At 43.2% G+C, this 57,671-nt stretch carries 53 protein-coding genes (2 of these 53 cut by a window edge); 48 read left to right on the top strand and 5 right to left on the bottom strand.

The window, feature by feature from the left end:
• From G5B06_RS03840 to G5B06_RS03780, 14 genes are all read left to right on the top strand, one after another.
• Nucleotides 1-64, top strand: the 3' end of a protein-coding gene (locus G5B06_RS03840) for a hypothetical protein (protein ID WP_055039880.1). The gene continues 1,220 nt to the left of window position 1, outside the view; 64 of the gene's 1,284 nt are visible here — the last part of the coding sequence; the start codon falls outside the window, past its left edge; the stop codon is at nt 62-64.
• Nucleotides 64-666 (top strand): response regulator, encoded by a 603-nt coding sequence (locus tag G5B06_RS19340; protein WP_055039879.1) that lies wholly within the window; start codon nt 64-66, stop codon nt 664-666. Before G5B06_RS03840 ends, G5B06_RS19340 begins: the two co-directional genes overlap by 1 nt.
• Before the next feature lie 268 nt (nt 667-934).
• Nucleotides 935-1,630 carry a transposase gene (locus G5B06_RS03830; protein ID WP_015529886.1) on the top strand — a complete coding sequence of 232 codons (696 nt, stop codon included), beginning with the start codon at nt 935-937 and terminating at the stop codon, nt 1,628-1,630.
• A gap of 96 nt (nt 1,631-1,726) precedes the next feature.
• Entirely contained in the window at nt 1,727-1,894 is a 168-nt protein-coding gene (locus G5B06_RS18920) for a hypothetical protein (protein WP_015529887.1), read from the top strand.
• Nucleotides 1,895-2,438: 544 nt separating this feature from the next.
• Nucleotides 2,439-2,591, top strand: coding sequence for a hypothetical protein (locus G5B06_RS03825; RefSeq protein ID WP_015529888.1), 153 nt, complete (start codon nt 2,439-2,441; stop codon nt 2,589-2,591).
• A 325-nt stretch (nt 2,592-2,916) separates the two neighbouring features.
• Nucleotides 2,917-3,390 (top strand): sigma factor-like helix-turn-helix DNA-binding protein, encoded by a 474-nt coding sequence (locus G5B06_RS03820; protein ID WP_172677211.1) that lies wholly within the window; start codon nt 2,917-2,919, stop codon nt 3,388-3,390.
• Nucleotides 3,391-3,964: 574 nt separating this feature from the next.
• Complete coding sequence (locus tag G5B06_RS03815; RefSeq protein WP_012744261.1) at nt 3,965-4,345, top strand: type II toxin-antitoxin system PemK/MazF family toxin; 381 nt, start codon at nt 3,965-3,967, stop codon at nt 4,343-4,345.
• Nucleotides 4,326-4,574 carry a DUF6870 family protein gene (locus G5B06_RS03810; RefSeq protein WP_055152282.1) on the top strand — a complete coding sequence of 83 codons (249 nt, stop codon included), beginning with the start codon at nt 4,326-4,328 and terminating at the stop codon, nt 4,572-4,574. The genes G5B06_RS03815 and G5B06_RS03810 overlap by 20 nt, the downstream gene beginning before the upstream one ends.
• 132 nt (nt 4,575-4,706) lie before the next feature.
• Entirely contained in the window at nt 4,707-6,398 is a 1,692-nt protein-coding gene (locus G5B06_RS03805) for a recombinase family protein (RefSeq protein WP_173771419.1), read from the top strand.
• 1 nt (nt 6,399) lies between these two features.
• A complete protein-coding gene (locus G5B06_RS03800) occupies nt 6,400-8,091 on the top strand; it encodes a recombinase family protein (RefSeq protein ID WP_173771417.1) in 1,692 nt (563 codons plus the stop codon).
• Nucleotides 8,088-9,665, top strand: a complete 1,578-nt coding sequence (locus tag G5B06_RS03795) for a recombinase family protein (RefSeq protein ID WP_173771415.1) — start codon at nt 8,088-8,090, stop codon at nt 9,663-9,665. Before G5B06_RS03800 ends, G5B06_RS03795 begins: the two co-directional genes overlap by 4 nt.
• A gap of 112 nt (nt 9,666-9,777) precedes the next feature.
• Complete coding sequence (locus G5B06_RS03790) at nt 9,778-9,960, top strand: tyrosine-type recombinase/integrase (protein WP_226845253.1); 183 nt, start codon at nt 9,778-9,780, stop codon at nt 9,958-9,960.
• Between the two features lie 215 nt (nt 9,961-10,175).
• Nucleotides 10,176-10,646, top strand: a complete 471-nt coding sequence (locus tag G5B06_RS03785) for a low molecular weight protein-tyrosine-phosphatase (RefSeq protein WP_173762326.1) — start codon at nt 10,176-10,178, stop codon at nt 10,644-10,646.
• Between the two features lie 245 nt (nt 10,647-10,891).
• Nucleotides 10,892-11,824 (top strand): DUF5688 family protein, encoded by a 933-nt coding sequence (locus G5B06_RS03780; protein ID WP_148446531.1) that lies wholly within the window; start codon nt 10,892-10,894, stop codon nt 11,822-11,824.
• 64 nt (nt 11,825-11,888) lie between these two features.
• Here G5B06_RS03780 and G5B06_RS03775 read toward each other — a convergent pair whose 3' ends face one another.
• The 3 genes from G5B06_RS03775 to G5B06_RS03765 form a co-directional block, all read right to left on the bottom strand.
• Nucleotides 11,889-12,683: an ABC transporter ATP-binding protein gene (locus G5B06_RS03775; RefSeq protein ID WP_021977269.1), complete on the bottom strand. Its 795-nt coding sequence runs from the start codon at nt 12,681-12,683 to the stop codon at nt 11,889-11,891.
• Between the two features lie 2 nt (nt 12,684-12,685).
• Nucleotides 12,686-13,600 (bottom strand): ABC transporter permease, encoded by a 915-nt coding sequence (locus G5B06_RS03770; RefSeq protein WP_173762325.1) that lies wholly within the window; start codon nt 13,598-13,600, stop codon nt 12,686-12,688.
• An 88-nt stretch (nt 13,601-13,688) separates the two neighbouring features.
• Nucleotides 13,689-14,666, bottom strand: a complete 978-nt coding sequence (locus G5B06_RS03765; RefSeq protein ID WP_148446525.1) for an ABC transporter substrate-binding protein — start codon at nt 14,664-14,666, stop codon at nt 13,689-13,691.
• A gap of 200 nt (nt 14,667-14,866) precedes the next feature.
• On the opposite strand from G5B06_RS03765, the gene G5B06_RS03760 reads away from it, so the two are divergent.
• The 16 genes from G5B06_RS03760 to G5B06_RS03685 all read left to right on the top strand — a co-directional run bounded on the left by G5B06_RS03760 (nt 14,867) and on the right by G5B06_RS03685 (nt 34,429).
• Nucleotides 14,867-15,631 carry an N-acetylmuramoyl-L-alanine amidase gene (locus G5B06_RS03760; protein ID WP_148446523.1) on the top strand — a complete coding sequence of 255 codons (765 nt, stop codon included), beginning with the start codon at nt 14,867-14,869 and terminating at the stop codon, nt 15,629-15,631.
• 161 nt (nt 15,632-15,792) lie between these two features.
• Nucleotides 15,793-16,386, top strand: a complete 594-nt coding sequence (locus tag G5B06_RS03755; protein ID WP_173771412.1) for a YdcF family protein — start codon at nt 15,793-15,795, stop codon at nt 16,384-16,386.
• Nucleotides 16,387-16,594: 208 nt separating this feature from the next.
• Nucleotides 16,595-18,241, top strand: a complete 1,647-nt coding sequence (locus G5B06_RS03750; RefSeq protein WP_173762324.1) for a hypothetical protein — start codon at nt 16,595-16,597, stop codon at nt 18,239-18,241.
• 55 nt (nt 18,242-18,296) lie between these two features.
• Nucleotides 18,297-18,647 carry a TIGR04086 family membrane protein gene (locus G5B06_RS03745; RefSeq protein ID WP_148446517.1) on the top strand — a complete coding sequence of 117 codons (351 nt, stop codon included), beginning with the start codon at nt 18,297-18,299 and terminating at the stop codon, nt 18,645-18,647.
• Between the two features lie 82 nt (nt 18,648-18,729).
• The gene (gene scfA, locus G5B06_RS03740; protein ID WP_015524633.1) at nt 18,730-18,870 is read left to right on the top strand and encodes a six-cysteine ranthipeptide SCIFF; all 141 of its coding nucleotides are present in this window, start codon (nt 18,730-18,732) and stop codon (nt 18,868-18,870) included.
• Nucleotides 18,871-19,013: 143 nt separating this feature from the next.
• Entirely contained in the window at nt 19,014-20,378 is a 1,365-nt protein-coding gene (gene scfB, locus G5B06_RS03735; RefSeq protein ID WP_173762323.1) for a thioether cross-link-forming SCIFF peptide maturase, read from the top strand.
• A gap of 15 nt (nt 20,379-20,393) precedes the next feature.
• Nucleotides 20,394-22,817 (top strand): protein translocase subunit SecD, encoded by a 2,424-nt coding sequence (secD, locus tag G5B06_RS03730; RefSeq protein WP_173762322.1) that lies wholly within the window; start codon nt 20,394-20,396, stop codon nt 22,815-22,817.
• A 178-nt stretch (nt 22,818-22,995) separates the two neighbouring features.
• Entirely contained in the window at nt 22,996-24,714 is a 1,719-nt protein-coding gene (recJ, locus tag G5B06_RS03725; protein WP_173771410.1) for a single-stranded-DNA-specific exonuclease RecJ, read from the top strand.
• 204 nt (nt 24,715-24,918) lie between these two features.
• Nucleotides 24,919-25,443 carry an adenine phosphoribosyltransferase gene (locus G5B06_RS03720; protein ID WP_021977278.1) on the top strand — a complete coding sequence of 175 codons (525 nt, stop codon included), beginning with the start codon at nt 24,919-24,921 and terminating at the stop codon, nt 25,441-25,443.
• A 78-nt stretch (nt 25,444-25,521) separates the two neighbouring features.
• Nucleotides 25,522-27,852 (top strand): RelA/SpoT family protein, encoded by a 2,331-nt coding sequence (locus G5B06_RS03715; RefSeq protein ID WP_021977279.1) that lies wholly within the window; start codon nt 25,522-25,524, stop codon nt 27,850-27,852.
• Between the two features lie 22 nt (nt 27,853-27,874).
• Nucleotides 27,875-28,504: an MBL fold metallo-hydrolase gene (locus tag G5B06_RS03710; RefSeq protein WP_173771407.1), complete on the top strand. Its 630-nt coding sequence runs from the start codon at nt 27,875-27,877 to the stop codon at nt 28,502-28,504.
• Nucleotides 28,452-30,005, top strand: a complete 1,554-nt coding sequence (gene hemZ / locus G5B06_RS03705; protein ID WP_173771405.1) for a coproporphyrinogen dehydrogenase HemZ — start codon at nt 28,452-28,454, stop codon at nt 30,003-30,005. The genes G5B06_RS03710 and hemZ overlap by 53 nt, the downstream gene beginning before the upstream one ends.
• A gap of 21 nt (nt 30,006-30,026) precedes the next feature.
• Nucleotides 30,027-30,662 (top strand): HD-GYP domain-containing protein, encoded by a 636-nt coding sequence (locus G5B06_RS03700; RefSeq protein ID WP_274603292.1) that lies wholly within the window; start codon nt 30,027-30,029, stop codon nt 30,660-30,662.
• Nucleotides 30,595-31,848 carry a histidine--tRNA ligase gene (gene hisS, locus G5B06_RS03695; protein ID WP_173771403.1) on the top strand — a complete coding sequence of 418 codons (1,254 nt, stop codon included), beginning with the start codon at nt 30,595-30,597 and terminating at the stop codon, nt 31,846-31,848. Before G5B06_RS03700 ends, hisS begins: the two co-directional genes overlap by 68 nt.
• A gap of 19 nt (nt 31,849-31,867) precedes the next feature.
• The gene (gene aspS, locus G5B06_RS03690) at nt 31,868-33,667 is read left to right on the top strand and encodes an aspartate--tRNA ligase (RefSeq protein WP_173771401.1); all 1,800 of its coding nucleotides are present in this window, start codon (nt 31,868-31,870) and stop codon (nt 33,665-33,667) included.
• A 6-nt stretch (nt 33,668-33,673) separates the two neighbouring features.
• Entirely contained in the window at nt 33,674-34,429 is a 756-nt protein-coding gene (locus tag G5B06_RS03685; RefSeq protein ID WP_173771399.1) for a TSUP family transporter, read from the top strand.
• Between the two features lie 78 nt (nt 34,430-34,507).
• Here the strand turns inward: G5B06_RS03685 and G5B06_RS03680 are convergent, their stop codons facing one another.
• Complete coding sequence (locus tag G5B06_RS03680; protein WP_173771397.1) at nt 34,508-35,668, bottom strand: hypothetical protein; 1,161 nt, start codon at nt 35,666-35,668, stop codon at nt 34,508-34,510.
• Between the two features lie 218 nt (nt 35,669-35,886).
• On the opposite strand from G5B06_RS03680, the gene G5B06_RS03675 reads away from it, so the two are divergent.
• Genes G5B06_RS03675 through G5B06_RS03660 form a run of 4 tightly spaced genes read left to right on the top strand, consistent with a single transcriptional unit; the run spans nt 35,887 to nt 41,363 of the window.
• Nucleotides 35,887-37,329 carry an efflux RND transporter periplasmic adaptor subunit gene (locus G5B06_RS03675; protein WP_173771395.1) on the top strand — a complete coding sequence of 481 codons (1,443 nt, stop codon included), beginning with the start codon at nt 35,887-35,889 and terminating at the stop codon, nt 37,327-37,329.
• Complete coding sequence (locus G5B06_RS03670) at nt 37,326-37,997, top strand: ABC transporter ATP-binding protein (protein WP_173771393.1); 672 nt, start codon at nt 37,326-37,328, stop codon at nt 37,995-37,997. Before G5B06_RS03675 ends, G5B06_RS03670 begins: the two co-directional genes overlap by 4 nt.
• Before the next feature lie 4 nt (nt 37,998-38,001).
• On the top strand, nt 38,002-40,083 hold the full coding sequence (locus tag G5B06_RS03665) for a hypothetical protein (RefSeq protein WP_173771391.1): 2,082 nt from the start codon (nt 38,002-38,004) through the stop codon (nt 40,081-40,083).
• A 17-nt stretch (nt 40,084-40,100) separates the two neighbouring features.
• The gene (locus G5B06_RS03660) at nt 40,101-41,363 is read left to right on the top strand and encodes an ABC transporter permease (protein ID WP_173771389.1); all 1,263 of its coding nucleotides are present in this window, start codon (nt 40,101-40,103) and stop codon (nt 41,361-41,363) included.
• Nucleotides 41,364-41,427: 64 nt separating this feature from the next.
• Here G5B06_RS03660 and G5B06_RS03655 read toward each other — a convergent pair whose 3' ends face one another.
• Complete coding sequence (locus G5B06_RS03655) at nt 41,428-41,700, bottom strand: sensor histidine kinase (protein ID WP_148446495.1); 273 nt, start codon at nt 41,698-41,700, stop codon at nt 41,428-41,430.
• A 474-nt stretch (nt 41,701-42,174) separates the two neighbouring features.
• Between G5B06_RS03655 and ptsP the strand changes: the two genes are divergently transcribed.
• From ptsP to G5B06_RS03585, 14 genes are all read left to right on the top strand, one after another.
• The gene (gene ptsP, locus G5B06_RS03650; protein WP_148446493.1) at nt 42,175-43,791 is read left to right on the top strand and encodes a phosphoenolpyruvate--protein phosphotransferase; all 1,617 of its coding nucleotides are present in this window, start codon (nt 42,175-42,177) and stop codon (nt 43,789-43,791) included.
• Nucleotides 43,792-44,047: 256 nt separating this feature from the next.
• Complete coding sequence (locus G5B06_RS03645) at nt 44,048-44,917, top strand: DegV family protein (RefSeq protein WP_173762317.1); 870 nt, start codon at nt 44,048-44,050, stop codon at nt 44,915-44,917.
• Nucleotides 44,918-44,956: 39 nt separating this feature from the next.
• Nucleotides 44,957-46,723 (top strand): arginine--tRNA ligase, encoded by a 1,767-nt coding sequence (gene argS, locus G5B06_RS03640; protein WP_148446489.1) that lies wholly within the window; start codon nt 44,957-44,959, stop codon nt 46,721-46,723.
• 312 nt (nt 46,724-47,035) lie between these two features.
• On the top strand, nt 47,036-48,277 hold the full coding sequence (locus G5B06_RS03635; RefSeq protein WP_173762316.1) for a protein kinase domain-containing protein: 1,242 nt from the start codon (nt 47,036-47,038) through the stop codon (nt 48,275-48,277).
• Nucleotides 48,255-49,226 (top strand): hypothetical protein, encoded by a 972-nt coding sequence (locus G5B06_RS03630; RefSeq protein ID WP_173771387.1) that lies wholly within the window; start codon nt 48,255-48,257, stop codon nt 49,224-49,226. The genes G5B06_RS03635 and G5B06_RS03630 overlap by 23 nt, the downstream gene beginning before the upstream one ends.
• Before the next feature lie 45 nt (nt 49,227-49,271).
• Complete coding sequence (locus tag G5B06_RS03625; RefSeq protein ID WP_173771385.1) at nt 49,272-49,919, top strand: HAD family hydrolase; 648 nt, start codon at nt 49,272-49,274, stop codon at nt 49,917-49,919.
• A gap of 29 nt (nt 49,920-49,948) precedes the next feature.
• Nucleotides 49,949-50,746, top strand: coding sequence for a CPBP family intramembrane glutamic endopeptidase (locus G5B06_RS03620; protein ID WP_243278898.1), 798 nt, complete (start codon nt 49,949-49,951; stop codon nt 50,744-50,746).
• Between the two features lie 309 nt (nt 50,747-51,055).
• A complete protein-coding gene (locus tag G5B06_RS03615; protein ID WP_173762315.1) occupies nt 51,056-51,430 on the top strand; it encodes a GntR family transcriptional regulator in 375 nt (124 codons plus the stop codon).
• Nucleotides 51,423-52,325: an ABC transporter ATP-binding protein gene (locus G5B06_RS03610; protein ID WP_173762314.1), complete on the top strand. Its 903-nt coding sequence runs from the start codon at nt 51,423-51,425 to the stop codon at nt 52,323-52,325. Before G5B06_RS03615 ends, G5B06_RS03610 begins: the two co-directional genes overlap by 8 nt.
• Nucleotides 52,300-54,483 carry a DUF6449 domain-containing protein gene (locus tag G5B06_RS03605; protein ID WP_173771383.1) on the top strand — a complete coding sequence of 728 codons (2,184 nt, stop codon included), beginning with the start codon at nt 52,300-52,302 and terminating at the stop codon, nt 54,481-54,483. The genes G5B06_RS03610 and G5B06_RS03605 overlap by 26 nt, the downstream gene beginning before the upstream one ends.
• Nucleotides 54,483-55,250, top strand: coding sequence for a pseudouridine synthase (locus tag G5B06_RS03600; protein WP_173771381.1), 768 nt, complete (start codon nt 54,483-54,485; stop codon nt 55,248-55,250). Before G5B06_RS03605 ends, G5B06_RS03600 begins: the two co-directional genes overlap by 1 nt.
• Before the next feature lie 179 nt (nt 55,251-55,429).
• The gene (gene rpsB, locus G5B06_RS03595) at nt 55,430-56,173 is read left to right on the top strand and encodes a 30S ribosomal protein S2 (RefSeq protein ID WP_021977311.1); all 744 of its coding nucleotides are present in this window, start codon (nt 55,430-55,432) and stop codon (nt 56,171-56,173) included.
• A 36-nt stretch (nt 56,174-56,209) separates the two neighbouring features.
• Nucleotides 56,210-57,148 carry a translation elongation factor Ts gene (gene tsf, locus G5B06_RS03590; protein WP_021977312.1) on the top strand — a complete coding sequence of 313 codons (939 nt, stop codon included), beginning with the start codon at nt 56,210-56,212 and terminating at the stop codon, nt 57,146-57,148.
• A 183-nt stretch (nt 57,149-57,331) separates the two neighbouring features.
• Nucleotides 57,332-57,671, top strand: the beginning of a protein-coding gene (locus G5B06_RS03585) for a zinc ribbon domain-containing protein (protein ID WP_114002614.1). 428 nt of this gene lie beyond the right edge of the window; only the first 340 of its 768 coding nucleotides appear in the window; the start codon lies at nt 57,332-57,334; its stop codon lies beyond the right edge, outside the window.

The following is a 57,671-nucleotide window of genomic DNA, read 5'->3' as shown; positions in this document are numbered from 1 at the left end:
GAAATTGACATATAATTATTCAAATGGCATTTTATGGTCTAGTGTCGAGCTGGAGGTAGATTAGTGAAAATTTTACTATTTGATGATCATAGATTATTTGGAGAGAGTTTAAAGAAATTACTGATAGAGAGTCAATTTGTATCACTTTGCTACTATGTTGAAAGGGAGAATGATTTTTTCCGTACGTTTCGAGAAAAAGAATTTGATATTATTCTATTGGACATAAATTTAAAGAATAGTTCTGAAAAGAATGGATTTGAAATATTGGCAGATATATTATCAATTAATCCAGATTCAAAAGTAGTTATACTTTCTTCGTATGATATGCCTATATACAAAAAGATGGCATTTGACAAAGGAGCTGCGGATTTTATAAATAAGTCTGTTTCTATGGAGGAATTAGTAGAAAGATTAAAGAGAGTTCTTTGTAATAAAACATATTATAATAAAATTCCAGATATTGAGGTATTAACAGAGAGGGAAATTGAAATATTACGAGCAATTTGTAAGGGGGATATAAAGAAGAAAATAGCAAAGAATCTTTTTATAAGTGAACGTACATTATATAACCATATTCAAAATATTTATGATAAACTTGAAGTATCTAATACAGTTGAAGCTTATAACAAAGCAATAAAGCTAGGATATATTGAGCCATTAATGTAATCTGTTCCGAATTTAAGTATTTTTTACTTTTTTTGATAGAATTGTAGGCAGATAATTAACTATAAATGAGCAAGTTCGTGATTTTGCATAAAAGAGAGACACCTTGATTCCGTGTGTTGTATAATGAAAGTACCTAAACAAACATTTGCAACATTTACGAAAGAAGGTGTCTCTCGCAAATACTATACATCATTCTACATTCATATACAACCAGCTTAAGAAATTAAACTTATACAAATTTTATTCCAATCGAGTGATAAATCATCTTATGAGCATTCTGATCAGCATATTTCTTTTAGGATACCATGGGAAAACCACGGACTTTGCTAAAAACAGTTCCTGTCACAGGACTACGATCGCACATTTCCTTAATTCAGGAAAATGGGATGATTCCTCACTTTCAGATACGTTAAAACGTTCTGTTATAGAGATTATTTATTCAGAAGCAGCTCGCACCGGAAAGCCTTTTTTCTGTATTGTAGATGATACGACAGCTTCAAAAACAAAGCCTTCGTCACAGGCTCTGCATCCAATTGAAGACGCGTACTTTCACCAATCCCATTTAAAGGGGAAACAGGATTACGGACACCAGGCAGTTGCTGTTATGCTTTCCTGCTGGTATACTTCTGAAAAAATAATCAACACTTTCGCAGCCGGAGGATTTCATACCATAGGTGCACTGAAAACAAACCGGATGCTTTATCCATTTGGATTCAAAAAGAAACTTAATGAGTTTGCTGCTTTTTTAACGTCCACACGTTCCAATTTTCGCCTTGTGACAGTGAAAAAACAAAAATATTACGTGTATCGTTATGAGGGAAAACTCAACGGTATTGAAAATGCCGTAGTTCTTTTAAGTTATCCGGAAAAAGCATTTGGAAATCCAAAAGCACTGCGTGCTTTTCTCAGTACAGACGTTTCATTATCATTGGACGAAACACTGTCTTATTATGTCTGCCGGTGACCGATAGAGGTATTTTTTCGCCAGTGTAAGAATAAACTGGCACTGGACAGCTATCAGATACGTTCTGCACAGGGAGTCCGAAGATACTGGCTTCTTATGTCAATGGCACATTTTATGTGTGTGACAGGGACTGGTGAATTCTGTTCTTTTGAAAAAGGCTACCACCGGATTGGAAGCATTATTCAGACAGAAAAGTATCAGTATCTCTTCCAACTTGCAAAAGGAAGTAATGATTTTAAGGCATTTATGAAGTTAGCAGGATAATTTTGTGCAATTTTTCAAATTTGCTCATTTATAGTATATTTCTTAACTTCCTGTAAAATTAACTCTCGTTCCAAATAAATGGCTTATTTATGCGGTTTGTGCGTGTTATATCGTTAACGACACGAGAATTAATTAACTCTCGAGAGTTAACTTATAAAACAGTCACAAATCCATTATTATAAGGTTCTCGTACAGTCGAGAGTTAATTCATCAGGAAGTTAACAATATTATACACAGGATCTGTTAATGTACATATCAGGATAACTGCTTCTGGATTTAAGCTCGAGATGTTCATGGAAAGTTTGTATTAAGAGGGCCTCTGAAAATGAGGTCCTCGATATTTTTATCAGAGTATTATAATTGAAAAATAGTAACGAATTTATGAAGTATCTCTGATTGTGCAGATTATGTACCAGAAGTTTGGGCTGGGATTACTGCTTGCAAGAAAGGGAAAAGACTGGTATCGGATAGGATTAGTATTAAAGAAAAGTTCTTTTATTCGATAAAGTTTTCTACGGACAGAGGATATGCGACGAGCCTTGGTATGAATATATATCTATGGAAAGAGGATATTGAAGACGGAGCGTCGGTGATGACAGTCGAATACAGACCTGTAGAATATGGAAAGGATTATGATGTTGTCAATAATCCTGATATATTTGAACTCTATATAGATGGAAAAGAAGTAAAAGAATAGCAGGGTGAACTTTTAACACCGAAATATGTACGATTTCTGTTATGACATGAACTTATGGGAACGTATTGCGGATACTTTGTGAACTTTATCTTGATACAATGATTATGCTGATGAAAGAGGGCATAGATAACTGAATACAAGAAAGAGACAGAAGCCTCAGTAGTTAAGAAAAACTACTGGGGCTTTTTTTCGTGCCTGAATTTATCAGCCAATAACTGCGGATGTGTCCCGGCAGGATGAAGGCGGAGCAGGCATGATCCTAAACAAAGGTCCTCCTTCCGAATTTGAAACGAGCAACAAGATTTCAAATTCAGGAGGAACGGATATGTATATTGAACACCCATATTTTTACGAAGGAAAGTATTACGCAAATATTGATGGAGAAATGATCGAGATTACAAAAGAAGTTGCGTATGCGATGAATAATTTTTACAGAAGCAGCAAGGCAAAAAAAGTTGAGATTAAGAATGAACTGGGTGAGGTTGTGGATAAGATGCTGAGAGAAGTACCTTACAGCGGTCAGTCCATTGATGGAGAAGGCTTCATGATTGAGGATTTTCCAGATCTGAACTGTGATGTGGAGCACTGTGTACTGACAAAAATGGAACAGCAGGATATTCACACAGTGATCAATCAACTGAACTCAGAGGAACGCATGATTATTTATGGTATTTTCTTTGAAAACAAGACACAGACACAGATGGCGGAGATTATGGGGATTTCCAGACAGATGCTGTCATACAAGTTGAAATCCACTCTTAATAAGATGCGTGAAATGTATATGAATAAATTTTTTTAAAAAATTTTTCAAAATCTTTTGCATCTGCCAAAGTCATTTGACTTTAGTAATTAGAGGAAGTTAAAGGACTTCCTAAAATGAACCATGATAACTGAATATCCAATAATAACTGACGTGACATTTCATACAGTGAGCACGAGGAAGATGCCGCTATAGGATTAAAAGACGTAAAAACATTTTTAGAGCTAATAATGCTGCGAAAAAGCACTGACCAAAGCCAGTCGGCAGGCTGGTGATGCGATGACATGTGTGAGATGCGATACACTTGCAGACCCTGAGAAGTCTGTAACTGGTAAACCTATGAACTGCCAGAGCCTGGAAACGAGAGTTTTTGGGTTGTGGTCCGGAGTATAGCATTCGGACAGGTTATTATTCCCTTCCTGCAGATGCAGGAGTAACGATTCGGGATATCGAGGATAAATAGAATCGAGCGAGCACTGTTTAATAATCAAATTGGCTATAGAGGTTATGCGGCAGAGCTTTCTATCTTGGAAAGGAACTCTGCCGTATTCCTGTGGAGCCAATATAGCGCTATGAATGCTTTACAAATAAAAAAAGATTGGAGAGATGACAAGTGACGATTCGAAGAGGAGATATTTTATGGGCGGATCTCGGTATGTTTCCGACAACCTCGGTTCAGGGTGGAGTACGACCGGTGATCGTGGTAAGTAACAACAAAGCTAATACATACAGTTCAGTCATTACAGTAGTTCCGCTGACGTCAAGAATATATAAGAAGCGGTATTTACCAACACATGTATTTATCAGTAAGTACGATATGACAGGGATCCGAAAAGGAAGCCTGGCATTGGCTGAACAGGTTATGAGCATTTCTACAAAATGTATTATTGAGAAATGCGGAAGAGTAAATAAGTGGAGCCTGGATCGGGTACTGAAAGCAGTACGGATTCAGATGGGAATGGAAGGAGAAGGGCATGACAGCAGAGGAATATAGAAATTATCTGGATCAGGATTTCAGTGATGTGGATATCAATGAAATGACTGATCTACGGATGATAAAAGCAGACAGAAATAAGCCGCTTCAGGAACGGAGAGATATTTTTCTGAATAAAGTAGGAAATCCTTATCTGGTCCGGATCGGTAATATGAAAGTAAAAGTCAGATTTGCAAATAACGGTATATCTATGGAGCAGGCATTTGAGAATATGCTTCTGAGTGTCTGAAAAAGTATGCTTCTGAGTGTCTGAAAAAGTACTGGTAAAATTGAGGGGACTGTGTTAGAATGTCGGTAAGGACAAATTATGCAGCCCCCTTTTATTACATGGATTTTCTGACGTAATAAAAGGAGGTAAGATATGTATCAGAATATCAACAAAATCTATCATGCCGCCATCTATGTCAGATTATCTAAAGAAGATGGCGATATTTCCAGTTCAGCAAAACTGGAAAGTAACAGCATTTCTAACCAGAAAGCTTTGATTCTGGATTTCCTGAAAGACAAAAAAGATATTGAAGTTGTTTCAGTCCGAGTTGATGATGGCTACTCAGGCTCTAATTTTGAGCGCCCTGCATTCCAGGCAATGCTGGAAGATATCCGGCGTGGGATTGTAGACTGCGTAGTGGTAAAAGATTTATCACGATTTGGAAGGGAATATATTGATTCCGGGAAGTATATCGAGAGATTATTCCCGGCTCTTGGTGTGCGTTTTATTGCCATCAATGATAATTATGACAGTCTTAAGGGAAAGAATCAGGCAGACGAAATCATTATCCCATTTAAAAATTTAATCAACGATGCTTATTGTCGTGATATTTCTATTAAGATCAGGAGTAATCTTGAGATTAAGAGGAAAAAAGGCGAGTGCGTGACTCCGTTTGTAGCATTTGGATACAGGAAGACAAAGACAGATAAGCATAAATTAGAGATTGACCCATCGGCAGGCAGTGTAGTACAGGATATTTTTAAGATGAAGCTGCAGGGAATGAGTCAGGATGCGATCGCTAATCGTTTAAATGAACTGGGTATTCTTTCCCCATTTGAGTATAAAATAAGCAGCGGCAGTCGTTATGAAACAGGTTTCCGGCAGAAAGAACAGGCACTTTGGAGTTCCGTTACGGTTCGCAGGATACTGGAAAACGAGGTTTATATCGGAAATCTTGTGCAGGGAAAAAGGACAACACCGAACCATAAAGTGAAGCAGACTTATGTGAAACCGGAAGATGACTGGATCCGGATTGAGAAAAACCATGAGCCACTGGTGAGTGACCGTGATTTTGAAATTGTGCAGAGACTTCTGGGCATGGATACACGTACTTCACCTGACCAAAAGCAGGTATATCTGTTATCCGGAATTGCTGTATGTGCGGATTGTGGTGCACCTATGACAAGAAAAGTTTCTACTGTGGCAGGAAAAAAATATGCTTATTATTTATGTTCCACAAATAAAGAAACAAAACGCTGTTCCAGTCATAGAATACCGGAAAAGGATCTGGAAGATGCCGTACTGGTGATGCTGAAACAGCATATCCAGAATATCCTGCACCTGAAAAGAGTCCTGGAATTTATTGGTACTGTGCCATTTCAGGAAATCAATATGAAGAAGCTGCAGGATAGGCTGGAGAAGAAAAAACAGGAGACAGAACGCTGCAAGGAGTTACGAATGATGCTCTATTCGGACATGAAAGAGGGCATTGTATCAAAAGAAGACTATGTAGAGCTTCATGCAGCCTATGGAAAGAGGCTTAGAAATGCGGAAGAGAGTATCCGTGCGATCCAGAAAGAAATGGATAGTGAGCTGGAAAAAGCAGACAATGCAAATACCTGGCTGGATTATTTTGCGAAATATCAGAATATTGAAGAACTGTCCCGCACTGTGGTGGTAGAACTGATCAGGCAAATCCGAGTATATGATAAAAAGAATATAGAGATCACTTTTGATTTTGATGATTGTTATCAGACATTGCTGAATCAATTACCCGCTATGGGAGTTGATACAGTAATAGATAATGATAATAATCTGCAGGTCAAGGTAAAGGAGGTTGTATAAAATGGCACGAAAGAGCAGGAAAAACATTCCGGAAGTAGTCAGCAGTGCAACCGTCCAGACAGAGGTAAGCAGACCGTTCCGGGCAGGATTGTATGCCAGAATTTCAATGGAAACAGAAGAAACATTAGAAAGAGGAACGATAGAAACCCAGGTGGAATTGATGAAAAACTTTGTAGCAGATACGGAAGATATTTCGGTTGCGGAAGTTTATAAGGACTCAGACTATTCAGGTACAAATTTTGACCGTCCCGGATTCGTACAGATGATGGAAGATATCAAGCATGGAAAAATCAACTGTGTTATTGTGAAAGATTTGTCCAGACTTGGAAGAAATTATGTCGAAACCAGCAATTATATTGAACGAGTATTCCCGTTTTTCCATGTAAGATTCCTGGCTGTGACAGATGATTTCGATTCCTTCAGAGAGGGTGTAGATATTACAGTTCCACTTAAGAATATCATCAATGAGTTCTATTCGAAAGACCTTGCCAAAAAGAGTAGCAGCGCAAAAAAAGCACTTTGGAAAAAAGGAAAATTTACAAGTGCCTGGGAACCGTATGGTTACAGAAAGTCAGAAGAAGACCATCATCAGCTGATTGTTGATGAAGAAGCTGCAGAACATCTAAAAAGTATATTTTCTATGTATATGGATGGCAGGAACTATAGTGATATTGCAAGACAGCTCAATAAAGATGGAGTTTTATCGCCGACTTTACAGAGAAAATTCTATAAAACTGGTGAAAAGCCGCTTCCGGAGTCAAAACCCTGGAACAATTATGAAGTGAAGCGAGTACTTCAGGATGTTCATTGCACAGGTGATTCTGTATTTGGAAAATATCAGCAAAGTGTTTTCCGGGGAAATAAACAGAGAAACCGACCAGAGAGTGAATGGGTGCATGTGGAGAACACGCATGAAGGGATTATAGATAGAGAGTTGTTTCAACAGGTACAATCTAAAATCCAGGAATATACGGAGGCTTATAAGAAGAAACATCAGCAGAACAATGGGGCTATTCGAAACCATAATTTCTATACAGGAAAGATATGGTGCGGAGGCTGTGGCAACCGCATGACGTTGTCCAGAGAAAGAAATGGCACATTCTTTTATATCTGCGGAGCCAATACGAACCATAAATCCGGAGGAAAGCAATGCAAAGGGCACAGAGTCAGAAAAGAATATGTGGATGACGATGTTCTTCGCCTGATCCAAACGCATATGAAAACCGTATTGGATACAGAAAAAATGATTCAGGAAATGAATGCAGCTTCCAAAAATCAGACAGAGTACCTGCTTTTGGATAAAGAGGTGGGGAAACTTCGACGGGAACTAAGCCGTATCAGTAAGCGTAAATCGGATTTATATGAAGATTACTCGGAACGTTTGATTACAGAAGAAGAGTACATACAGTTTTCTCGGATCTATTCCAATGAAATTGAGAATATCAAGAGCCGTCTGGACACAGTATTGGCGGCACAGGTTCGGTATTCCCAGGATTACCACATTGAAGAAGGCTGGGGAAATGTGATACATACTTATATGTCAAAGCGTAAGCTGACAAAAGAAATGGCAGATGCCTTTGTGGATTCAATTATTATCCATGGTAAGTATGATTATGAGATCAAGCTGGTATATGACGATCAGTTTGCAGATTTACAGAAATTAAAGAAAGAGAAGGAGGCGCAGTCAAGATGACAGATCATAGAAAAACAGCTGTTTATATCCGTTTATCCGCAGAAGATGACAATGTAGATGGCAGAGCCAAAAAAGAGAGCGACAGTGTAACTTCTCAGAGAATTCTGTTAAAATCATTTGTGATTGATCAGCTGGGTGTAGCTGAGGCTGCTATCCTGGAATATGTGGATGACGGTGTCAGCGGCACTCATTTTAAACGGCAGGGATTTCAACAGCTGCAGGATGACATGAAAAGCGGAGAAATCGGCTGTGTAGTTGTAAAAGACTTTTCCAGATTTGGAAGAGACTATCTGGAAGTTGGATTTTATATTGAATATATTTTTCCACTTCTACAGATACGATTTATTTCGATTAATGACAGCTATGACAGTGCAGCAAGCAGCGGAATGACTGGTGGAATGAATGTGGCATTGCAGAATCTGGTATACAATATGTATAGCCTGGATTTGTCCAAGAAAATTTCATCAGCATTGCAGACAAGAACGAGAAATGGTACACGCCTTCCGGTAAATGCCAGATATGGCTATAAAAAAGGAAAAGATGGAAGGCTGGAAGTAGATCCGGAGGCTGCAAAAGTTGTGAAAATGATTTTTAAAATGGCAGCGGAAGGAACAAGTTTTGCAGATATTACAAGGGAATTGAACAGACAGGCGATTGCCACTTGTGATGAGCAGAAATTATCAAGAGGGGACCAGGTGCAGTTCCAGAGGTTTGACACGATCAAAAAGAAACACTGGAGCCCTACGACAGTAGCGGCAATTGTCCGGGATGAGATTTATATTGGAACCAGAATCTGGGGAAAAACACGTTGCAGTATGCATACCGGTCATAAAGCAGTTCTGAATGATGAAACAGAATGGGTTCGCCTGGAAAATCATCATACGGCAATTATAGACAGGGCATTGTTTGAAAAAGCAAATGAAATGCATCCGAAAAAGAAGAGAAGTGTTGCGGAATCACGCACCAATTTTATTCTGGAAAGACGTAAAAAACAGCCGGCATTGTTGCTATGTGCTAACTGCGGGCATTCTCTGCTAAAAGAAACAGAGCATTTGCTGAAATGTTCAGATGCCCGAACCAATGGAGATCCTGTGTGTCGAAGCCTGGTGCTCCAGCGGGAACTGCTGGAGGAAAATATCCTTGGGCTTGTCCATCAGTATGCAGCGTCAATGTTGGAAAAAGAAAAGAAAATATCTTCCAAAAGGCAATGCGAATACAAAGAGATTAATACTGCAGAATTGCAAAAACAGAACCGACAGTTGACCTCGGAAAAGATGAAACTCTATGATGATTACAAAGATGGTCGTATAGATCGTGATTCGTATAAGCAGAGAGCTGGAAAGATAAGTGTACAGCTGGATGAAATAAAACGAAAGATAGAAGATGCGGAGAATAGCAAAAAGCTTCTTGAACAAAATGAACTTTCTGATAAAATAAAACTAAAAGATTTCTTGGGAATTCAGAAGTTCGATACAGAGAAGCTGCGTGAGATTATCAAGGTGATCCGTGTTCATAGTCAGGATGAAATTGAAATCGAATGGAATTTTGACGATATTTTTTCGGAACAGAGATAACTTGAGCAGGACAAGAATGACTTATCAGAAGATAATCAAGGTGCTGGGACTACCTGATGGAAGCGTCAGATAGTCTTCGGCAGAAAAAAATAAAATTTTTTTTGTCCTATACTTGACACATCCACATGTATGCAGGCATACATATTGTTCCAATATGGCGAAAGCTGGAATGAATCCGAAAGCACTCCAATATTTAATGGGACATTCTGATATAGGGGTTACGTTAAATGTATATACGCATCTGGGATTAATTGATGCAAAAGAAGAGATGAATAGGATTGCAAAACTGGCATAGTATGATAAAATAATAGAAAAAAGAATTAAAAATAATCTGATTATAAGGTTCTTAGAGAGCCTGTTTTCCAGGCTGGTTATTACTAAGAAGTTACTAAATTTGGATAAGAAAATATACGAATTTATGCTGTGATATACAGGAAAATGACAGGATTGAAGATTATCGGAAAATGCCTGTAAACAGCGTAAATACAGCATTTCAAGGAGTTTTAAGCAATGATAAGAGTGTTATTTGTCTGCCACGGCAACATATGCAGATCAACTCTTGCCGAGAGTGTTTTTACCTACAAAGTGAAGGAGCTTGGTCTTGAAGAGCAGTTTATAATTGATAGTTTTGCGACGAGTACCGAGGAGATTGGAAATCCGCCTCACAGAGGAACTGTAAAAAAACTTCGTGAAGTGGGAATCCCGCTGGTTCCGCACAGAGCGAAACAGATCACGTGGGCGGATTATAATAAATTCGACTATATTATTGGTATGGACACTGCAAATATAAGGAATCTGAACCGGATGCTGAGAAATGATCCGGAAGGAAAGATTTATAAATTTCTTACTTTTGCGGGAACTGGAAGAGACATCGCAGATCCGTGGTATACAGGAAATTTTGATGAGACTTATGAGGATGTAATGGAAGGTTGTGATGGATTTCTGAAATATCTGACAGAACAGGGAGAAATTTATCGCTGAATACGGAAATAAAGACATAAAATCCAAAAGGATATCAAAAATCTGACAGTACAAAGCAGCGGAAGCTGCTTTTTCTGTCGATGAAAACTTCTTTACAAATACAGAAACATCTTTTATACTGTTTCATACAGCAGACAACTCAAATCTGGCAGAGAAATCTGTTTTCTACAGGGAGTATTTTAAGTAAAATACTCATTCTAATCAGGACATTCGTCCGCATTGTCTCACAGAAAGGAAAATTTAATATGGAAAAAGGCTATGAAACTTTTGTCACAGAACTGAGAAAGCTTCTTCTTGCTGCTATGGATTTGGAAGAAGATGAGATTTACTTTGCGAAAAAAGGGGAAAAATATGGATGTACAGGGGACAGGCTTTTTGTGGAATGCAGACATATTGAGAAAGCAAAAAAGATATGTGGTCTGCATACAGAAGAACTTTATGAACGATATTGTCAGGAGCATAACCTGAATAATATTGTCCATGACTGTGTCTGTGAGATAAAAAAAGCAGATGAAACCAGTGTGGTCTGCGATATAAATGATCTGGAAGACTATGAAAAAATCAAAGGAAAACTTTTTATCCGTCTTCTCAGTGCAGAGCGGAACGGGGAGGTATTAAAAGACACGATTTATCATCAGGTCGGAGATATTGCACTGGTTCTGTATTATCTGGCAGGTGAAAAAGACGGCTATATCCTGAGCACGAAAATTAAGAAACATTTTCCAGAACAGTGGGGAAAAGATCCGGATGCTGTTTTTGAGGCTGCCCTTGTAAACACCTATTTTATCAGTCCGCCCAGAATCTACCACTGGGAAAAAATGTTGTTTGATAAAACCTATACAGGAGATAATTTTATGGATCTTCTGGAAACTTATCAGCCAAATAAAGGAATTGCGGGAAACTGCCTCAGTACAGAAAAACGCACCAATGGTGCAGCTGCAATTTTTCTTCCGGGAGTGGCGAGACGTCTTGCGGAGCTGATGGAAGCGGATCTGTATCTTGTATTTACCAGTGTTCATGAAGTGATGGTACATAGTGCGGACATGGTTTATCCGGAAGACCTGAAGGATGTTCTTATGGACACAATCAAAAAAGCAACGCCTCCAGAAGATTATCTGACATCTTCTATTTATCGGTACAGCCGAAGAACCGGTGAGTTTTCGGTAGAACTGGAATAAAAAAAGCCAGGCTGGAATTTACTGCAGAAACAAAATTCCAACCTGGTTTTCTTAATATATAATGTTAGCTGAGAAGAGCGGAATCATTGGAAAATTCTTCGCCGCTGGCTTCTTCGAATTTATCAAGAAGATCTTTAACGGTAAGTTTTTTCTTTTCTTCACCCTGGATATCCAGAATGATTTTTCCCTCCCACATCATGATCAGGCGGTTGCCATGAGTGATAGCGTCACGCATGTTATGAGTAATCATCATGGTTGTCAGGTGATCGCGGTTTACAATCATATCAGTGATCTCAAGGACTTTGGCAGCAGTTTTTGGGTCGAGAGCTGCGGTATGTTCATCCAGAAGAAGAAGCTGAGGCTTTTTTAAGGTTGCCATCAGAAGAGTCAGAGCCTGGCGCTGACCGCCGGAGAGAAGGCCGACTTTGGAAGTAAGACGGTCTTCGAGGCCCAGACCGAGAATCTTCAGAAGCTCGTGATACTCTTCCCGTTCCTGACGGGTAATACCTGGACGGAGAAGACGGGATTTTCCACGGCGTTTTGCAAGGGCAAGGTTTTCTTCGATACCCATAGTAGCTGCGGTTCCGGTCATAGGATCCTGGAATACACGGCCAAGGTAAGCAGCTCTTTTATATTCGGAAAGTTTTGTGACATCAGTTCCACCGATGATGATCTTTCCGGAATCTACAGGCCAGGCACCTGCAACTGCATTCAGCATAGTGGATTTACCGGCACCGTTTCCACCGATAACAGTAACAAAATCGCCCTCGTTCAGATGGAGATCCACGCCATTTAAGGCAACTTTTTCATTGATAGTACCCGGATTAAATGTTTTATGTATATCAATCAATTTCAGCATGATTATTTACCTCCCTGTTTGGCTTTTGTAAAATATTTGCCCTTCCAGTATGGAAATGCAAGAAACAGTGCAACAACAAGGGCAGAAAGCATTTTCAGAAGGTCCGTATCAATTCCCATCCAGATAACAACCTGGAGTACCAGATAATAAAGAATGGAACCAAATACAACACTTAAGAGCTTCAGTGCAAAGTTGCGGAAAATACGGCTGAAGATTGCTTCACCGATGATAACGGCAGCAAGACCGATAACGATGGAACCACGTCCCATATTAATATCCGCAAATCCCTGGTACTGTGTAAGAAGAGCTCCGGAAAGAGCAACCAGTCCGTTGGAAAGCATCAGAGCAAGGACTTTGTTACGGTCGGTGTTGATACCCTGTGCACGGGACATGCTTGGATTACATCCGGTAGCACGTAAGGAACAGCCAAGCTCTGTTCCAAAGAACCAGTAAAGAATCGCAATCAGAATAACGATCATAATGGCTACAATAAAAAGAGTGTTCTGTGTCAAGGAAACACCTTTAACACGTCGAAGAGATACCAGAAGATTAAATTTATCAACATTGATCGCTTGGTTTGCTTTTCCCATGATTTTTAAGTTTACAGAATAAAGGGAAAGCTGTGTCAGGATTCCGGCAAGGATGGCCGGGATCCCCATAAAGGTGTGAAAAATACCGGTGGCAAATCCTGCCAGAAGTCCGGCACCTGTTGCAGCCAGCATGGATATCCATACGTTGTGTCCGCTAAGCATCATCATAATGCATACAGCACCGCCGGTACATAAAGTTCCATCTACGGTAAGATCCGCAATATCAAGAATACGGAACGTAATATATACGCCGATTGCCATGATTCCCCAGATAAGTCCCTGTGCGGCTGCTCCGGGAAGTGCAGTGAATAAACTCATAATTTGCATGTTAAATATCCTCCTCTTTTTTATGCACGAACAGCGAGAAGGGGAGAACCCTTCTCGCTGCATCAGTGTATAATAGGTTTTTTACCGATTATTCAGCTGTTTCTTCTGTCTCAATTGCTTCATATCCATCCGGAACTTCAATGCCAAGCTCGTCGCAGATATCTTTGTTGTATTCTTTTGTGAATTTAGGTGCATACTCAATAGCCATCTTGGAGATATCCTCGCCATCCTGAAGGATGCTGACTGCCATCTCACCGGTTTTGTATCCAAGATCATAGTAGCTAATGGAAAGGGTTGCAACACCACATCCCTGGCAGATACCTTCCTCACCTGCGATTACCGGAACTTTTGCCGGAAGGCAGATGTTGTTGATGATCTCTGTGTTGGAAGCAACGGTATTATCTGTCGGTACATAGATTACATCACTGTCATTGGCAGCAGTAGTAACAACAGAAGAAAGGTCGTTGGAATCAGAGAATGCATAATATTCACAGGTATATCCAAGTTTTTCGAGAGCATCCTTAACAGTATCTACCTGATACTGGGAATTCGGCTCTGCGGAGCAGTAGAGAAGACCGACATTTTTTGCATCCGGGAAAAGCTCATGAAGCATATCCGCCTGCTCATCAAGTGGAGCGAGGTCAGAAGTACCGGAAATATTTCCACCTACAGTTCCGTCAAAATCATCGATTCCGAGAGCTACACCATATTCAGTAACGGCTGTTCCAAGGATCGGAATATCGGAAGTTCCAGCAGCAGCAGCCTGAAGAGATGCAGTTGCATTTGCAAGGATCAGATCGGTTCCCTCAGAAACAAAACTGTTGATAATAGTAGAACAGGTATTGGAATCACCCTGTGCGTTCTGCTCGTCGAATTTTACAGAATCCCCCATCTTTTCTGTGATGGCATCCTCAAAACCTTTGGTTGCCGCATCCAGAGCGTCATGCTGAACCAGCTGGCAGATACCGATGGTATAAGTCTTTTCTTCTTTTGCACTTACAGTAGCAACACAGGTTCCGGTTACGAGAGCTGCGGTAAGTACAGCTGTTAAAACACGCTTTTTCATATTCATTTCCTCCTCACGATATAATTGCATTTTTGCATTTTTTAATTTTATAAATGCAACACTGATTGTGTTAGTATAACGCTTTAACGCTTAAAAGTCAAGAAGAATTAACGTGAAAATACGTTGATAAGAAAAATTGTGCACAGAGAAAAAATATTTTCATATCCTATTATGACGGAAGGTATTGCGAGGAGAAAAATATGGCGTATAAGATTATTCTGGATGCCGGTCATGGCGGGGAAGATCCGGGAGCTGTTTATAAAGAGCGTAAAGAAAAAGACGATAATCTGAAACTCACGCTTGCTGTGGGAAAAATCCTGGAGGATAAGGGAGTGGATGTAGTTTATACAAGAACTACTGATATTTATCAGACTCCTTTTGAAAAAGCAAGGCTGGCAAATGAATCTGGTGCGGATTATTTTATTTCTTTTCACAGAAACAGCAGTCCGGAATCTGAGCAATACAATGGTGTGGAGGTTCTGGTATATGATAAAAAAGGAATCAAGTATCAGATGGCGCAGAACATCGAAGGCGCTCTTGGTGAACTGGGATTTCAGGAACTGGGAGTAAAAGAACGTCCTGGACTTGTTGTACTTCGCAGAACAAAAATGCCGGCACTTCTGATAGAAACCGGATTTATCAATTCAGAAAAAGACAATCAGCTTTTTGATGAGAAATTCGAAGAAATCGCCAGAAGTATTGCAGATGCAATTCTTGGGACTCTGGATGAGGAAACCGTAGATGCACCATTGTATTACCGTGTACAGACAGGCGCTTTTCGTAATCGTGAAAATGCGGACCGGATGCTGTACCAGCTGACGGACCAGGGATTTCCGGCTTTTATTCTGAAAGAAAATGATCTCTATAAAGTTCAGGTAGGCGCATATATGCAGCTTGGAAATGCAGTGAATATGGAACAGCGTCTCAGAGACAGTGGATATAGTACTGTGATTGTAACAAAATAATGCCGGGAATAGGATCGTAGATGTGAGTTTTACAATCTGCTGGTGCGTATTATAAAAAAGAGTGCTATGATACAGCTGATATGGTATGAGAAAAAAGCGGAATGAATGCTTGGCGTTAGGATTCCGTTAAAAATACACAAATAAGGAAGGAAACGCACAAAATGTATGAGGAATTTCTGAAACAGATCGAAGATTTTATATTTGTGGAGGATCTGCCGGAAAAAGCGGACATAATTTTTGTTCCGGGAAACGGATATCCGCAGATGGCAGAAAAAGCGGCCGAACTGTACCGGAAAGGACTGGCGCAGAAGATTTTGCCAAGTGGTAGATACAGCATTACTGTGGGAAAATTTGCCGGGGTGCTGGATAAAAAGGAATGTTATGGAGGAACATACGGGACGGAATGGGAATTTCTCAGGGATGTTCTTATGAGAAACGGAGTACCGGAAGAAATGATTCTGAAAGAAGATCAGGATACATTTACGTATGAAAATGCAATTTATTCCAGACAGGTAACAGACAGAGAACAGCTGAATATTCAGAAGGCGATTCTCTGCTGTAAAACCTGTCATGCAAGACGTGCGCTGATGTATTACAAAATGCTGTATCCGGATACAAAATTCTTTGTAGTTCCATGTTGTGTGGATTCGATAGATAAAAGCACATGGAGTGAGACAAATGAAGGAATTGATGAGGTAATGGGGGAAATAACACGAATAATCAAACAGTTTTCACTGATGCTTAAAAAAAATTAATTTGGGGGTGTCGTAAAAAAAAAAATTGTGTTATAATGCTTTTGACGAAAAAACGAAATATCTGTTACGAAAGATTAACAAGATATTAATTTTTGGAGAAATATTGATTCGGGCGCGTGATAAATGCGTTCGATATTTTATATAGAAGAATTTTCAGAAAAAAATCAGATATAAAATGAAGATTTTGAATATAGAGGTGCAGATTATTATGAAAAAGAATACAAAGAATACTTTTGGCAGAAGCTTTTCAATACTGGCGGCAGCGGCGTTGTCTATGACTTTAATCGGTGGACAGGCTTTTCCGACATATGCGGGCAGTTCTTCCGGGATTGAGACAGGAGCCATGATTCCGGATAATATTACGATTGACACTCCTACAGCTCTGGCGAATGTCGCACTTCCATCGAATGAATATGGAACACTTTCCTGGGTTGATGGTTCTTATGTCCCACAGAAACGGGTCCAGTCCTGTGAAGTTGTATTTAAACCTTCCGCAGGTGCAGATCTTTCCGGACTTCCAGGGTGGGACAGTGCGTCCGGGACTCTTACCGGATATGTGACAGTTGTTGTGAGCAGCCTGGACAGCGCATCGGAAGATACCGATAATGATGAACAGAAAGATTCTTCTCAGTCTGATGAATCTTATGACACAGAAAACAGTGATAAAGACAGCAAAGATGTTTCTGACAAAGAGACACAGCAGGACAGTAAGGATGAGAATGCAGATCAGGAGGATTCTTCCAGTGACAGTTCTTCCGCTGACAGCAGTACAGACAAAAATTCAGATTCTTCCACAGATGTGAAAGATCCGGCTGAGGAGGATAAGAATGAGGAAGATCCGGAGGTAACAGAAGTTCCGGATATTACGGTAACACCGGTTCAGAAAGATGACAGCCAGAACACAGAAGAAAAAGAGGAAGAAACTGCTGAGACAACTGTGACACCGGCAGCCAGTGATACAGGCGATAATACAGAGGACACTGACAATAATAAAAAAGAGAACAATTCTGAAATAACAGAGATTCCGGAAATAACGGAAAATCCGGATGAAAATACAGATAATATCTTTGACCGAAAAGATGAGCCGGAAGATAAACGTCCACAGAATGCAGCTACAGACATTACAGAGACAGAGATGGAAGCGATTGCACAGCAGAATCATACCTGTGATGGAATTACAGTATCCGGTATAGATCTTCCATGGTATGTACAGTTCCGTGTTTCCGGCGGAGATGATTATCAGTTCACAAACGAAGAAGATGCGGCTATTTTTAAATCCTATGAATTTGAGCTCTGGGATACACAGAAGAATACAGAGTATAAAATTCCGGATGGTGAGTACATCAGCGTAACCGTGCCGGTAAAAGCAGGCTATACATATTCTATTGAGCACCTTCTTGACAATGGCGCTATGGAAACGATCATTCCAAGTGTTGACGGAGATACCATGACATTTAGTACACATTCCTTCAGCCCGTTCGGTATTGCAGGAAGTAAATCTCTGGTAGGACCGGATGCTGGAAGTGACAGCAGTGTGACAGTGACACCGGCAGCGGATACTTCATCCTCAGATACAGGAGCAAGCAGTTCTGTGGATACCTCCAGCGACAGCAGTGAAAGTACAGATGAAATGGATACGTCCCAAGATCTGTCTTCCGGAACTGCAGAGCTGACAGACTCTTCTTCACAGAACGATACGGAGAGCAGTGAGTCCGAAGATCAGTCTTCACAGGCGAAATCCAAGAAACAGGTAAATACCGGAGATACGACACAGATTCTTCCGTTTGTGATCCTGTTTGTGGCAGCGGCAGTTGTAGCCGGCGTGGTGGTATTTCTTAAAAAGAGAAAGAAATAAATAACAAGAATAAGAGCAGAAGCCCTCCCGTATAATGAGACTGGGAGGGCTTTTTATGCGTGTAAAAACAGTGTTATGGTCACTATTGCTGGCTTACGGACTGACAGGAATTTTTCTTTTGTTACTGGCTTTTCTTCTTTTTCAGTTTGAACTGGGAGAGGGAGCGGCAGCTGCGGGAACCGTTTTTATTTATGTGGCATCCTGCCTGGCCGGAGGTTTGGCAGCCGGTAAAATTATGCGTAAGAACCGTTACCTGTGGGGAATCGTTACAGGCCTTTCTTATTATGTTCTTCTGCTTTTAGTATCTTTTCTGGCACAGGGAAAATGGGATATGACTTTTGCTCATGCAGTGACTACTTTTTTTATGTGCCTGGGCGGCGGGGCCATCGGGGGAATGCTGTCGTAAAAGCTTGCAAAAAAATGCTTTGAAAATCGACAATTTTATGCTATACTAGGCGGAGAATAGAATACATAAAGGAGGATATATCATGGAACATATCAAGACATTAAATACAAAGAACCTTCAGAACACGGTTAAGAAGGGTGGATGTGGCGAATGTCAGACATCCTGTCAGTCTGCTTGCAAGACTTCCTGTACAGTAGGAAACCAGAGCTGCGAGCATAAATAAGAAGCAGCCGTTGAATGAGTGGAAAGCAGCGGGAGACCCGCTGCTTCACTTGTTTTATCTGAAAGTAACAGGTATCCAGCAAAACGCGCCGGAGGGCGCGTTTTGTCGGGTTATAAAAGATTTTTAGAAAGGATTGCGGGAAGATGAGTCTGATTCACCGTTATCAGAGTAATGGATATAATATCGTGCTGGACATCAACAGCGGCTGTATCCACCTTGTAGATGAAGTAACCTACGAGGTACTGCCGTATCTGGAAGAAGGCATGGAAGCGGATGCTATTGCCAATAAGTTTGGCGACCGTTTTAAGAAAGAAGATGTGGAAACATCAGTAACTGAATGTAAGAAGCTAAAGGAACAGGGAATGCTTTTTACAAAGGATATTTATGAGAATATCATTGACGAATTTACCAAGAACCGTCAGACCGTTGTAAAGGCTCTCTGCCTTCATATTGCCCATGACTGTAATCTGGCATGCAGATACTGTTTTGCGGAAGAAGGAGAGTATCATGGAAGACGTGCGCTGATGTCCTTTGAAGTTGGAAAGAAGGCACTGGATTTCCTGATCGCCAATTCCGGTTCCAGAAAGAATCTGGAAGTGGATTTCTTTGGTGGCGAGCCGCTTATGAACTGGCAGGTTGTAAAGGATCTTGTGAAATATGGAAGAGAGCAGGAGAAGCTTCATAATAAGAAATTCCGTTTCACACTGACAACCAATGGCGTTCTTTTAAATGATGAGGTTATGGAATTCTGTAACAAAGAGATGGGAAATGTAGTTTTAAGTGTGGACGGAAGAAAAGAAGTCCATGATTACATGCGCCCGTTCCGTAAAGGTGCAGGAAGTTATGATCTGATCATGCCGAAATTCGAGAAATTTGCGGAGTCCAGAAATCAGGACAAGTATTATGTAAGAGGAACCTTTACCCATCATAATCTTGATTTTTCCCAGGATGTTCTTCATCTGGCTGACCTTGGCTTCAAACAGATCTCTGTGGAGCCGGTTGTAGCAGCAGATACAGAAGAGTATGCCATCCGTGAGGAGGATATTCCTCAGATCCTGGAACAGTATGACATTCTTGCAAAAGAAATGATCAAAAGAGAAAAAGAGGGAAAAGGATTCAACTTCTTCCACTTTATGATCGACCTTACCGGTGGTCCGTGTGTATACAAACGTCTTTCCGGATGTGGCTCAGGAACCGAGTACCTGGCTGTCACACCGTGGGGAGATTTTTATCCATGTCACCAGTTTGTCGGTGAGGAGCAGTACCTCATGGGTAATGTAGACGAGGGAATCACAAAACCTGAAATCGTAAAAGATTTCGGAAGATGTAACGTCTACACAAAACCGGACTGTAAAGACTGTTTTGCCAGATTCTACTGCAGCGGCGGCTGTGCGGCAAATGGTTATCATTTCGGCGGAGATATCCGGGGAAATTATAAGATCGGATGCGAACTCCAGAGGAAGCGTGTGGAGTGCGCTATCATGATAAAAGCCGCTTTGGCGGAATAAGAGAGGAAAAAGAAAATGAAGAAAAGTAGAGGAATTGCAGTGCTGCTTCTGACAGCAATTGTCACAGTATTCTTCTGCTATGTGGCTGCGGTAGGCATTGGCCCTACAGGTACAGGTTCGGCTAAGAACATCAACACCGGACTTGATCTTGCCGGCGGTGTCAGCATCACATACCAGGCTAAGGACAGCAATCCGAGCAAGGAAGACATGTCCGATACTGTTTACAAGATGCAGCAGCGTGTTTCTCAGTACAGTACTGAGGCACAGGCGTATCAGGAAGGTTCCAACCGTATTACCATTGAGATTCCGGGAGTATCAGATGCAAATGCGATCCTGGAGGAACTTGGAAAACCAGGTTCCCTGTATTTCATTGATCAGACAGATGCAGACGGAAACCAGAACTTTACAACAGGAAACAGCGAGAGCGGATATGTCCTTGCAAGAAGCATTGAGGATATCCAGAAGGCCGGCTCTGTTGTACTGGAAGGTACAGACGTTGCAGATGCTGAGGGAGGTGCTTATCAGGATTCATCCACAAGCTCCCAGAAATACGCAGTCAGCCTGACTCTTACAAAAGATGGAAAAAAGAAATTTGCGGAAGCTACCAAAGCAAATGTTGGCAAGCAGATCGCAATCGTATATGACAATCAGGTTTTAAGTGCTCCGAATGTAAATGAGGAGATCTCCGGTGGAAAAGCACAGATCACCGGAATGGCAAGTACCGAAGAGGCACAGAACCTTGCTTCTTACATAAGAATCGGTTCCTTAAGCCTTGAGCTTACTGAGCTTCGTTCCAGCGTAGTAGCTGCACAGCTTGGTGAGGAAGCTATTGCTACAAGTGTAAAAGCCGGAGCAATCGGTCTTGTAATCGTTATGCTGATCATGATCATTGCATACCGTATTCCTGGACTGGTTGCATCTGTTGCACTGGTTCTTTATACAACCTTAATGCTGATTACACTGAATGCCTTTGATATCACCCTTACGCTTCCGGGTATTGCAGGTATCATTCTGGGCATTGGTATGGCGGTGGATGCCAACGTTATCATCTACGCCAGAATCCGTGAGGAGATCGCGGCAGGTCTTTCGGTCCATGCAGCGATCAAGAGTGGATTTAGCAAAGCGTTTTCCGCTATTTTTGATGGAAACATTACAACATTGATCGCAGCCTGCGTGCTGATGTGGCTGGGCTCCGGTTCCGTTAAGGGATTTGCTTATACACTGGCAATGGGTATCGTGATCTCCATGTTTACAGCACTGGTTGTGTCCAGATTTGTGATCAATGCAGTATACGCAGTTGGTGTCCGTGATCCGAAATTCTACGGCGTTGCCAAAGAGCGTAAGGTTGTGGATTTTGTTGGAAAGAGAAAGATCTTCTTTACCATTTCCATTATCCTGATCCTCTGCGGACCTGTGGGAATGCTGATCCACAGCAATGTGATCGGTGATAAAGCCATGAATTACAGTCTGGAGTTCTCCGGCGGTACTTCTACCAATGTAACCTTCAACAAAGAGATGGATATCAAGGAGATCGACTCTGAGGTAACACCGGTTGTTGAGGCAGTGACAGGTGATAAGAATGTACAGCCGACCAAGGTGCAGGGAACCAATCAGGTAGTGATCAAAACACGTTCTCTGGATCTTAAGGAACGAGAAGCACTGAATAAGGCATTGGAGGAAAATTTTGATGTAGATACAAGTCTGATCACATCGGAGAATATTTCCGCTACTGTCAGCAATGAGATGAGAAGAGACGCTATCGTAGCGGTTATCGTAGCTGCGATCTTCATGCTTCTTTACATCTGGTTCCGTTTCAAGGATATCCGCTTTGCAAGCAGTGCAGTACTTGCACTTCTTCATGATGTCCTGGTCGTACTTGCGTTTTATGTTATTTCTAGAACATCTGTGGGAAATACATTTATTGCGTGTATGCTGACGATCGTAGGTTATTCCATCAATGCTACTATTGTCATCTTCGACCGTATCCGTGAGAATATGAGAGGCAGAAAGAAAGTTGAGGATGAGAAACTGAAAGAGATCGTAAATACCAGTGTTACAGAAACTCTGACACGAAGCATTTACACATCCCTGACAACATTTGTAATGGTTGCAATTCTTTATGTAATGGGTGTTTCCTCAATTAAAGAATTTGCAGCACCGCTGATGGTAGGTATCATCGGTGGAGCATATTCTTCTGTATGCATCACAGGTGCTCTGTGGTACACCATGAAGACTTTCGGAAAGAATCGCGTTGCCGCACCGGCAGCTGCAGCAGCATCCGTTAAGACTTCCCCTGAGAAATCTGAGAAAAAGGCAAAACAGCCATCCGGACAGCCGGTAGCGCAGCAGCCAAAGAAGAAAAACCGTAAAAGAGTTGCAGACCGCCTTGCAGCGCAGGAAGCAGCAAAACAGCAGAATAATGAGGAGAAATCTGAATAAAACTGTCAGATAACAGAAACGTTCCGTACCGGGAAAGATAATTTCCCGTCGGAACGTTTTTTTGTGGCATTTTTTATGCGGCACAAAAAACTTGCAGCCATATGGGATTATGGGGTACAATACTGTTATTGTGTCGCTTTGAAGGAAGAAAGCGGCAGAGCATCAAGGAGGAAACAACATGGAACGATGGGTTGTTGCTGCAAAGCGGGCAGATTTTGCGGCAATTGGAAATGAGTTCGGGATCGATCCGGTAATCGCCAGACTGATTCGGAACCGTGATGTACAGGACAGAGAGGAAATTCGCAGATACCTTCACGGAACAGTAGAAGAACTGGCTTCTCCGCATTTAATGAAAGATGTGGATAAAGCAGTGGAGATCCTGAGAAATAAAATAAAAGAAAAAAAGCGTATCCGTATTATTGGAGATTATGATATTGATGGTGTAGTGTCCACGTTCATCCTGATTAAAGGACTGAAGCGAGTAGGCGCACTGGCAGATACATACATTCCGGATCGGGTGGCTGACGGATATGGAATCCACGAGCATCTGATCGAAAGAGCAGTGAACGACGGGATTGACATAATTGTTACCTGTGATAATGGAATTGCGGCATACAATGAAATTGCGATGGCAAAGGAAAAAGGAATGACAGTGATCATAACCGATCATCATGAGATTCCCTATAAAGAAACAGAAAGCGGCAGAGAGCTGATCCTTCCGTCAGCCGACGCCATTGTAAATCCAAAACAGCCGGACTGTAACTATCCGGAAAAAAGACTCTGCGGGGCAGTGGTTGCCTTGAAGCTTGTAACAGCTCTCTATGAAGCCTGCGGTATTCCGGAAAAAGAGCTGGAGGACTTTCTGGAACTGGGGGCCATTGCCACAGTAGGAGATGTCATGGATCTTCAGGGAGAAAACCGTATTCTCGTAAAAGAAGGGCTGAAAAGACTTTCCCACACTTCCAACAAAGGTCTCCGGGAGTTGATCCGTGCCAACGGTCTGGAGGACGGGCCGATTACCGCTTACCATGTAGGATTTGTGCTGGGGCCATGTATCAATGCCAGCGGAAGACTGGATACCGCTGCACGCTCCCTGAAACTTCTCTGTGCGGAGACGGAAGAGGAAGCAGCAAAACTTGCCGGTGATCTGACTGCGCTGAATCAGAGCAGAAAAGCTCTTACCGAAGAAGGAAAAGAAGAAGCGATCCGTATTGTGGAAGAGACAGAAATCGGACAGGACCGTGTTCTTGTGATCTATTTACCGGACTGTCACGAAAGCCTTGCCGGAATTATCGCAGGACGTATCCGGGAAAAGTACAATAAACCGGTCTTTGTTCTGACAAAAGGGGAAACAATGGTAAAGGGCAGTGGCCGTTCCATAGAAAGCTACTCCATGTTTGAAGAACTGGTAAAATGTGGGGATCTGATGGAACAGTATGGCGGTCATCCCATGGCTGCAGGATTATCTATCAAAGAAGAAAATGTGGAAGAATTCCGCAGACGGTTAAACGAAAACTGTACACTGACAGAAAAAGATCTGATGCCAAAGATCATTATTGATGTGCCGATGCCGGTTTCCTATATTAATAAGGAACTTGTGGAAGAGATATCCCTGCTGGAACCTTTTGGAAAAGGAAATACCAAGCCGATTTTTGCTCAGAAAGGACTTCGTGTTTTAAGCAGCCGTGTTCTTGGCAAAAATAGGAATGTAGCCAAACTTCAGCTCTCAGACAGCACCGGCTGTGTGATGGAAGCGGTCTATTTCGGAGAAGCAGATGAATTTGTAAATCAGGTGAAAAACAGCAGCTCCGTTGCGGTAACTTATTATCCGGAGATCAACAGATACCAGGGAAGAGAGACTTTACAGATCGTGATCCGAAATTATCTTATAGAATAGAAGGAATGCCGACATGACGAAAATACAGATCCTGACAGTTTGTAATTGACCGGAAAACAGGAAAGTCGGACGAACACTGGGCAATATGCAATCCAAAGCCTGTCGGAATTCTGCGAGTTCTGTCGGGTTGCACATTGATTCCCTACAGAAAAAGTGCTATACTATCTATCATCTGATTGACAAATTAAACCATTGGAGGTTATTATGAAAAAAATAGAAGAATATGTAAGAAGTATCCCGGACTTTCCAGAGCCAGGGATTATTTTCCGTGACGTCACCAGTGTCATCCAGGATGCGGATGGATTACAGCTTGCGATCGATTCCATGCAGGACTGTCTGAAAGGTGTGGATTTCGATGTGATCACAGGCCTTGAGTCCAGAGGTTTTATCTTTGGTATGCCGATCGCATACAATCTCCATAAACCATTCGTTCTGGTACGTAAAGCAGGTAAACTTCCATGTGAGACTATTTCCAGAACTTACGATCTGGAATATGGAAGTGCAACAATCGAGATGCATAAGGATTCTATCAAGCCAGGACAGAAGGTTGTAATCGTAGATGACCTGATCGCTACAGGCGGAAGCGTGGAAGCGGCCATCAAGCTTGTGGAGGAGCTTGGCGGCATCGTTGTGAAAGTTGTTTTCCTCATGGAGCTTGCAGGCCTGAAAGGACGTGAACGTCTGAAAGGTTATGATGTGGCATCTGTGATCTGTTACGACGGAAAGTAATTTTTTGTCGGTGGAAGGGGATGTGAGCTGTTGTAGTCATACGGCAGTATGAAATTGTGCACAGGCAGGTGGGATTTAATGGCAGAGACAAAAAATACGGAAAAACAGAACATTGAAATACAGAAGGAAGAAGAAAAAGAAAAAATGGAATCTGTCCGGAAGGCAGACGCGGCGGTGAAATCCATGCATGATTTTACAAGCCCTGAAGTTCTTTATCAGGAGCTGATAAAAAGCGTGAAGAAATATCATCCGTCCACAGATATTTCCATGATCGAAAAGGCCTATAAAGTGGCAAGTGAGGCACACAAGGATCAGAAACGTAAATCCGGTGAGCCTTATATCATTCATCCTCTCTGTGTAGCGATCATCCTTGCGGATCTTGAGCTGGATAAGGAGACCATTGTGGCAGGCCTTCTTCATGATGCAGTAGAAGATACCTGGATGACTTATGAAGAAGTGGAAAAGGAATTCGGTTCGGAGGTAGCACTTCTGGTAGACGGTGTTACTAAGCTGGGACAGCTGTCCTATTCCAAAGATAAAGTAGAGGTTCAGGCTGAGAACTTAAGAAAGATGTTCCTTGCAATGGCTAAGGATATCCGCGTTATCCTGATCAAACTTGCGGACCGTCTTCATAATATGCGTACCCTGCAGTATATGAGACCGGAGAAACAGCAGGAGAAGGCAAGAGAGACCATGGATATTTATGCTCCCATTGCCATGCGTCTTGGTATTTCCAAGATCAAGGTAGAGCTGGATGATCTTTCACTTAAATATCTGAAACCAGATGTTTATTATGACCTTGTAGAAAAAGTAGCTCTTCGAAAAAGTGCCCGAGAAGCGTTTGTCAATTCTATTGTGAAGCAGGTAAAGCAGCACATGGAAGATGCCAACATCAAGGCGCAGGTGGATGGCCGTGTGAAACATTTCTTCAGTATTTATAAGAAAATGGTTAACCAGGACAAGACCATTGATCAGATCTATGATCTGTTTGCCGTGCGTATCATTGTGGACACCGTAAAAGACTGTTATGCAGCACTTGGTGTTATCCATGAGATGTACAAGCCGATCCCGGGCAGATTTAAAGATTATATCGCAATGCCGAAAGCCAATATGTATCAGTCTCTGCATACAACACTGATTGGCCCCAACGGACAGCCTTTCGAGATCCAGATCCGTACATTCGAAATGCATAAAACCGCAGAATATGGTATTGCAGCCCACTGGAAATATAAGGAAACTTCCGATGGCAAGAAACCTGGCAAGAGCGAGGAAGAGAAGCTGAACTGGCTGCGTCAGATCCTGGAGTGGCAGCGCGATATGTCCGATAACCGGGAGTTCATGAGCCTTCTGAAAAACGACTTGGATCTTTTTGCAGACAGTGTTTACTGTTTCACTCCCCAGGGTGATGTTAAGACTCTTCCCAATGGTTCCACACCGATCGATTTTGCATACAGCGTGCACAGTGCAGTAGGAAATAAGATGGTAGGCGCCAGAGTCAATGGTAAACTGGTTCCTATTGAGTATAAGATCAAAAACGGCGACCGTATTGAGATCATCACATCCCAGAATTCTCAGGGCCCAAGCCGTGACTGGCTGAAGATCGTAAAGAGCACACAGGCCAAGAACAAGATCAACCAGTGGTTTAAGAAAGAACTGAAAGAAGATAACATCCTGAAAGGTAAGGACATGCTGAATCAGTATGCCAAGACCAAAGGATTTAAACCAGGCCTGTACACCAAGCCGCAGTATATGGAATCCGTAATGCATAAATACGGTTTCCGCGACTGGGATTCCGTACTGGCAGCCATCGGACATGGTGGCCTGAAAGAAGGCCAGGTATTCAATAAACTGGTAGAAGCCTATGAGCGGGAGCACAAGAAGAACCTTACGGATGAGCAGGTTCTGGAAGCTGCTTCCGAGTCACAGGAGAAACTGCACATTGCCAAGAGCAAGAGCGGTATTGTGGTAAAAGGCATCCACGATGTTGCAGTCCGTTTTTCCAAATGCTGCAGTCCAATCCCGGGAGATGAGATCGTGGGCTTTGTCACAAGAGGAAGAGGAATCACCATTCACCGTACAGACTGTGTGAATGTCCTTAATATGCCGGAGATTGACCGGAAACGTCTCATTGAGGCAGAGTGGCAGATGCCGGATAAGGCTGATTCTGAGAAATATGAGGCAGAGATCCAGGTTTACGCAAACAACCGTACCGGACTTCTGGTAGATATTTCCAAGATCTTTACAGAGCGGAAGATCGATCTTCGTTCCATCAACAGCCGTACCAACAAGCAGGAACGTGCGACGATCTCCATGTCCTTTAATGTATGCAGCAAACAGGAACTGAATTCCCTGATCGAGAAGATCCGTCAGGTTGAAAGTGTTCTTGATGTAGAAAGAACAACGGGCTGACCCGATAAACGGAGGAAATTTTATGAGTAAGCTTGAAATGCAGCAGTGTGTGCTGGGACAGGTGTTTACCAACTGTTATTTTCTGAAGAATAAAGAAACCGGAGAGCTGCTGATCGTAGATCCGGGAGACTATGCGGAGAAGGTTTTTCAGAAGGTAGCCCTTATGCAGGGAAAACCGGTGGGAATCCTTCTGACCCATGGCCATTTTGACCACATCATGGCTGTGAAGGAAGTGAAGGAAAAATATCAGATCCCGGTTTATGCCTGCAGACAGGAAGAAGCGATGCTGGCTGAGCCCACAGTAAATATGACTGCTGTTTATGGAAGATCCTGTTCCATTAAGCCAGATGTCCTTCTGGATGACGGTCAGATTTTTGAAGCAGCCGGATTTTCTATCCAGATGTTCCATACACCGGGACACACCAAGGGAAGCTGCTGCTACTATATTAAGGATGAGGGCGTGCTTTTCAGCGGAGATACATTGTTCTGTGGCTCTGTTGGAAGGACCGATTTTCCAGGCGGAAGTTCCGCGGAGATCGTAAGAAGCCTTCACAAGCTTGTGGATACATTGCCGGAGGATACAGAAGTATTTCCGGGACATGACACATCCACAACCATTGGTTACGAAAAGAGGTATAATCCATTTGTATAAGATTGGCATTTTGTTTCAGAACAGAGATTTTGAACATGATGTGTATGAGCTGATCAAAGCGTTTTATCCCGGAAATGAGATCATTTCTCTTTATGAGGAAGATGATGCGGATTATGATATCCGCTTCCGGGTTTCCCGTGATGAAGAAGGTTATACCATCAGTTACGATAACGGAATAGAGAAAAAAACAGCTCATGGGGCTGTGACGGAAGGGCAATCCAGTGGAGAAGCTTCGGATGCCCTTATTTCTTGCGATGACGCCCATGATACCCGCAGAAAAAATAAGGACGCCATCAAATATGCCCTGTATCAGATGCTTTCCAGTGCTACAGGAAAGACTCTTCCCTGGGGAAATCTTACAGGCATCCGTCCTGTAAAAATGGCCATGGGTATGCTGGAGTCCGGAATGAAGAATACAGAGATCGCCAGATATATGAAAGAACAGTATCTGGTAAGCCCGGAGAAAACAGCGCTTGCAGTTACCATTGCCAACCGTGAGCGGGATATCCTGAAGAATATTGACTATGAGAACGGTTACAGCCTTTATGTGGGAATCCCTTTTTGCCCAAGTATCTGTCTGTACTGTTCGTTCAGTTCCTATCCCCTGGAGAGATGGCGTAAATACGTAGAAGACTATCTGGATGCACTGATCAAAGAGATCCAGGCGGTTTCCCAGATGATGAAGAACCGGAAACTGGATACAGTTTATATTGGCGGCGGAACACCGACCACACTGGAACCGGATCAGCTTCGGCGGCTTCTTGGCGCGATCACGGAATATTTCCCCTGCGAGGAACTGGAGGAATTTACAGTTGAGGCAGGAAGACCGGACAGTATCACTTTGGAAAAACTTCAGGCGATCCGGGAATTTCCGGTTACCAGGATTTCTGTAAATCCACAGACTATGAATCAGGAGACTCTGGATATCATCGGCAGACGCCACACCGTAGAGCAGACAAAAAATGCGTTCCATCTGGCAAGAGAAGCCGGATTTGATAATATCAATATGGACCTGATCGTAGGTCTCCCAGGTGAGAATATCACAAAAGTACAGCATACACTGGACGAGGTAAAAGCGCTCGGGCCGGACAGCCTGACGGTACATTCCCTTGCTGTGAAGCGTGCGGCAAGACTGAATATCTTCCGCGATCAATATCAGGAGATGACTTTTGAAAACAATCAGAAGATCATGAATCTGACCATGAAAACTGCCTATGAGATGGGAATGGGTCCTTATTATCTGTACAGACAGAAGAATATGAAGGGAAATTTCGAGAATGTGGGTTATTCTGAGGTTGACAAAGCAGGGATTTACAATATACTGATTATGGAGGAAAAGCAGCCGATCATCGCGCTGGGTGCAGGTGGTTCCTCCAAGCTGGTGTTTGATCACGGACAGAGGATCGAGCGTGTGGAGAATGTAAAAGATGTTACCAATTATATCGCACGTATTGATGAGATGATCGAGAGAAAACGCACAGGCATTGAAAAATGGCTGTAGACGGAAAGGAGAGACAGATCCTTGAAAAGCGTACAGAAGATAAATGAGACTACGCAGGACCGGATTCTGGAGATGGATCTTTCCGCAGAACTGAAACATGGAGTTGTTGTCAGCAATCTTGCCTATGATGTGGCGAAGGAGCTTGGCCTTGGTGAGGAAGCGTGTTATCAGCTGGCCATTGCCGGAATGCTCCATGATATCGGCAAGCTGAAGCTGGAAGGATACATCAACGGACAGGAACAGAATCCGATGGTCATTGAAGAACTGAAGTACGTCCGTATGCATTCTACTTTGGGCTATGAGATCCTGAAAGATCAGGGATATTCGGATTATATTCTGGAAAGTATTCTCTATCACCATGAGAATTTTGATGGCAGTGGTTACCCCAGTAACAAAAGCGGCGAAGAAATTCCCATAGGTGCCAGAATCCTGAGAGTGTGTGATGTATATGCAGCATTAAGCATGGACAGGCCTTACCGGAAAGCACTTGAGAACGATGAGGTCTTAAAACTTATGATCGATGAGATTAAAAACTTTGATATGCAGGTATTTCTTGCATTTCAGAGGGTGATTCATAAAGGAGGAAACTATGGCATTAAAGAAGAAACCGGTTACAGGAATGAAGGACATTTTACCAAAGGAAATGGCAATCCGTAACTATGTAATGAATATGATCAGAGAGACATACGGAACGTTTGGATTTTCCGCAATTGAGACTCCCTGTGTAGAACATATCGAGAATCTCTGCAGCAAGCAGGGTGGTGAAAACGAGAAACTGATCTTCAAGATCATGAAGAGAGGTGAGAAACTGAAACTGGATACTGCAAAAACAGAGAATGATCTGACAGATTCCGGTCTGCGTTATGATCTGACTGTACCGCTTTCCAGATATTATTCCAATAATGCCAATGAGCTTCCGGCTCCATTCAAGGCACTTCAGATGGGAAATGTATGGAGAGCTGACCGTCCGCAGAGAGGTCGTTTCCGTCAGTTTATGCAGTGCGATATCGATATCTTAGGTGAGCCGACTTACCTGGCTGAGATTGAGCTTGTACTTGCAACAACAACACTTCTTGGAAAACTGGATTTCCACAACTTTACCATCCGTATCAATGACAGAAGAATCCTGAAGGCAATGGCCCAGTACAGCGGATTCCCGGCAGAGAGCTTTGATACCGTATTCATCATCCTTGACAAGATGGATAAGATCGGTATTGAGGGCGTTGCTGAGGAACTTGAGAAAGAGGGCTTTGCAAAAGAGAGCATTGACACTTATCTGGGACTTTTCCGTGAGATCACCAACGATGTTGAGGGTGTCCGTTATATTAAAGAGAAACTTTCCGATGTTTTGGATGCTGGTATCGCAGAGGATCTTGAGACTATCATCAATACGGTAGAATCTGTAAAAACAGCAGATTTCAAGATGTCCTTTGACCCGACGCTGGTACGTGGAATGTCCTATTACACAGGTCCGATCTTCGAGATCTCCATGGATGAGTTCGGCGGAAGCGTCGGCGGTGGCGGACGTTACGATGAGATGATCGGTAAGTTCACAGGAAACAATACCTGTGCCTGCGGTTTCTCCATCGGATTTGAGAGAATCGTTATGCTTCTTCTTGAGAGAGGTTATGAGATCCCGACCAAGAATGGCAAGAAAGCATACCTGATCGAGAAAAATATGTCGGCAGACAAGCTTCTGAATATCCTGAAACAGGCAACAGAGGAGAGAAGTGCCGGTACACAGATCAATATCTCCATTATGAAGAAGAACAAAAAATTCCAGAAAGACCAGCTGGCAGCAGATGGTTATACAGAATTTGTAGAGTTTTTCAATAGAGACTGAAATTGAGGAGGATAAAGAGATGGCTGAAAGCATGCAGGGACTGCACAGAACCTGCCGATGTGCAGAAGTGACCACAGAGATGGTCGGAAAAGAAGTAACATTAATGGGATGGGTGGCAAAAGCCAGAAATAAAGGAGGTCTTGTGTTCGTAGACCTTCGTGACCGTTCCGGAATCATGCAGCTGATTTTTGAAAATGGCAGCATTGACGAGGAAGGCTTTACAAAAGCCGGCAAACTTCGCAGTGAGTTTGTCATTGCCGTAACCGGTACTGTAGAGAAACGTGGAGGAGCTGTAAACGAGAATCTTGCAACCGGCGAGATCGAGCTTCGTGTAAAATCTCTCCGTGTTCTTGCTGAGGCAGATGTACCGCCATTTCCGATCGAGGAGAACAGCAAGACAAAAGATGAGATCCGTCTGAAATATCGTTATCTTGACTTAAGAAGACCGGATCTTCAGAGAAATATCATGATGAAGAGCAAAGTTGCCCAGCTTACAAGACAGTTCTTTACAAACGAGGGATTTCTTGAGATTGAGACACCAATGCTTGGAAAGAGTACTCCGGAGGGAGCCAGAGATTATCTGGTACCATCCCGTGTTCATCCGGGAAGCTTCTATGGACTTCCACAGTCTCCGCAGCTGTACAAACAGCTTCTGATGTGCTCCGGATTTGACCGTTACATCCAGATCGCAAGATGCTTCCGTGATGAAGACCTTCGTGCTGACCGTCAGCCGGAGTTCACACAGATCGATATGGAGCTTTCTTTCGTAGACGTAGACGACGTTATCGATGTTAATGAGAGATATCTTGCATTCCTGTTCAAAGAAGTTCTGGACATCGATGTAAAACTTCCGATCCAGAGAATTACCTGGCAGGAAGCTATGGACCGCTTCGGTTCTGATAAGCCGGATATGCGTTTCGGCATGGAGCTTCATGATGTCAGCGATATCGTAAAAGACTGCGGTTTCGGTGTATTCACAGGTGCTATTGAGAACGGCGGAAGTGTTCGTGGTATCAATGCAGAAGGCCAGGGTGCAATGCCGAGAAAGAAGATTGACAAACTTGTTGAGTTTGTAAAAGGTTATGGTGCAAAGGGTCTTGCATACATTGCCATCGCAGAGGACGGAACCAGAAAATCTTCCTTCGCCAAATTTATGAAGGATGAGGAAATGGATGCCCTTGTAAAAGCCATGGATGGTAAGCCGGGAGACCTGCTTCTTTTCGCGGCAGATAAGACTAAGCTGGTATATGATGTACTTGGTGCCCTTCGTCTTGAGCTTGCAAAACAGATGGATCTTCTTGACAAGAACGAGTATCGTTTTGTATGGGTAACAGAGTTCCCGCTTCTTGAGTGGAGCGAGGAGGAGAACCGTTTCACAGCGATGCACCATCCGTTCACTATGCTTATGGAAGAGGATCTGCCGCTTCTTGACACAGATCCGGGAAAAGTCCGTGCAAAAGCATACGACATCGTTCTTAACGGAAATGAGATCGGTGGCGGTAGTGTCCGTATCCATCAGGATGATATCCAGGAGAGAATGTTTGAGGCACTTGGATTCACAAAAGAAGCTGCACATGAGCAGTTCGGATTCCTTCTGGACGCTTTCAAATACGGAGTTCCGCCTCACGCTGGACTGGCATACGGTCTTGACAGACTTGTTATGCTTATGGCAAAGGCAGATACTATCCGTGACGTTATCGCATTCCCGAAGGTAAAAGATGCTTCCTGTCTGATGACTCAGTCACCAAGCCAGGTAAGCGAAGCACAGCTCCATGAGCTTGGCCTTGACCTTGAGCCGGAGAAAGAAGAGGAAGAATAAAATATCATGCAGCCGACAATCTATACATTTCTGATCGTTTGTCCACTTGTATTTCTTGCCGGATTTGTAGATGCTGTAGCAGGCGGGGGAGGACTGATTTCCCTGCCTGCTTATCTTTTGGCCGGAGTTCCCGTACATAATGCCGTTGCCACCAACAAGCTGTCCTCGGCCACAGGAACACTGATTTCTACCATCCGCCTCTGTAAAAACAATTTTGTGGATTGTATCCTTGTTATTCCCTGTATTCCCATGGCTCTTCTGGGATCTACTATAGGCGCTCATCTTGCCCTTATCGCCAGTGATAAACTCCTGCGCTATATGCTGATCCCGGTTCTTCCTGTTGTTGCTTTTTATGTGCTTCGTAAGAAGAATATGGATGAAAAAGGCGGTGAGATCGCCAGAAAGAAGCAGATTCTGATCTGTGCCATATGTTCTCTTGCTGTGGGCTGTTATGATGGTTTTTATGGCCCGGGGACAGGAACTTTTCTCCTGCTTCTGTATACAGGACTTGGAAAAATGAGCGTGGCAAAAGCGTCCGGTACCATGAAGGTCACCAATCTTTCTTCCAATGTAGCAGCTCTTACCGTATTTCTGCTCAGCGGAAAGATCGTGATCATGCTTGGGATCGCAGCATCTGTATTCTCCATTGCCGGACATTATACCGGTGCGGGAATGGTCATGAAAAACGGAAGCCGGATTATCCGGCCGATTATCCTTATAGTCCTTGCACTGCTTTTTATAAAGATCATATCCGGAGTTTAAAAAATACCCATTTGGATTTTGCTGCCTGTCAGGCGGAAACAAAATTTAAATGGGCATTTTTATTTGTAGAATAGATTTTTATTCATTATCATCAGAATCGGAAGCATTTTCATTGCCGGCAGCATCTTCCGGGACCGGGGAAGCGGTAAGTGTTCCGAAAATAGCATTTCCAAGTTCTGTGCCGGCATCCTGCAATTTCCAGGAGACACCGTCATTTGTCAGATGAAAAGTTGCATTAACCGTGGTTGTAGTTGTATTGTTTTTTATACTGTCAAGAAGCAGTTCATGAGATTTGTTATATCGTTTCTGAGAACCGTCTATAACTGCGTCTGCTGATGCAAGATAGGTATTCAGTTCTTCTTCATACTGAGAGAGGATCGAATCACTGTCAAAAGTAGTCAGGTCCGCCTGAACTTCTGCAAGATAACCGGAAACAGAAGTATCGGTAATTTTATAATTGAAGCAGGAATGAAACTGCTCCATAAGTGCGGAGGCAATTGTATTTTTTGCAGGATCGGAAGTATTCAGAATGGAATCCAGTCCAAGATAATTGGACATCTGCTGCACATCCATTTCCTGCAGCGTTTTCAGATAAACGCCAAGAGTTTCGTCGGGTGGTACAAGATCCGGATCGGACAGATAAGTGATCAGACCACCAACCAGGTCATTTTCAAGAGAATAACTGTGTGTGATCTCCCAGTTTGGATTGGAGGAAGATCCGTGATTAATCAGCTGAATGGAAGCGTTACGATCTACGGTTTTGTAGGAATTGTTTTTCAGAAGCTTATGGAGCCGGAGATAACGCTGTTCCAGTGAATTCTCATTTTCTTCTGTGTCTTCATCGCCAGAGGCGGCTTTTAATATTTCGTCCTGAAGGCTCTGGGATACAAAATCCCTGGCAAGAGCCTGAGCGTCCAGAGTGGTAAGCCGGAGTTGGGCAGAAGCGGTTTCCTGATTCTGATCTGTAGAGACATTCAGAATTCTATAATCAAAATTCTGAAAAAAAAGAGAAAAAACTTCCTTTATATCATCAGAAAGTTCTGTATTATCATCAGAATCCGGGAACAGTTCTTGGTACGATATGTATTTCATGGTTGTTTCAGAATCCAGATTTTTCAGAAGATCCAGATCTTTTTTGATTGCTTTCTCTGCGGATGTTTTTGCCGAATAGGAGCAGCCACATACAGAAACTGCCAAAAAAACAAAAAAGAAAGCCAGCAGGTATTTCACTGTCTTCATATCGTTCTTTCCTTTCAAAAAAATTTACATCTCATTTTATCAGATATCGCATCAAAAGTCAAAAATCCCTTAAAACTATACGATTTTTATAAAAAAACAGTGAAAAATTTGTGAAATTTGCATCGTTTTCCGCAAAGACTTTTCTTTTTCGGTTCAATCTGCTATGATATTTTAGGTAACTTGTAGTTTCCACATTATGCTGGGAAAAGGGGACAGATATGAAGAAACGTATTTTAATTGCCCTTGGGATTCTGATACTGGCAGCGGGGATTGGAGCTGGCGGCTGGTATTATTATACACACCATGCAGGATCCAAAAGTGGCAGTGATACTGTATATGTAACAAAGATAAGTAAGCTTTCAGAGATGGACTCCGGAGTGGAAAATCGCTACGCTGGTGTAGTGGAACCGCAGGAAACCGTTCAGGTAAAGATCGAAAGCGGACGGAAAGTAAAAGAAATACAGGTAAAAACCGGTGAGGAAGTAAAAAAAGGCCAGCTTCTTTTTCAGTATGATCTGGGAAGCATTCAGCAGAGCCTTCAGGAAGCGCAGCTGGCACTGGATCGGCTTAAAAATGAGGCTTTAAGTATTTCAGATCAGATTACAACTCTGGAAGCTGAGAAAAAGAAAGCTACAGCAGACAATCAGCTTTCTTATACAATAGAAATTGAAACTCAGAAAATGAATCTCAAGAAGAATGAATATGATCAGAAGAGTAAACAGGCGGAAATTGAAAAACTTTCCCAGGCCACACAGAATACAGAGGTTCGCAGTGAAATTGATGGTGTGATTCAGAAGATAGATACTTCGAAGATGGGCGGAGATGATTCCGATGGCGTAGATGATACGCTCACAGAGGGATCCTCCGATTCCGGTGATTCCGGTTCTGGAGACAGTTCCAGTAATGCATTTATCACAATTTTAAGTACGGGAGCCTATCGCGTGAAAGGAACGGTAAATGAGGTGAACCGGGATTCCATCATAGAGGGAACGCCGGTAATTATCCGCTCCAGAGTTGATTCGTCCAAGACATGGAAGGGAACCATGGGTTCTGTGGATATGGATAATTCCGCAAGTAATAACAGTTCGGATATGGCAATGTATGGAATGTCCAGTACCAGCAATGATCAGACTTCGTCCAGTACATATCCGTTCTATGTGAATCTGGATTCCTCTGACGGTCTGATGCTTGGCCAGCATGTTTATATTGAACCGGATGAAGGACAGGATGACAATAAAGTAGGTATCTGGCTGAATGATTATTTTATTGTGGATGCAGATACAGACAGTCCGTATGTGTGGATTGCAGATGCTGGAAATAAACTGGTGAAGAGGGATGTTGTGCTTGGACAGTATGACGAAAATCTTGCGGAATATGAAATTGCCGATGGACTTACTGAGAAAGATAAAATCGCATTTCCGACAGACGAACTGAAAGAAGGTATGTCTGCTGTGGAGGGAACTGCTGATCAGACAACATCTGCCATGTGGGATACTTCGGATGAAGAAGATTCTCTGGATGAAAGCGGAGAAGATTACAGTGATCTGGAAAGTGACGGAGCTGAGCCGGAGATGATTGAGGACAGCGATATGACAGATGTAACAGATGACATTTCTTCGGGAGATGATCTTGTCCCGATGGAAGGAGCGCCGACGGAATGATTTTGGATTTAAAGGGAATATATAAAGATTACCAGCAGGGGAAAATGACGGTTCCCGTATTAAAAGATGTTAATTTTTCCATGGAAGAGGGAGAATATGTGGCGATCATGGGACCATCCGGTTCCGGAAAAACCACTCTGATGAATATCATCGGATGTCTGGATAAGCCAACAAAAGGCTCGTTTCTTCTGAATGGGGAAGACATTGCGAAGTGTTCGGAAAATGAAATGTCAGATCTACGTCTGAAAACAATTGGATTTGTATTTCAGAGTTTTCATCTTCTTCCGAGACAGAGCGCACTGACCAATGTGGAACTGCCGCTGAATTATGCGAAAATTCCCAAAAAAGAGCGGAGAGAATGGGCGTTTAAAGCTCTGGAACGTGTGGGTCTTGCGGACAGGGTGAATTTTAAACCTAATCAGTTATCCGGTGGACAGATGCAGAGAGTTGCCATTGCAAGAGCAATTGTAAATAATCCGAAGCTTCTTCTTGCGGATGAACCGACCGGTGCTCTGGATACCAAATCCGGTGCACAGGTTATGGAACTTTTTCAGAAACTGAATGATGAGGGAGTTTCTGTACTGATGATCACGCATGATCCGGAAATTGCGGCACATGCCAAGAGAGTTGTCACAATTCGGGATGGAGAGCTGCAGGAAAAGAGGTGATAGCATGAAAGTGGTGAAAAGAGTTATTGTTGGCGTATTGGTTGTGGCACTGGCAGCCGGAGGAATTTACACAGGACTTGAGCATGTGAAAAAAAATAAGGTGACAGAAGTGCCGGTAACCAGCGTCAGCAACCTCCTGACGGACTGGTATTCGGAAACAACACTGGATGGAACCATCACCACAAATGTTTCTCAGAATATAAACATGGATAAAGATATGATCATTGAGAAAATTTATGTTTCTCAGGGAGACGATGTAAAAAAAGGAGACAATCTGATCTCTTTTGATATGACACTTGTGGAAATGGAGTTGAATATTGCAAAACTGAAACTCCAGAAACAGGAACAGGATCTTACAAAAGCACAGAATCGTCTCACAAGTCTTCAGAATGGCGGGCCTATTGAGGACAGTACAGACAGTACCGATGAACTGGACGCTTCCACAGGAGATACCGGCAGTGCCGGAGATGATGAAATGTCTTCGACAGATCCTTCTTCCAGCGGAAATGGAGATGAAGATATGCAGTCTACGACAGGATCAGCAGCAGAGAATAGAACTGGCAGTTATCTGGCGGCTGCGACTCAGCCATTGCTCCTCAGCGCTTTTACAGATGTAGAATCTGATTCTACAGAGGATATTTCCGGGCAGATAGAAGATGTTCAGGGAGAAGAGGTTCCGTCTGCCGGCAGTGCAGACCAGGAATCAGAAAGTACAGAATCCGGTTCTGACGGTTTGGGTGATGGGCTGATTATGGAGCCGTCTTATCAGGATCCGGAGGTAGATGACATTACAGACGGAGAAAATCCGACTGAAAATCCGGATGAACCTGCAATATCAGCTACCCCTACACCAACACCTACTTTGGAACCAGATGAACTTCCTGATCCCAATGGGAACGGAACAGAACAGGAAATTCCCGGAATTACAGACGGAGAACCGGAGTTTTATCAGAAACTGGATGATACATCACAGCCTTTTACAGGAACAGGAACAGAAGAGGATCCATATGTTTTTCTTGTAAGCAGTGCAAAAGGCAAGGTTACAGTTATGGGTTCGTTTTTTAACCGGATGGCAGGTTACAGTGCAGATGGAACCAGAGTAGTGCAGGAAGGTGGCAGCTGGTTTCAGCTGGAATTTCACGAAAATGATACCATTGCTGATTTTCAGGATAGAAAACTTTCCTGTACCGGCTATTATCTGATTGATGGAAGCCTTTTGGAAAACCCAGTTTATATGTATGCAGAGACAGAGTTTACGCTGGATGGAGCATCCACTTATGATGACACCACAGATGATGAAATTCCAGATGACGGCAGCGATGGAGACGACAGTACAGATAGCTCAACTATGTCAAGAGAGGATGCCATCAAGATCCAGAAGAACAAGATTGCAAGCCTGAAACTGGATATCGAGGAAAATAATCTGAATATCACCAAACTTGAAAATAAAGTAAAAAATAAGCTGGTAACGAGCAAGCTGGACGGAACCGTAGCTTATATCGGGGATGAGGCGACAGGTTCCTACAATGGAGATGCTTTTTTGAAAGTAAAAAGTAAAGATGGCTTCTATGTAACCGGAACAGTCAGTGAGCTGATGAGGGATCAGATGCAGGAAGGAGCACTTCTTCAGTGTACCAGTTATGACTCGGGAAGCTTTGAGGCAAAAGTGTTGAATGTATCGGATTATCCGGTAGAATCATCCAGTTATTTCTACTATGGCGGAGATTCCAACCCGAATGTATCTTATTATACTTTTAATGCAGAAATTACAGACCGGTCACTGCAGTTTACAGATCAGGATTATGTAACGGTATCACTGAAATCCAATAAACTAGCCAAGGGAAGTCTGGTTGTAATGAAAGCCTTTATCCGGACGGAAAATGGAAACAGTTATGTTTACAAAGATGTTAAGGGAACTCTGAAAAAGCAGCAGATTACCGTAGGAAGTATTGTAAACAGCGGATATTATGCAGTGGTAACCGGTGGACTGAAATCGGATGATCTTCTGGCATTTCCTTATGGCGATGCAGTTACGGAAGGTGCCAAAACAAAAGAAGTGACATTGGATGATATGTATAATCAATAACGGAGAGGAGAAATTTCATGCTTGAAAATATACGCCTGGCCTTTCAGGGAATATGGTCACATAAGATGAGATCCTTTCTGACCATGCTTGGTATTATTATTGGTATTGCATCTATTATTGCAATTGTATCTACGATTAAGGGAACCAGCGAACAGATTAAAGAAGATCTGATTGGTTCCGGAAATAATACGGTACAGGTATTGCTTTATGATGGAGACAGCACCTACGATATGGATTACGGATCGTACGGAAGTTCCGCTACTCCGCCGGTGATTTCCGATTCTCAGAAAACAGCGATTGCGGATCTGGATCATGTGATCAGTTCCACTTTTTATTACAGCAGTCAGTCTGCAAGTGTTTATTATAAGAACACAAGCTTTCAGGGTGGAACTGTGTACGGGATCGACAGCAGCTATCTGAAGACGATGGGATATCTGGTTCAGTCCGGACGGGGTTTTGTGCAGAAAGATTATGACAGCTACCGGAAGGTTGCCCTTGTGGATTCCAATGCCGCACAGAATATTTTCGGAAGCGAGAATCCTATAGGAAAAACCATTGAGGTGGGATCAGAGCCTTATATTATTGTAGGAGTGATTACTCAGAGCGAGGATAACATGCCGAAGATCAATACGCTTTCTGAATATGAGGAATATTCCCAGACAATTATGGGAAGCGTGATGATTCCGGATACTACCTGGCCTATTGTGTTCAAATTTGATCAGCCACAGAATGTAACTGTCCGTGCAGACAGTACGGATAATATGAGTTCTGTAGGAAAGGCTGCAGAGGATGTCTTAAATACAGGAATCCAGAATGAAAAAAGCAATTCCAATTTTAAATATAAAGCGGAAGATATCATGGAGAAAGTTAAAAATCTCCAGAAACTCAGTGAGAGTACCAATCAGCAGCTGATCTGGATTGCAAGTATTTCTCTTCTGGTTGGTGGCATCGGTGTTATGAATATTATGCTGGTATCTGTCACAGAACGTACCAGTGAGATTGGATTGAAAAAAGCCATCGGGGCAAGGAAAAAAGTCATTCTGGGACAGTTTTTGACAGAGGCTTCGGTGCTGACCAGTATCGGAGGAATTATAGGAGTAGTTCTTGGAATTATACTGTCAAAGGTGGTGGCCCAGGTGTCCGGGGCACCGACGGCTATCAGTATTCCGGCTATTATCGGCTCAGTAGTATTTTCCATGCTGATCGGCCTGATCTTCGGACTTCTTCCATCTGTGAAAGCTGCCAATTTGAATCCTATTGATGCCCTTCGCAGTGAATAATACAGAGAATTAAAAATACAGCACATGCATAAAAAAATCTTTTTTGATTGCATGTGCTGTATTTTTATGCTGGAAAACTTATGGGAAGAACAATGGTAAATGTTGCGCCGCCGCCAGGAGTTTCGGAAACCGCAATAGTTCCGCCATGAAGAGAAACAATCTCCCGGGCGATGGAAAGTCCAAGGCCAAAATGTTGTTTATCTTTTCTGGAAGAATCCATTCGGTAGAAACGGCGAAAAACATCTTCTCTGGAAGTTTTCGGAATGCCTGGACCATTATCGGAAACAGAAAAGCAGAGCTTGCCGTCTGCCTGCTTGCCGGATTGTGTTTTCTGTATGGATTAAGGGAATTTATATCTATACCCGGGGAAAATTCTCTTTCCGTTTTTCTGGAAGGAAGTTATCCGGATCAGGATCGGGCAGAAGAAATTTTAAAAACAGTCCGGAAACAGGAAAATAAGACAGATATCTGTTTTTACTGGGACGGAGGATTTATGAAGGCAGAGGAACTTTTTGGAACTGAAAATGCCGCTGGAAAGAATCCCTTTTTCTGATAAGACTCCGGAAAAAAGATACAGTGGTATCTGATATTTCCGAAGACAGCCATCCAGGCAGAACGGATACAAGGCATTTTTCGCGGAACGGCAGCGTTTGTTTTGTCACTTTTGCTGTATATATGGCAAAAAAAGAAAGCATAAATAGAATTTTTACAGGTTTTTTAAAGATCACGAAAAAAGCATGGCAGAATCTTCGGATTGTGTGTTATAATACCTCATAAGTGGGCAAATATAAAAACAGAAGGAGATAATTTCATGAAGGTTTTGGAAGGTAAATCTGTATTTTCCGGTATTGCGATCGGTAAGATCTCAATTCTTCAGAAAGTTGACACCAGTGTAAAACGTGTTCACGTGGAGGATCCGGAAGAAGAGGTAAAGCGTGTGGAGGCAGCCAAGGAGCAGGCTGTGGCACAGCTTCAGAAGCTTTATGACAAGGCTCTTCAGGAAGTTGGAGAGTCCGGAGCGGCAATCTTTGAAGTTCATCAGATGATGCTTGATGATGATGACTATCTGGATTCCATCCACAACATTATCCGTACAGAGTCTGTAAACGCAGAATATGCGGTTGCAACAACTGGCGACAACTTCTCATCTATGTTCGCACAGATGGACGACGATTACATGAAGGCAAGAGCTGCTGATGTGAAGGATATTTCCGACCGTCTGGTACGTGTACTTTCCGGTCACGGTGACGGAAATCTTGAGGCATCGGAACCGGTGATTGTAGTTGCGGAAGATCTTGCACCAAGTGAGACCGTGCAGATGGACAAGAGCAAGGTACTTGCATTTGTTACAAGAAAAGGTTCTTCCAACTCACATACCGCGATCCTTGCAAGAACTATGAACATTCCGGCACTGATCAATATCGAATACGACGAGTCCATGGACGGAAAAATGGCAGTCGTAGACGGAAAGAGCGGAAATCTGATCGTTGATCCGGATGCGGAGACCCTTAAGAAATACGAAGACCTGCGTGCAGATGAACTTGCACAGCGTGCAATGCTCAAGGAACTGAAAGGAAAAGAAACTGTTACCAAGAGCGGACGGAAACTCCACCTTTACGCAAACATCGGAAGTACCGGTGATGTTGCCAATGTACTTGCCAATGATGCAGAGGGTATCGGACTTTTCAGAAGTGAGTTTGTATATCTGGAAAAAGAAGATTACCCTACAGAGGAAGAGCAGTTCCAGGTTTATAAGACTGTAGCACAGAACATGGCCGGCAAAAAAGTCATTATCCGTACTCTGGATATCGGAGCAGACAAGCAGATCGATTATTTCAACATGGCACACGAGGAGAATCCTGCAATGGGATATCGTGCGATCCGTATCTGTCTGGACCGCCCGGAAGTATTCAAGACACAGCTTCGTGCACTTTTCCGCGCAAGCATGTTCGGAAATATTTCCATTATGTATCCGATGATCATCTCCGTAACAGAAGTAAAACAGATCAAGGCCATCGTAGCTGAGGTGAAAGCAGAGCTTACCGAGCAGGGCATTCCGTTCCGCGATGATGTGGAGCAGGGTATCATGATCGAGACTCCGGCTGCTGTTATGATCAGTGACCTTCTTGCAAAAGAAGTTGACTTCTTCAGTATCGGAACCAACGACCTCACCCAGTACACATTGGCGATCGACCGTCAGAACGCGAAACTGGATAACATTTATGATTCTCATCATGAGGCAGTTCTCCGTATGATCCAGATGGTTGTGGACAATGCACACAAAGAAGGCATCTGGGCTGGAATCTGTGGTGAGCTTGGTGCGGATACCACTCTTACTGAGAGATTTGTGGAAATGGGACTGGACGAGCTTTCTGTATCTCCGACCTTTGTGCTTCCGGTCAGAAAGATCGTAAGAGAAATGGAATAAGACACAGATCATAAATGGATAAAGATATTTTCCATAAATAATGTGACAGCTGCTGTACATCAAAATCTGTATGGCAGCTGTTTTTTACGGAATATTTATGGAAAATACTCATGGAAAATTTCCAATTGTGATATAGAAAAAAATATGATACACTACAATTATGGCTTTTTTAGGGCGGTTTAAAGAATTAGTCCATCAGGGGCTGATGTATTAATTCTTTAGACCGCCGAGATAACAAACCAGGAGGGAATAGATAATGGGCAAAATCGCCATTGTAACAGACAGCAACAGTGGTATCACACAGGCCCAGGCCGAAGAGCTTGGCGTTTATGTGATTCCGATGCCGTTTTATATTAATGAAAAAATGTACCTTGAAGGTGTAACTCTCACACAGGAAGAGTTTTATGAGAAGCTTAAAAAGGATGAAACGATTTCTACATCTCAGCCGAGTCCGGCAGATCTTTGTGATCTGTGGGATAAGCTTCTGAGAGATTATGAAGAGATCGTTCACATCCCAATGTCAAGCGGACTGAGCGCATCCTGTTCTACCGCAATGGGACTTGCCATTGACTATAACGGCCGTGTTCAGGTAGTAGATAATCAGAGGATTTCCGTAACACAGAGACAGTCCGTAATGGATGCAAAGATGCTCGCAGAGGCAGGAAAAAGCGCAGCAGAGATCAAGAAGATCCTTACAGACCAGAAATTTGATTCCAGTATCTATATCACACTGGATACCCTGAAATATCTGAAAAAGGGCGGAAGGATCACACCGGCGGCAGCAGCTATCGGAACAGTTCTGAACCTGAAACCGGTACTGCAGATCCAGGGAGAGAAACTGGATGCCTATGCCAAGGTTCGTGGCAAGAAGCAGGCCAAACGTGCCATGCTGAAAGCCATGAAGAATGACTGGGAGACACGTTTTAAGGAATATGTATCCAATGGTGAGATGTGTCTGCAGGCTGCTTATACAGGTAATCTGGAAGAAGCAGAAGAATTTAAAAAAGAGATCCAGGAAGTATTCCCGGGAGTGGAGATACATATGGATCCCCTTTCCTTAAGTGTTGCCTGCCATATCGGTTACGGTGCCCTTGCAGTTGCATGCTCAAGAAAAGTGACATTATAAGCATAAAATACAGAAACAAAGATATGAGGAGTTTGAAACATGAAGAAGATTATGGAACAGATGGCGGAAGAACTTTCCGCAGCATTTGAAAAAGCAGGTTACGATCCGTCCTACGGTAAAGTTACTGTTTCCAACAGACCGGACTTATGCGAATATCAGTGTAACGGTGCCATGGCTGGAGCCAAAACATACCACAAGGCTCCGTTTATGATTGCGGATGATGTGGTAGCGCAGCTCTCAGACAGCCAGATCTTTTCCAGAGCAGAAGTTGTAAAGCCTGGATTTATCAACCTGGATGTGAAGACGGAATTCGTTGCGGAATATATGAATAAGATGGCAGAAGATGAGAAGCTTTCCGTTGAAACTGCCAAGAACCCGAAGACGATCATCATCGACTACGGCGGACCAAACGTTGCCAAACCCCTTCACGTAGGACATCTCCGTTCTGCGATCATCGGCGAGAGCATCAAGCGTATCGGACGTTTTGTAGGACACAAGGTGATCGGCGATGTGCATCTTGGAGACTGGGGCCTTCAGATGGGACTGATCATCACAGAGCTGAAACACCGGAAACCGGAGCTGGTATATTTTGATGACAGCTTTACCGGGGAATATCCCACAGAAGCACCGTTTACCATCAGCGAACTGGAAGAGATCTATCCATGTGCCAGCGGCAAGTCCAAAGAGGACGAGGCTTACCGCAATGAAGCACTGGAGGCAACCCATCTTCTTCAGCAGGGCAAACCTGGATACATGGCTCTCTGGAATCACATTATGAACGTATCTGTAACAGACCTTAAGAGAAATTATGCAAATCTGAACGTAGAATTTGACCTCTGGAAAAAAGAATCCGACGCGCAGCCGTACATTCCGGATATGGTAGAGGATATGAAGAAACGTGGGTTCGCCTATGAGGATCAGGGAGCTCTTGTTGTAGATGTAAAAGAAGAGAGCGATACCAAGGAGATCCCTCCGTGCATGCTTCTGAAATCTGACGGAGCTTCCCTGTATACAACCACAGACCTTGCTACGATCGTAGAGCGTATGAAGCTCTTCCAGCCGGATGAGATCCTTTACGTTGTTGATAAGCGTCAGGAACTTCACTTTATCCAGGTATTCCGCTGTGCAAGAAAGACCGGTCTTGTAAATCCGGAGACCAAACTTTCCTTCCTTGGTTTCGGTACCATGAACGGAAAAGACGGTAAACCGTTTAAGACAAGAGAAGGCGGTGTTATGCGTCTGGAGAACCTGATCGCAGATATTGATGAAGAAATGTACCGCAAGATCGTGGAGAACCGCAGCGTAAAAGATAAAGATGCCAAGGATACTGCCAAGATCGTAGGACTTTCCGCAATCAAATACGGAGATCTTTCCAACCAGGCAACTAAGGATTATATCTTTGATGTTGACCGATTTACTTCCTTTGAGGGAAATACAGGCCCGTACATCCTTTATACCATCGTACGTATCAAATCCATCCTGAACCGTTATGTACAGGAGGGTGGAGATTTAAGCGCGGGCAAGATCCTTCCGGCAGTCAATGACAGCGAGAAGAACCTGATGCTCCAGCTTTCCGGCTTTGCGGCAATGGTTGAGAATGCCTTTGAAGAAAAAGCACCACATAAGATCTGTGCATATATTTACGAGGTATCCAATGCATTTAACAGCTTTTACCATGAGACAAAGATCTTAAGCGAAGAGGATCAGGCACAGAAGGAATCTTTCCTTCAGCTTCTCCAGCTTACAAGAAGAGTGCTTGAGACAAGCATCGACCTTCTTGGATTCTCTGCACCAGACCGTATGTAAGGTACAGCTTTAAAGATTAAGGTATAAGCATCATAAATAATGACAACTCGCCAGGATACAGGGACAGGAAGAAATTTTTTGTCAGCGGTATCCGGCGGGTTGTTTTTTTACTCTGTTTTTATTGGGCAAAAGCTCTTTGCAAAAGGAATGTGACATGCTATAATAAAATCCATCTTGAACGAATATGGATCTTATATATTTGTTTGCAGTTATTTATCTGATTCTATTTTTTCTGAAACCGGAATTCACCGGATGATCCCAAACAAATAAGAAATATAATTACAAATAGTATCTGGCAGAAATGAGAGGAAGGTGATCTGTCTGATTGGAACTGTCCTGAAAGAACGTTATTGCGTTATAGAACGGATTGGACATGGCGGAGGCGGAAGCCTGTATCTGGCGAAAGATATGGAACTTGGCATTTTTCGTGCTGTGAAGGAAATCCCCCTCGCAAAGAAAAAAGAAGCCATGCTGATGCAACGCCTGGAACATCCTGCGATCCCAAAGATTGTGGATTATATGGAAACAGAAGAATATTGCTATCTGATCATGGAATATATCAAAGGTCAGTCACTGGAAGAACTTCTTTGTTCAGGAAAAATTTTTTCCATACAGGAAACGCTTATAAGGGGAAAAGAGATTGCCAGAGTACTGGGTTATCTCCACAGCCGGAAACCGCCGGTCTGCTATGGAGATCTGAAACCGGATAATCTGATGATCTCTGAAACCGGACATCTGTATTTGGTCGATCTGGGAAGTGCCATGTCTGATCGTGGAAAAAGAAAACAGATCTGTGAAGGAACGAAAGGCTATGCGGCACCGGAGCAATATCAGGGTTACTTAAGTCCGAGGAGCGATATTTATGCCCTGGGGAAAACCATGGAAAAACTTTGCGGAAAAAAGAAATGGCAGTGCTTTTTATATCCGGAATTTTTCTGGTTTCTGTTTCGATGTACCAGAAAACAGGAAAAATACAGATATTCGGATATGTCATCAGTTCAGAAAAGGATCCGGAAACTGGAAAACCGATATCAGACAGTTACCTGGCGAAAACGTTTTCTGGAAGTGGTTGCCGCCGGGGTTCTGATAGGAGTATTATTTTTGACAGCGGGATTACTGAAACAGGAAGCGTTTTCTGTGGCGCTCTCAGAAGTAACAGACCTGTATTACGAAGCCAGACAGTATCCGGAAGACTCTAGGAGCCGGAAAAGGTACTGCATAACAGCGGAAAAGAAACTACAGAACTTAAACAGAAATTACAGGGAAAAAGAACAGCAGCGCCGTATTGAGCTGTTGCTGGCATGGAATGCGGAGCTTTTGCAGGAACCGGAGAAAGCGGCTTTGTATTATGAAAATATTCTTCTGTATGATGAGGAATATCCTGTGGCCTACGGAGAGTATGGAATGTTTTTACTTCGGATCGGTCAGAAAGAAGCCAGCAGAAAACTGTGGGAAGATTATAAAAAGAAAGAAAAAGCAGAGCTGTTGGAGAAAGGTGAAAGCAGGAATCTGAAACTTTGGGAGGAGATCAATGAGAAAAAGACGAAAGAATGAACGGCAAAAATGCTGCTCGGCTGCATTAGCTCTGTTGATCTTATGCAGCTGGATGGTCAGCTCTATCATCGTTTATGGATTTGATATGTCAGGGATGGATAGTTTTGATACCGGTGGATTTGATATGAATGTGGGAGAAGGAGCCGGGCAGCTGCCGGAAGACTGGGAAGGAAGTTATGGAGGAACAGAAAATGATAACAGTAACCGGGATACTGAAAAAACGGGAGAAGATCCAAATACCGGGACAGTGACAGAAAATGAACAGGAGGATTCTTACCAATGGAACCCGGATTTCCAGGCAGAAGAAGTATATTCTCCGGAAGAAAAATCCATGGAAAACGAAAATACTGCATCAGAAAATTCCGGTGGTAACGGAGAAAGATATGAATTTCAGGAACCGGATATCCAGGAAAATGAAAATCCGGGGACAACCATTGAGGAGGAAGCAAATACAGTTAACACACCGGCAGAAGGACTTACGGAAACGTCGGCACCAACAAAAACACCAATGCCAACAAAACCACCGGTTCCCACACAGACATCGTCAGCAATTCTATCTGCGACGCCGGTTCCAAAATCAGTTCGTAAATCAATTCAAAAGCCAACAGCAGGCGCATCAAGGAAAAAGAAAGACCAGAATCCGGCATTATCCTACTACCAGACAGAACCAGCAGAAACGCCGGATAAGAAAGCGGAAAAAGAACAAACACCGACGATCCATGCAGAAATAGACGGTAACAGGGTTCAGATAGAGATCAGACCGGATATTCCCTTCCAGATTCTTTCATTTCGTATCAACGGAAAAGAATGTGATTTTTACTGGTATGGGAAAAAACTCCTGGCGAAATTGCCGGAAAAAACCAGAAAGCCCTGGAAAGCAGAACTTCTTGGTTTTGTGAAATCCGGGAAGCTGTACCATGAAAGCATGGACTTAACAGAAAAACAGTGATACAATAGGCATACTTACTGATTTTTTGCACAACAGGAGGAATTTATGTATAAAGCAATCTTTTTTGACCTGGACGGAACACTGACAGAATCCGGAGAGGGAATTACGAAATCTGTACAGTATGCACTGGAGAAACTTGGAGTTTCAGCATCGGATCTGGAGCCGCTGAAAGTTTTTGTAGGACCGCCGCTTCTGGATCAGTTTATGAAATATGCAGGATTTGATAAAGAGACAGCACAGAAGGGAATCGAATATTACAGAGAACGGTATTCAGAAAAAGGAATGTATGAGAACACCGTTTATCCGGGTGTGGAAAATGCCCTGGCGAAGCTGAAACGTCGTGGCTACCGGCTGGCTGTGGCGTCTGCGAAACCTACTTTTTACGTGACACAGATCATGGATCATTTTAATCTGAGCCGTTATTTTGAGGTGATCGCAGGAACGGACCTCAACGGTCCGAAAGTTTCCAAATCCCAGGTGATCGAGGAAGCGCTGGAAAGAATGAGCCTTTCCGATCATCGTGACCAGGTGATCATGGTGGGAGATCGGGAGCATGACATTCTTGGCGCCAGACGATGCGGGATCCAGTGTGTGGCTGTATCTTACGGATATGGCAGCAGAGAAGAGCTGGAGGCGGCACAGCCCCTTCAGATCGTAGCTTCCGCAGATGAACTTCTGAATTTTTTCGACTGACCCCTCTGCACAGACAGAACATTTTTCAAATGGTGTGGAGGGAACTTTATCCGGTAGGAATCCATTATCTGATCGGACAGATCCTTGGAAGTGCCGTGCTTCTCTGGCTGGTGAATCATGTCAGCAATGCACAGGAATCTTATTACAGTTATACTCTGGTAATCACAGGACTTACGGGAGTGCTGGTTATGTTTCCGGCAGTATATTTTTACCGGAAAGACTGTATAGGAAGGCTGATCGGTGGTTTAACTTCCATTGAAGAGCAGAGGCTTTCTGTCCCGGAAATGCTGCTTCTTCTTGCGGCAGGAGCCGGATTTGCCCAGTATGCCAATGTGCTGGTGGCGATCTTGCAGAACTGGATCTCATCCAGCTATGGAGAGACTATGACGAAGATCACTTCAGGGAAAAGTCTTTTTATGATGATTTTCTGGATGGGAATCGTAGCACCAATTGCGGAAGAAATGATCTTTCGCTGGCTGGTCTATCTGAGACTTCGGGATCATTTTTCCGTACTGGTTTCTGCTGTGATCTCCGCTGCATTTTTTGGAATCTACCATGGAAATGTCCTGCAAGCTGTATATGCGTTTATCCTGGGAGGACTTTTTGCGTGGTTCCTGGAGATGGGCGGCAATAAGTGGACCAGTGTGCTGATGCATATCGGAGCCAATACCTGGATACTTATTTTCAGCGAATATGCTCAGACCCTGGTAGAAAAAACAGGAGCAGGAAGTCTTCTGATAATCTATGGTGTCTTTGCAGTGGTGATGATCGGAGGATACCAGTATTTTGCACGCCGGGGAGAAAAGAGAGGTTACCGGGCTGTTTAACTGTTAACCGGATGTAGATTGTAGATGTTCGATAGCTGTCTGTCCCTGGATCGGGCGGAATGAAAGATGAAATGTAAATAATTGTTTTTTACAGAGGATCTGTAGTGGGATCACAACATAGTGATACCATTGCAGGTTCTTTTTTTATAAAAAAGTATACGGGAATACTTCTGCCGGGTGGGAAATTTATACAGATTTTATATTTATTTAAGAAACCATTTCTTGTACATGTTTCTATCCCGTGCTATTATAAGTGTATTAAAAGAATTAATACACTTAATACACGGATTACAGAGAAAGGAGCGTCGTATGTTATTCTTGGACTATCAGGACAGGCGTCCCATCTACGAACAGATTGTAGAAAAATTCCGGATGCTGATCCTGTCAGGAGCTGTGGAGCCATCTTCCAAGATGCCGTCTGTGCGACAGTTGGCCGTGGAATTATCCATCAATCCCAATACCATCCAACGGGCATATATGGAACTGGAGCAGCAGGGGCTGATCTGCCCGGTGAAGGGAAAAGGCAGTTTTGTTACAGACAGCAGCAGGATCAGGCAGATTGGTATGGAAGAAACCTTAAGCGAGCTGAAAGAGATCGCAGAAAAGGGAATGGCTCTGGGAGTAGGGGAGGAAGAAATGATCGGTGTGATCCGCTCATGCTATAAGGAGGGAAACAATGATTGAAATAAAAAACTGCAGCAAAGCTTTTGGCAAGATACAGGCAGTAAATAAGGTAACCATGGATATCGGGGAACGGGAGGTTTTTGGACTGATCGGTTCCAACGGTGCGGGAAAAAGTACTCTGCTCCGTATCATGGCCGGGATCATCCGTCAGGACAGAGGAGAAGTGCTGATGGATGAAGAAACGGTTTTTGAAAATGAACGGATCAAAGAGCATTTTTTCTACATCCCTGATGATGCATATATTCCGGCAAACTACAATGCTCTGGACATGGCAGAATTTTACCGGTGTATTTATCCGGGATTTCAGCAGGCACGTTTTGAGACAATGATGAAGCAGTTTCATCTGGATGGAAAACGAAAAATCAACACTTTTTCCAAAGGAATGAAGAAACAGCTTCTGGTGATCCTGGGAATCAGTACAGGAACGAAATATCTGTTCTGTGATGAAACCTTTGACGGTCTGGACCCGGTAATGCGCCAGGCAGTAAAAAGCATTTTTGCATCGGAGATCATGAGTCGTGAATTTACGCCGGTGATCGCTTCCCACAATCTCCGTGAGCTGGAAGATATCTGCGATCACATCGGGCTTCTTCATCAGGGAGGAATTCTCCTTTCCAGAGATCTGGAGGATATGAAATTCCACATCCATAAGATCCAGTGTGTACTTACTGACAAAAAGAAAGAAGAAGAATTAAAGAAAGAGCTGGATGTTTTGAAAACAGAGCATCAGGGCTCCCTGCTGCTTATTACTGCAAGGGGAACAAGAAGAGAGATCATGGAGAAGATACAGGCAAAAAATCCTCTTTTCTGTGAAGTGCTCCCACTGACTCTGGAAGAAATATTTATCAGCGAAACGGAGGTGGCAGGCTATGAAGTCAAAAATTTATTCCAGTGAATATATGAAATCTTCTTCTAAAGGACAAAGGTGGATCCCGGCATTTGCCATGATTGCATTTCTCCTGGCATTTCCGGTAGCGGAACTTATGTTGATGGGAAAATGGAATGAGCGCAGTTATACTCAAAGTCAGCTTTCCTATCTGTATTCCAGCCTGTGGAGCAGTGACTTTCTCACAATGGGAGCAGTTGTGGCTGCGGTAACAGCATTTTTTGCAGCAGTAAGCGGCTTCTGGTATCTGTATTCCCCGAGAAAAGTGGATTTCTATCACAGCCTTCCGGTAAAGCGAAGTGCACTGTTTCTGCACAGAGTATTCCTGGCTGTTCTTTATTATCTGGTACCATATGTGATCATGGAATTTGCTGCGGTATGCATCGGGGCAGCCAGAGGATATTACAGCCTTTCCATCATGAAAAAGGCGCTGATACTGCTGGTGATCCATCTCCTGATGTATCTGCTGGTATATTTCTCCACAGCGCTGGTGATCGCCTGCACCGGTACCATGCTGATGGGAGCACTTGCATGGGCAGGGCTGTTTACCTACAGTATCATTCTGGCAGCGATGCTGCAGATAAGCGGACATTTATTCTTTGATACCTGGTACGAAGGCTGTTACGGGATCCTGGCAGCAGTGCGGGACCTGGGCTCTCCCCTTATGGTGATCGTAAGCTTTATGGATAAATACAGCAGCGGGAACTATGGAAAACAGTTATTGATACTGATCTTTGTGCTGCTGCTTATGGCAGTATTATCCTGGATGGCATTTTGCAGGCGAAAATCAGAGAATACCGGAAAAGCACTGGTATATACCTGGATGGAACCGGTCTTAAGTGCTCTGATCACAATACCATCCGGACTGGGGATTGGTCTGATCTTTTATATGATCCCGGAAGATTCATCCAAAACAGCATGGTGGATCTTCGGAATGATACTGGGAACGATCCTGGTCCATGGAGTTCTGGAAGTGATCTACGAAATGGATTTTCGCAGATTTTTCCGCAGAAAAGTGCAGCTTATGATCTTTGGAGGTGTTGTGGCGATCTGTGCGCTGACCATGAAAATAGATCTTCTGGGATATGACAGATATTTTCCGGCTTATGACAATCTTCAGGGAGTTGTGGTAAATGTATGCAATCTCTCATATACTGAGCAGCTTTGCAATGTGGAAAAAAAAGAAAATGGAATCTATAAGATCCGGTATACTGCTACCTCAGACAATAGTTCCGGTCTGCTGGATCAGCCGGTGATGAAAAGTAAAGCATTGTATAACAGTCTGAAGGATATCAGGCTTCAGAATGAAAAAGGAAAAAAATCAGGAAGGCGCATGTATGTGCGTTACATAAATAAACAAGGATTCAGTGTATGCAGAAGCTATAGTGTATCTTCTGCACAGGCGCAGAATCTTATGGAAGCCTTGTATGACGAGCAGACATGGAAAGAAGACAGATATTCATTTTTCCAGCTGGACAAACAGTATCTGAAAGAGGTCACCGGTATTTTCTGTGACGGAGATATTCATTCCTTATTTGAGAAAAATGCAGAGAAGCGTCAGGCACTGGCAGAGGCGCTGAGAAAGGACATTTTGGAAAACGGCGGTCAGACAGTAAAAGACCAGCCATGTGCAATGCTGATGTTCGATTATGCGGGAATTCCGTCAGAAGGATACATGGATGAATGGGGAATGAATGTACCGGCTGTTCAGGAAGGAGAGAGGGTGTCTACCTCCGTTCTGGTGTATCCGGCATATAAGAGAACACTTGCAATTTTGGAAGAAACAGGATATCCTCTTTCCATGGATGAGCTGTCTGTTGAGTATATTGATGTTTATTACTTCAGCTCCGAAGCTGCCGGCGAAGATGATGAAGCTTTTTCCGACACTGAGCCCCTTTCGGATCTTGAAGAAACAGAGAACGGTTATAAAGTCCGTTACGATAAAAAGGAACAGCTGGAAGCTCTGAAAAAATGTATCCGTCCATCACAGCTGGTAAACGGATGGACTATCTGGAATGCAGATGTCACAATGGAAGTGGTTCTGGAAGGACAGGAGAGCACCGGCGGGGATTCCGGACTTTATATGACATTTGCCGGTGAGATCCCGGATTTTATCAGAGCAGATGCAAAGGCAGCCCATGTAACAGAATGGGAGGTAAATGATTAATGGAAAAACCAGTCCGGCTGGATAAATTTCTGGCAGATGCCGGCGCAGGTACAAGAAGCGAGGTAAAAAAATACATACAGAAGGGTCAGGTGCAGGTCAATGGAAAAACTGCGAAAAAACCGGAGCTGAAAGTATCGGAAGAAGATCAGGTGGTTATGAACGGGCAGGAGATCCATGCTGCACCGGAATATGTATACTATCTTTTTAACAAGCCGGCAGGCTGTGTCAGCGCAACGGAGGACTCCAGAGATAAAACGGTTCTCGACTATATTGAAGAAAAAGACAGAAGAAAGGGACTTTTTCCGGTAGGGCGTCTGGATAAAGATACAGAAGGATTCCTTCTGATCACAGACGACGGTCCTCTTGCACATGAGCTTCTTTCTCCGAAAAAGCATGTGGATAAGATCTACTATGCAAAAGTATCCGGGAAAGTGACAGAAGAAGATGTCGTGAAGCTGGCAGAAGGCGTGGATATCGGGGAAAAAGATCTTACACGACCGGCAAGGCTGGAGATCCTTTCTACCTGGGAGTCCGGTACAGAATCTGCAGAAGCCGGTAAGAACTGGGAATCTGAGATCCGACTTACCATCCACGAGGGAAAATTCCATCAGGTAAAACGGATGATGGAGGCACTGGGAAAAAAAGTAACTTATTTGAAAAGACTATCCATGGGGCCGCTGGCGCTTCCTTCAGATCTTCCGACAGGAAAATATCGTTCGCTCACCGAAAAAGAGCTGGAGCTTCTGAAGTCTGCCGGAAACCGCTGAAAAACAGAAAAAAATTGGAAAAATCCCCTTTACATAAGGGGATTTTCTATGCTATAATTCAGAAGTTGCAAAAATAAGCACGCACGGCGATTCTATAAGGATGGTGCCCTACGGTGTGAGGATGGGTCCAGAGAGAAGGCGACCTGTGCGGAAGAATTTAACCAAAAAGGAGAAAAGACATGAGCGTTATTTCAATGAAGCAGCTTTTAGAGGCAGGTGTTCATTTCGGACATCAGACAAGAAGATGGAACCCTAAAATGGCTCCGTACATCTACACAGAGAGAAATGGTATCTATATCATCGATCTTCAGCAGTCTGTAGGAATGGTTGACGATGCTTACAATGCAGTAGCAGATATCGTTGCCAACGGTGGACACATCCTTTTCGTAGGAACTAAGAAACAGGCTCAGGATGCTATCCGTACAGAGGCAGAGCGTTGTGGAGAGTTCTTCGTAAATGAGAGATGGCTTGGTGGTATGCTTACAAACTTCAAGACAATCCAGAGCCGTATCGCAAGACTGAAAGAGATCGAGACAATGGAAGCTGACGGAACATTCGACGTACTTCCTAAGAAAGAAGTTATCGAGCTTCGCAAAGAGCTTGCTAAACTTCAGAAGAACCTTGGCGGTATCAAAGAGATGAAGAGAATCCCGGATGCTATCTTTATCGTAGATCCTAAAAAAGAGAGAATCTGCGTACAGGAGGCTCATACACTGGGAATCCCGCTTATCGGTATCTGCGATACAAACTGTGATCCGGAAGAGCTTGACTATGTGATCCCGGGAAATGACGATGCTATCCGTGCAGTAAAACTCATCGTTTCCAAGATGGCTGACGCTGTTATCGAGGCTAAGCAGGGAACTGCAGAGGCAGATGGCGAGATCGAGGCTGAGTCTGAGGAGTTTGCAGCTACAGAGGAATAATTCGTATAAACAGAATATTTCAGGAGGAAACGAACAATGGCTATTACAGCAGCACAGGTAAAAGAGTTAAGAGAGATGACCGGCGCCGGAATGATGGATTGTAAGAAAGCTCTTACAGCTACAGAAGGCGATATGGATAAAGCAGTTGAGTTCCTGCGTGAGAAAGGTCTTGCTACAGCACAGAAGAAAGCAAGCCGTATCGCAGCAGAGGGTCTTTGCAAAACTCTGGTAACAGAGGATGGAAAGAAAGCAGTCGTTGTTGAGGTTAATGCTGAAACAGACTTCGTTGCAAAGAACGAGAAGTTCCAGGGCTATGTTGCAGATGTTGCAGCACAGGCACTTAACACAACAGCAGCTGATATCGATGCTTTCCTTGCTGAGGCATGGGCACTTGATACAACTAAGACTGTAAAAGAGGCTCTTGCAGCTCAGATCGCAGTAATCGGCGAGAACATGAACATCCGTAGATTTGCTCAGGTTGAGGAGCAGAACGGATTCATCGCTTCCTACACACATATGGGTGGAAAGATCGGCGTTCTTGTAGACGTTGAGACAGATGTTGTTAACGATGCTGTTAAAGAGATGGCTAAGAACGTAGCTATGCAGATCGCAGCTCTGAAACCGCAGTACACAAGCGACAAGGAAGTAAGCGCTGACTACATCGAGCATGAGAAAGAGATCCTTATGGCTCAGATCCAGAACGATCCGAAGGAGTCCCAGAAACCGGCTAAGGTTATCGAGGGAATGATCACAGGACGTATCAAGAAAGAGCTTAAAGAGATCTGTCTTCTTGACCAGACATACGTAAAAGCAGAGGACGGAAAACAGTCCGTTGCCAAATACGTAGAGCAGGTAGCAAAAGAGAACGGCGCTAAGATCCAGATCAAAGGCTTCGTTCGCTACGAGACAGGCGATGGTCTTGAGAAGAAAGAAGAGAACTTCGCTGAGGAAGTTGCTAAGCAGATGGGTAAATAATCTGTTATCTGCATATCTTTAATAAGATCCATAAAACCCTTGAAAATCCAGTATTTTCAAGGGTTTTTCTTATATTATCCACTTCATATACTACATTATAAAATATGGATAGACTATAGTAACAGGAAGTTGCTTTTCAGAACATGGATCTATCTTTATAATAGGATAACGGAGGTGACGGCTATGGAAACAAAAAATGTAATCTTAAAACTTAGAACGGAAAGAGGAATGTCACAGGACGAGCTGGCAGATAAAATCATGGTAACGAGACAGGCTGTATCACGCTGGGAAAATGGAGATACCGTTCCGAATACTGATACACTTAAGCTCTTATCGAAAGAATTTGATGTCTCGATCAATACGCTTCTGGGAGAACCGAGAAAGCTGATCTGTCAGTGCTGCGGGATGCCAATTGATGATGATTCCATATTGGGACGTGATAAGGATGGCGCATTAAATGAGGAGTATTGTAAATGGTGCTATGCAGATGGAACATACACATATAATGATATGGATGAATTGA

It is taken from the genome of Blautia luti (assembly GCF_013304735.1).
Classification (GTDB): domain Bacteria; phylum Bacillota; class Clostridia; order Lachnospirales; family Lachnospiraceae; genus Blautia_A.
This window is presented reverse-complemented; position numbering and strand designations above follow the sequence as displayed.

What these genes read in the sequence shown, in the direction of transcription:
- G5B06_RS03605 (WP_173771383.1), top strand. Translation starts at nt 52,300, where the DNA reads ATGAAGTCAAAAATTTATTCCAGTGAATATATGAAATCTTCTTCTAAA.
- G5B06_RS03670 (WP_173771393.1), top strand. Translation starts at nt 37,326, where the DNA reads ATGATTTTGGATTTAAAGGGAATATATAAAGATTACCAGCAGGGGAAA.
- rpsB (WP_021977311.1), top strand. Translation starts at nt 55,430, where the DNA reads ATGAGCGTTATTTCAATGAAGCAGCTTTTAGAGGCAGGTGTTCATTTC.
- G5B06_RS03830 (WP_015529886.1), top strand. Translation starts at nt 935, where the DNA reads ATGAGCATTCTGATCAGCATATTTCTTTTAGGATACCATGGGAAAACC.
- G5B06_RS03675 (WP_173771395.1), top strand. Translation starts at nt 35,887, where the DNA reads ATGAAGAAACGTATTTTAATTGCCCTTGGGATTCTGATACTGGCAGCG.
- G5B06_RS03745 (WP_148446517.1), top strand. Translation starts at nt 18,297, where the DNA reads ATGCGTGTAAAAACAGTGTTATGGTCACTATTGCTGGCTTACGGACTG.
- G5B06_RS03630 (WP_173771387.1), top strand. Translation starts at nt 48,255, where the DNA reads ATGAGAAAAAGACGAAAGAATGAACGGCAAAAATGCTGCTCGGCTGCA.
- G5B06_RS03805 (WP_173771419.1), top strand. Translation starts at nt 4,707, where the DNA reads ATGTATCAGAATATCAACAAAATCTATCATGCCGCCATCTATGTCAGA.
- G5B06_RS03800 (WP_173771417.1), top strand. Translation starts at nt 6,400, where the DNA reads ATGGCACGAAAGAGCAGGAAAAACATTCCGGAAGTAGTCAGCAGTGCA.
- G5B06_RS03825 (WP_015529888.1), top strand. Translation starts at nt 2,439, where the DNA reads ATGAATATATATCTATGGAAAGAGGATATTGAAGACGGAGCGTCGGTG.
- G5B06_RS03625 (WP_173771385.1), top strand. Translation starts at nt 49,272, where the DNA reads ATGTATAAAGCAATCTTTTTTGACCTGGACGGAACACTGACAGAATCC.
- G5B06_RS03715 (WP_021977279.1), top strand. Translation starts at nt 25,522, where the DNA reads ATGGCAGAGACAAAAAATACGGAAAAACAGAACATTGAAATACAGAAG.
- G5B06_RS18920 (WP_015529887.1), top strand. Translation starts at nt 1,727, where the DNA reads ATGTCAATGGCACATTTTATGTGTGTGACAGGGACTGGTGAATTCTGT.
- G5B06_RS03785 (WP_173762326.1), top strand. Translation starts at nt 10,176, where the DNA reads ATGATAAGAGTGTTATTTGTCTGCCACGGCAACATATGCAGATCAACT.
- G5B06_RS03660 (WP_173771389.1), top strand. Translation starts at nt 40,101, where the DNA reads ATGCTTGAAAATATACGCCTGGCCTTTCAGGGAATATGGTCACATAAG.
- G5B06_RS03680 (WP_173771397.1), bottom strand. Translation starts at nt 35,668, where the DNA reads ATGAAGACAGTGAAATACCTGCTGGCTTTCTTTTTTGTTTTTTTGGCA.
- G5B06_RS03600 (WP_173771381.1), top strand. Translation starts at nt 54,483, where the DNA reads ATGGAAAAACCAGTCCGGCTGGATAAATTTCTGGCAGATGCCGGCGCA.
- G5B06_RS03820 (WP_172677211.1), top strand. Translation starts at nt 2,917, where the DNA reads ATGTATATTGAACACCCATATTTTTACGAAGGAAAGTATTACGCAAAT.
- aspS (WP_173771401.1), top strand. Translation starts at nt 31,868, where the DNA reads ATGGCTGAAAGCATGCAGGGACTGCACAGAACCTGCCGATGTGCAGAA.
- G5B06_RS03775 (WP_021977269.1), bottom strand. Translation starts at nt 12,683, where the DNA reads ATGCTGAAATTGATTGATATACATAAAACATTTAATCCGGGTACTATC.
- recJ (WP_173771410.1), top strand. Translation starts at nt 22,996, where the DNA reads ATGGAACGATGGGTTGTTGCTGCAAAGCGGGCAGATTTTGCGGCAATT.
- G5B06_RS03760 (WP_148446523.1), top strand. Translation starts at nt 14,867, where the DNA reads ATGGCGTATAAGATTATTCTGGATGCCGGTCATGGCGGGGAAGATCCG.
- secD (WP_173762322.1), top strand. Translation starts at nt 20,394, where the DNA reads ATGAAGAAAAGTAGAGGAATTGCAGTGCTGCTTCTGACAGCAATTGTC.
- G5B06_RS03795 (WP_173771415.1), top strand. Translation starts at nt 8,088, where the DNA reads ATGACAGATCATAGAAAAACAGCTGTTTATATCCGTTTATCCGCAGAA.
- scfA (WP_015524633.1), top strand. Translation starts at nt 18,730, where the DNA reads ATGGAACATATCAAGACATTAAATACAAAGAACCTTCAGAACACGGTT.
- ptsP (WP_148446493.1), top strand. Translation starts at nt 42,175, where the DNA reads ATGAAGGTTTTGGAAGGTAAATCTGTATTTTCCGGTATTGCGATCGGT.
- tsf (WP_021977312.1), top strand. Translation starts at nt 56,210, where the DNA reads ATGGCTATTACAGCAGCACAGGTAAAAGAGTTAAGAGAGATGACCGGC.
- G5B06_RS03610 (WP_173762314.1), top strand. Translation starts at nt 51,423, where the DNA reads ATGATTGAAATAAAAAACTGCAGCAAAGCTTTTGGCAAGATACAGGCA.
- G5B06_RS03765 (WP_148446525.1), bottom strand. Translation starts at nt 14,666, where the DNA reads ATGAAAAAGCGTGTTTTAACAGCTGTACTTACCGCAGCTCTCGTAACC.
- hisS (WP_173771403.1), top strand. Translation starts at nt 30,595, where the DNA reads ATGGCATTAAAGAAGAAACCGGTTACAGGAATGAAGGACATTTTACCA.
- G5B06_RS03615 (WP_173762315.1), top strand. Translation starts at nt 51,056, where the DNA reads ATGTTATTCTTGGACTATCAGGACAGGCGTCCCATCTACGAACAGATT.
- hemZ (WP_173771405.1), top strand. Translation starts at nt 28,452, where the DNA reads ATGACACATCCACAACCATTGGTTACGAAAAGAGGTATAATCCATTTG.
- scfB (WP_173762323.1), top strand. Translation starts at nt 19,014, where the DNA reads ATGAGTCTGATTCACCGTTATCAGAGTAATGGATATAATATCGTGCTG.
- G5B06_RS03685 (WP_173771399.1), top strand. Translation starts at nt 33,674, where the DNA reads ATGCAGCCGACAATCTATACATTTCTGATCGTTTGTCCACTTGTATTT.
- argS (WP_148446489.1), top strand. Translation starts at nt 44,957, where the DNA reads ATGAAGAAGATTATGGAACAGATGGCGGAAGAACTTTCCGCAGCATTT.
- G5B06_RS03710 (WP_173771407.1), top strand. Translation starts at nt 27,875, where the DNA reads ATGAGTAAGCTTGAAATGCAGCAGTGTGTGCTGGGACAGGTGTTTACC.
- G5B06_RS03810 (WP_055152282.1), top strand. Translation starts at nt 4,326, where the DNA reads ATGACAGCAGAGGAATATAGAAATTATCTGGATCAGGATTTCAGTGAT.
- G5B06_RS03780 (WP_148446531.1), top strand. Translation starts at nt 10,892, where the DNA reads ATGGAAAAAGGCTATGAAACTTTTGTCACAGAACTGAGAAAGCTTCTT.
- G5B06_RS03645 (WP_173762317.1), top strand. Translation starts at nt 44,048, where the DNA reads ATGGGCAAAATCGCCATTGTAACAGACAGCAACAGTGGTATCACACAG.
- G5B06_RS03665 (WP_173771391.1), top strand. Translation starts at nt 38,002, where the DNA reads ATGAAAGTGGTGAAAAGAGTTATTGTTGGCGTATTGGTTGTGGCACTG.
- G5B06_RS03770 (WP_173762325.1), bottom strand. Translation starts at nt 13,600, where the DNA reads ATGCAAATTATGAGTTTATTCACTGCACTTCCCGGAGCAGCCGCACAG.
- G5B06_RS03620 (WP_243278898.1), top strand. Translation starts at nt 49,949, where the DNA reads ATGGTGTGGAGGGAACTTTATCCGGTAGGAATCCATTATCTGATCGGA.
- G5B06_RS03750 (WP_173762324.1), top strand. Translation starts at nt 16,595, where the DNA reads ATGAAAAAGAATACAAAGAATACTTTTGGCAGAAGCTTTTCAATACTG.
- G5B06_RS03720 (WP_021977278.1), top strand. Translation starts at nt 24,919, where the DNA reads ATGAAAAAAATAGAAGAATATGTAAGAAGTATCCCGGACTTTCCAGAG.
- G5B06_RS03755 (WP_173771412.1), top strand. Translation starts at nt 15,793, where the DNA reads ATGTATGAGGAATTTCTGAAACAGATCGAAGATTTTATATTTGTGGAG.